At 39.3% G+C, this 57671-nt stretch carries 48 protein-coding genes and 1 pseudogene (1 of these 49 running past the window's edge); 20 read left to right on the top strand and 29 right to left on the bottom strand.

What is annotated here, in order from left to right; translation table 11 throughout:
• Positions 1-153 precede the first annotated feature (153 nt).
• Positions 154-1013 (top strand): annotated as a pseudogene (locus CXF74_RS08175) (delta-class carbonic anhydrase).
• 305 nt (positions 1014-1318) lie between these two features.
• Here CXF74_RS08175 and CXF74_RS08180 read toward each other — a convergent pair.
• The gene (locus CXF74_RS08180; protein WP_101081924.1) at positions 1319-3007 is read right to left on the bottom strand and encodes a lytic polysaccharide monooxygenase; all 1689 of its coding nucleotides are present in this window, start codon (positions 3005-3007) and stop codon (positions 1319-1321) included.
• A gap of 669 nt (positions 3008-3676) precedes the next feature.
• Here CXF74_RS08180 and CXF74_RS08185 point away from each other — a divergent pair.
• Positions 3677-6139, top strand: coding sequence for a glycosyl hydrolase family 18 protein (locus CXF74_RS08185; protein ID WP_101081925.1), 2463 nt, complete (start codon positions 3677-3679; stop codon positions 6137-6139).
• A gap of 79 nt (positions 6140-6218) precedes the next feature.
• On the opposite strand, the gene CXF74_RS08190 is transcribed toward CXF74_RS08185, so the two are convergent.
• Positions 6219-7448: an aminotransferase class V-fold PLP-dependent enzyme gene (locus tag CXF74_RS08190; protein ID WP_101081926.1), complete on the bottom strand. Its 1230-nt coding sequence runs from the start codon at positions 7446-7448 to the stop codon at positions 6219-6221.
• A 393-nt stretch (positions 7449-7841) separates the two neighbouring features.
• Between CXF74_RS08190 and CXF74_RS08195 the strand changes: the two genes are divergently transcribed.
• Positions 7842-9386 carry a phospholipase D family protein gene (locus tag CXF74_RS08195; protein ID WP_101081927.1) on the top strand — a complete coding sequence of 515 codons (1545 nt, stop codon included), beginning with the start codon at positions 7842-7844 and terminating at the stop codon, positions 9384-9386.
• Positions 9387-9534: 148 nt separating this feature from the next.
• On the opposite strand, the gene pdxJ is transcribed toward CXF74_RS08195, so the two are convergent.
• The 6 genes from pdxJ to lepA form a co-directional block, all read right to left on the bottom strand.
• Positions 9535-10272, bottom strand: coding sequence for a pyridoxine 5'-phosphate synthase (pdxJ, locus tag CXF74_RS08200; RefSeq protein WP_101081928.1), 738 nt, complete (start codon positions 10270-10272; stop codon positions 9535-9537).
• Between the two features lie 194 nt (positions 10273-10466).
• Positions 10467-11171 (bottom strand): DNA repair protein RecO, encoded by a 705-nt coding sequence (gene recO, locus CXF74_RS08205; protein ID WP_101081929.1) that lies wholly within the window; start codon positions 11169-11171, stop codon positions 10467-10469.
• 74 nt (positions 11172-11245) lie between these two features.
• Positions 11246-12157 carry a GTPase Era gene (gene era, locus CXF74_RS08210; protein ID WP_101081930.1) on the bottom strand — a complete coding sequence of 304 codons (912 nt, stop codon included), beginning with the start codon at positions 12155-12157 and terminating at the stop codon, positions 11246-11248.
• Positions 12154-12849 (bottom strand): ribonuclease III, encoded by a 696-nt coding sequence (gene rnc / locus CXF74_RS08215; RefSeq protein WP_442965946.1) that lies wholly within the window; start codon positions 12847-12849, stop codon positions 12154-12156. The genes era and rnc overlap by 4 nt, the downstream gene beginning before the upstream one ends.
• Positions 12846-13766, bottom strand: a complete 921-nt coding sequence (gene lepB, locus CXF74_RS08220; RefSeq protein ID WP_101081931.1) for a signal peptidase I — start codon at positions 13764-13766, stop codon at positions 12846-12848. Before lepB ends, rnc begins: the two co-directional genes overlap by 4 nt.
• Positions 13767-13990: 224 nt before the next feature.
• Entirely contained in the window at positions 13991-15787 is a 1797-nt protein-coding gene (gene lepA, locus CXF74_RS08225; RefSeq protein WP_101081932.1) for a translation elongation factor 4, read from the bottom strand.
• 484 nt (positions 15788-16271) lie between these two features.
• Here lepA and CXF74_RS22475 point away from each other — a divergent pair, with 484 nt between their 5' ends.
• The 3 genes from CXF74_RS22475 to CXF74_RS08240 are packed head-to-tail and all read left to right on the top strand — an operon-like array spanning position 16272 to position 17556.
• A complete protein-coding gene (locus CXF74_RS22475) occupies positions 16272-16592 on the top strand; it encodes a hypothetical protein (RefSeq protein WP_101081933.1) in 321 nt (106 codons plus the stop codon).
• Complete coding sequence (locus CXF74_RS08235; protein ID WP_232772473.1) at positions 16517-17008, top strand: mannosyltransferase family protein; 492 nt, start codon at positions 16517-16519, stop codon at positions 17006-17008. The genes CXF74_RS22475 and CXF74_RS08235 overlap by 76 nt, the downstream gene beginning before the upstream one ends.
• Entirely contained in the window at positions 16993-17556 is a 564-nt protein-coding gene (locus CXF74_RS08240) for a hypothetical protein (RefSeq protein WP_101081935.1), read from the top strand. The genes CXF74_RS08235 and CXF74_RS08240 overlap by 16 nt, the downstream gene beginning before the upstream one ends.
• A 726-nt stretch (positions 17557-18282) precedes the next feature.
• On the opposite strand, the gene CXF74_RS08245 is transcribed toward CXF74_RS08240, so the two are convergent.
• Genes CXF74_RS08245 through CXF74_RS08270 form a run of 6 tightly spaced genes read right to left on the bottom strand, consistent with a single transcriptional unit; the run spans position 18283 to position 23813 of the window.
• Positions 18283-18690, bottom strand: coding sequence for a GtrA family protein (locus CXF74_RS08245; RefSeq protein ID WP_157822358.1), 408 nt, complete (start codon positions 18688-18690; stop codon positions 18283-18285).
• A gap of 2 nt (positions 18691-18692) precedes the next feature.
• Entirely contained in the window at positions 18693-19700 is a 1008-nt protein-coding gene (locus CXF74_RS08250) for a glycosyltransferase family 2 protein (RefSeq protein ID WP_101081937.1), read from the bottom strand.
• Between the two features lie 23 nt (positions 19701-19723).
• Complete coding sequence (locus tag CXF74_RS08255) at positions 19724-20626, bottom strand: DUF2298 domain-containing protein (RefSeq protein WP_101081938.1); 903 nt, start codon at positions 20624-20626, stop codon at positions 19724-19726.
• The gene (locus CXF74_RS08260) at positions 20581-21753 is read right to left on the bottom strand and encodes a DUF2298 domain-containing protein (RefSeq protein ID WP_101081939.1); all 1173 of its coding nucleotides are present in this window, start codon (positions 21751-21753) and stop codon (positions 20581-20583) included. Before CXF74_RS08260 ends, CXF74_RS08255 begins: the two co-directional genes overlap by 46 nt.
• Before the next feature lie 9 nt (positions 21754-21762).
• Positions 21763-23514 carry a DUF2298 domain-containing protein gene (locus tag CXF74_RS08265; protein WP_157822359.1) on the bottom strand — a complete coding sequence of 584 codons (1752 nt, stop codon included), beginning with the start codon at positions 23512-23514 and terminating at the stop codon, positions 21763-21765.
• Complete coding sequence (locus tag CXF74_RS08270) at positions 23496-23813, bottom strand: hypothetical protein (RefSeq protein ID WP_101081941.1); 318 nt, start codon at positions 23811-23813, stop codon at positions 23496-23498. The genes CXF74_RS08265 and CXF74_RS08270 overlap by 19 nt, the downstream gene beginning before the upstream one ends.
• Positions 23814-24303: 490 nt before the next feature.
• Between CXF74_RS08270 and CXF74_RS08275 the strand changes: the two genes are divergently transcribed.
• A complete protein-coding gene (locus CXF74_RS08275) occupies positions 24304-24780 on the top strand; it encodes an RNA recognition motif domain-containing protein (protein WP_101081942.1) in 477 nt (158 codons plus the stop codon).
• Between the two features lie 949 nt (positions 24781-25729).
• Positions 25730-28213, top strand: a complete 2484-nt coding sequence (locus CXF74_RS08280) for a cation:proton antiporter domain-containing protein (RefSeq protein WP_101081943.1) — start codon at positions 25730-25732, stop codon at positions 28211-28213.
• Here CXF74_RS08280 and CXF74_RS08285 read toward each other — a convergent pair.
• The gene (locus CXF74_RS08285) at positions 28180-28527 is read right to left on the bottom strand and encodes a prolyl oligopeptidase family serine peptidase (RefSeq protein WP_269800763.1); all 348 of its coding nucleotides are present in this window, start codon (positions 28525-28527) and stop codon (positions 28180-28182) included. The genes CXF74_RS08280 and CXF74_RS08285 overlap by 34 nt on opposite strands.
• Before the next feature lie 114 nt (positions 28528-28641).
• Between CXF74_RS08285 and CXF74_RS08295 the strand changes: the two genes are divergently transcribed.
• Positions 28642-29454: a helix-turn-helix transcriptional regulator gene (locus tag CXF74_RS08295; protein ID WP_101081944.1), complete on the top strand. Its 813-nt coding sequence runs from the start codon at positions 28642-28644 to the stop codon at positions 29452-29454.
• 97 nt (positions 29455-29551) lie between these two features.
• Positions 29552-30109, top strand: a complete 558-nt coding sequence (locus CXF74_RS08300) for a YbhB/YbcL family Raf kinase inhibitor-like protein (RefSeq protein WP_101081945.1) — start codon at positions 29552-29554, stop codon at positions 30107-30109.
• 107 nt (positions 30110-30216) lie between these two features.
• Here CXF74_RS08300 and CXF74_RS08305 read toward each other — a convergent pair whose 3' ends face one another.
• The 3 genes from CXF74_RS08305 to CXF74_RS08315 form a co-directional block, all read right to left on the bottom strand.
• Positions 30217-32274 (bottom strand): S9 family peptidase, encoded by a 2058-nt coding sequence (locus tag CXF74_RS08305; RefSeq protein ID WP_101081946.1) that lies wholly within the window; start codon positions 32272-32274, stop codon positions 30217-30219.
• A 132-nt stretch (positions 32275-32406) separates the two neighbouring features.
• A complete protein-coding gene (locus CXF74_RS08310; RefSeq protein ID WP_157822360.1) occupies positions 32407-33522 on the bottom strand; it encodes a GGDEF domain-containing protein in 1116 nt (371 codons plus the stop codon).
• Positions 33488-33907, bottom strand: coding sequence for a molybdopterin-binding oxidoreductase (locus CXF74_RS08315; RefSeq protein ID WP_157822361.1), 420 nt, complete (start codon positions 33905-33907; stop codon positions 33488-33490). Before CXF74_RS08315 ends, CXF74_RS08310 begins: the two co-directional genes overlap by 35 nt.
• Before the next feature lie 214 nt (positions 33908-34121).
• On the opposite strand from CXF74_RS08315, the gene CXF74_RS08320 reads away from it, so the two are divergent.
• Positions 34122-34373 carry a YkgJ family cysteine cluster protein gene (locus CXF74_RS08320; protein ID WP_101081949.1) on the top strand — a complete coding sequence of 84 codons (252 nt, stop codon included), beginning with the start codon at positions 34122-34124 and terminating at the stop codon, positions 34371-34373.
• 77 nt (positions 34374-34450) lie between these two features.
• Here the strand turns inward: CXF74_RS08320 and CXF74_RS08325 are convergent, their stop codons facing one another.
• On the bottom strand, positions 34451-34891 hold the full coding sequence (locus tag CXF74_RS08325) for a YbaY family lipoprotein (protein WP_101081950.1): 441 nt from the start codon (positions 34889-34891) through the stop codon (positions 34451-34453).
• 113 nt (positions 34892-35004) lie between these two features.
• Here CXF74_RS08325 and greB point away from each other — a divergent pair, with 113 nt between their 5' ends.
• Positions 35005-35499: a transcription elongation factor GreB gene (greB, locus tag CXF74_RS08330; RefSeq protein WP_101081951.1), complete on the top strand. Its 495-nt coding sequence runs from the start codon at positions 35005-35007 to the stop codon at positions 35497-35499.
• 7 nt (positions 35500-35506) lie between these two features.
• Here greB and CXF74_RS08335 read toward each other — a convergent pair whose 3' ends face one another.
• Positions 35507-35725: a PA3496 family putative envelope integrity protein gene (locus tag CXF74_RS08335; protein ID WP_101081952.1), complete on the bottom strand. Its 219-nt coding sequence runs from the start codon at positions 35723-35725 to the stop codon at positions 35507-35509.
• Positions 35726-36102: 377 nt separating this feature from the next.
• Between CXF74_RS08335 and glpQ the strand changes: the two genes are divergently transcribed.
• On the top strand, positions 36103-37089 hold the full coding sequence (gene glpQ, locus CXF74_RS08340; protein WP_101081953.1) for a glycerophosphodiester phosphodiesterase: 987 nt from the start codon (positions 36103-36105) through the stop codon (positions 37087-37089).
• Between the two features lie 150 nt (positions 37090-37239).
• The gene (locus CXF74_RS08345) at positions 37240-37680 is read left to right on the top strand and encodes a hypothetical protein (RefSeq protein ID WP_101081954.1); all 441 of its coding nucleotides are present in this window, start codon (positions 37240-37242) and stop codon (positions 37678-37680) included.
• Positions 37681-37800: 120 nt separating this feature from the next.
• Here the strand turns inward: CXF74_RS08345 and malG are convergent, their stop codons facing one another.
• From malG to malE, 3 genes are all read right to left on the bottom strand, one after another.
• Positions 37801-38691 (bottom strand): maltose ABC transporter permease MalG, encoded by an 891-nt coding sequence (gene malG / locus CXF74_RS08350; protein ID WP_101081955.1) that lies wholly within the window; start codon positions 38689-38691, stop codon positions 37801-37803.
• Positions 38692-38701: 10 nt separating this feature from the next.
• Entirely contained in the window at positions 38702-40258 is a 1557-nt protein-coding gene (gene malF, locus CXF74_RS08355; RefSeq protein ID WP_101081956.1) for a maltose ABC transporter permease MalF, read from the bottom strand.
• Between the two features lie 142 nt (positions 40259-40400).
• Positions 40401-41585 carry a maltose/maltodextrin ABC transporter substrate-binding protein MalE gene (malE, locus tag CXF74_RS08360; protein ID WP_101081957.1) on the bottom strand — a complete coding sequence of 395 codons (1185 nt, stop codon included), beginning with the start codon at positions 41583-41585 and terminating at the stop codon, positions 40401-40403.
• A gap of 404 nt (positions 41586-41989) precedes the next feature.
• Here malE and malT point away from each other — a divergent pair, with 404 nt between their 5' ends.
• From malT to lamB, 3 genes are all read left to right on the top strand, one after another.
• On the top strand, positions 41990-44680 hold the full coding sequence (malT, locus tag CXF74_RS08365) for an HTH-type transcriptional regulator MalT (protein ID WP_101081958.1): 2691 nt from the start codon (positions 41990-41992) through the stop codon (positions 44678-44680).
• Between the two features lie 440 nt (positions 44681-45120).
• Positions 45121-46266 carry a maltose/maltodextrin ABC transporter ATP-binding protein MalK gene (malK, locus tag CXF74_RS08370; protein ID WP_101081959.1) on the top strand — a complete coding sequence of 382 codons (1146 nt, stop codon included), beginning with the start codon at positions 45121-45123 and terminating at the stop codon, positions 46264-46266.
• Between the two features lie 130 nt (positions 46267-46396).
• Complete coding sequence (gene lamB / locus CXF74_RS08375; RefSeq protein ID WP_101081960.1) at positions 46397-47662, top strand: maltoporin LamB; 1266 nt, start codon at positions 46397-46399, stop codon at positions 47660-47662.
• A gap of 181 nt (positions 47663-47843) precedes the next feature.
• Here the strand turns inward: lamB and murI are convergent, their stop codons facing one another.
• Positions 47844-48674, bottom strand: coding sequence for a glutamate racemase (gene murI, locus CXF74_RS08380; RefSeq protein ID WP_101081961.1), 831 nt, complete (start codon positions 48672-48674; stop codon positions 47844-47846).
• Positions 48675-48937: 263 nt separating this feature from the next.
• Between murI and CXF74_RS08385 the strand changes: the two genes are divergently transcribed.
• The 3 genes from CXF74_RS08385 to CXF74_RS08395 all read left to right on the top strand — a co-directional run bounded on the left by CXF74_RS08385 (position 48938) and on the right by CXF74_RS08395 (position 53936).
• Entirely contained in the window at positions 48938-49825 is an 888-nt protein-coding gene (locus CXF74_RS08385; RefSeq protein ID WP_101081962.1) for a MalM family protein, read from the top strand.
• A gap of 188 nt (positions 49826-50013) precedes the next feature.
• The gene (gene trmA, locus CXF74_RS08390; RefSeq protein ID WP_101081963.1) at positions 50014-51111 is read left to right on the top strand and encodes a tRNA (uridine(54)-C5)-methyltransferase TrmA; all 1098 of its coding nucleotides are present in this window, start codon (positions 50014-50016) and stop codon (positions 51109-51111) included.
• 638 nt (positions 51112-51749) lie between these two features.
• Complete coding sequence (locus tag CXF74_RS08395; protein ID WP_157822362.1) at positions 51750-53936, top strand: sensor domain-containing diguanylate cyclase; 2187 nt, start codon at positions 51750-51752, stop codon at positions 53934-53936.
• Here the strand turns inward: CXF74_RS08395 and CXF74_RS08400 are convergent.
• The 5 genes from CXF74_RS08400 to ftsE all read right to left on the bottom strand — a co-directional run.
• On the bottom strand, positions 53933-54769 hold the full coding sequence (locus CXF74_RS08400; protein WP_101081965.1) for a prephenate dehydratase: 837 nt from the start codon (positions 54767-54769) through the stop codon (positions 53933-53935). The genes CXF74_RS08395 and CXF74_RS08400 overlap by 4 nt on opposite strands.
• 64 nt (positions 54770-54833) lie before the next feature.
• Positions 54834-55685 carry an RNA polymerase sigma factor RpoH gene (gene rpoH / locus CXF74_RS08405; RefSeq protein ID WP_101081966.1) on the bottom strand — a complete coding sequence of 284 codons (852 nt, stop codon included), beginning with the start codon at positions 55683-55685 and terminating at the stop codon, positions 54834-54836.
• An 83-nt stretch (positions 55686-55768) separates the two neighbouring features.
• Complete coding sequence (locus CXF74_RS08410; RefSeq protein ID WP_101081967.1) at positions 55769-56092, bottom strand: hypothetical protein; 324 nt, start codon at positions 56090-56092, stop codon at positions 55769-55771.
• A 127-nt stretch (positions 56093-56219) separates the two neighbouring features.
• Positions 56220-57209, bottom strand: coding sequence for a permease-like cell division protein FtsX (ftsX, locus tag CXF74_RS08415; protein WP_101081968.1), 990 nt, complete (start codon positions 57207-57209; stop codon positions 56220-56222).
• Positions 57202-57671, bottom strand: the 3' portion of a protein-coding gene (gene ftsE / locus CXF74_RS08420) for a cell division ATP-binding protein FtsE (protein WP_101081969.1). Its footprint extends 211 nt past the window's final position; the window shows 470 of its 681 coding nt (coding positions 212-681); its start codon lies off the right edge, out of view; its stop codon occupies positions 57202-57204. Before ftsE ends, ftsX begins: the two co-directional genes overlap by 8 nt.

The following is a 57671-nucleotide window of genomic DNA, read 5'->3' on the forward strand; positions in this document are numbered from 1 at the left end:
TATTCGTGAATAATTATTATGAATCAATTAATTAGCTTAAATTATTTTCATTGGAAATAGTTCCTATTCATATTAAGGTGGCAAGCGACTTTATTACATACGAACGTACGATAACAAACAGCCCACACTCGCTATTGATAAGGAAATAACACCATGAAAAAACAAATACTGATTCTTTGCGCCACAGTGGCACTCTTACCCACTGTTGTAGCAGCCAAAAATACTCACTCTGAAAAACATGATCAAGTTGCGGATACGTTGATTGCAGAGCAACGCGCTCAGTTATCAGAAAATACTGAAGGTAAAGGTTTTGGCCCACAATCACCGCGAGATATAGATTCGATTCAGGGAAATAATCAACGTGCTTTTGGTGCTGCCCCCGCTTATACATCGATGAACCTATGTAATATTCATTTCCATAAAAATGCGGAGCATAAAGGCGGTGAGTTTGCTAAATATGCAGGTAACGGAGATGGCCATGGTTATAACAGTGGTTATGTTTATTCAGGTAAGTTAAGCAAAGCTGAACTAGCGCCCCTAAAAAAAGAAGTTGGCGCAAGCAAGCATGGCAGTTTATACCCAGGCGATACCATTGAAGTTCATTATGTATATTCAACAGCACAAGTTAAGCCGGGTCCTACATTAGGGGCTTGTTTAGATGATTCAATTAGCAATCCACAACTACGCGTAGAAACACAGGTTTACGTTTTAGTGAATGATAATGATGCTGCTGATTTTGCACAGTTAACTGAACACGGATTAAAATCCGGATACCAGCAAGCGCTTAATATTCCTAACAATACCGGCACAGCCGTGCAATATACAGGCTCAACAACCGGTCCAAGTTACAATGAAAAAGGGTCTCCTTTCCAAGTATCATGGAGCGTTCTAAGGTTGCCAAAGTCAGCATTGAAAGTGTCGGTAAATGGCTTGAAGGTAATGTTTTCAACGAAGATCATGCACATGGTGTACGTAACTTAGTAACCAACCCAGCGTTATTGTCTGCTAAATAAAAACAGCTCAACTTCAGTTTTTATTACGATGATAAAACTGGAGTTTCTCTTTTTTATTACCCCTATCTCAAACACAAAAAAGGGATGCTCGAGCATCCCTTTTATTCGTTAGTATATATAAAGGTTATTTGTAACTACTCAGGCCGTCGCTATTTAAGCCTATTTCATCGTTAAAAAATGCTCATTTAAACGACTAAACTGCGCTTTTTCGCCTTGAACTAAGCATAAATAGCTTAGTCCTGAGCAGTTACTGTCTATTTTCGTATGAAAAGCACACGTTTTAGCAGGGTGCTGAGTAGTTACGGTTATTTAACCTCTTTCCATCCCCCCCACTGACCTGTTGTGCCAGGTTCTTGACCTTTAGTCCACCAGCCGGCAGTGTAAGTAATACCATTTACAATGACAGTATCACCCGTATTGTAAACCGTTTCTGCATTCCAAGTAGAATCACCTACTACTGGCGTTGGTGTAACAACTACCGGAGTAGGTGTCGCAACCGGAGTAGGTGTCGCAACTGGCGTTGGTGTAACAACTACCGGAGTAGGCGTCGCAACTGGCGGAGTAGGAAGTACTGCTGGAGTAGGGGTTACTACAGAACCACCTTCACAAGGTACTTCATTCCAGAACCATGATGCTGCCGATGGCGTTTCCCATAAACCTGGATTATTTTGTGCTTCAAAACATGCGCCGTTATAAGCAACAAGTTCACCATTGCTTACTTTTGTTTTGCCCGGCACAAATATAATTGCACTGCCAGTACCTGGTGGTGGCGTCACAACTGGTGTAGGGATAATAATCAGTGTCGGTATTACTGGCGTTGGCGTAATAATAGGTGTCGGTGTAATAATAGGTGTCGGTGTAATTATAGGTGTCGGTGTAATTATTGGCGTTGGCGTAATAACAGGTGTCGGCGTAATGATTGGCGTTGGCGTCACGGCTGGCGTAGGAGTGATAACCGGCGTAGGTACAAATTTCACTAACGATAATTGGTACGCAAAATCAGTGGTCGGTGCAAAGACTTTATTTGCATAATGATTATTCCAATCATACATGTAGTGATCGCCATGCCAGTTACCAATCACCCATGTGTTATCAGTATCAAGCATGACCATATCGGCTAGATCACCCGGCCATGAATCTTGGTTTTGCATCGTGACTTGTAATGAAACATCCGTTGTTTCGACACCTGTCGCATCAAAAATACGGAAACGTACGGTGTCATCAATCTCACTATTAGTAATCAGACCCGTTTCCAAGAAGCTACCTAATTCGACTAAACTAACGATTGGATCCGTTGGCTCTGGCGTCGGTGTTGGCTCGATTGGCGTGCCGTTAGAGACAAGCGTGATATCGGCACAGTTATAAAAACCTTCACCGGCAACATCGTAACGCTGCCAGCGACTGACTAATACCGCATCACCTGTTCGGCCCGCGGGTACAGGAATCACAAAAGTATTGGTTTTTGCCATGACCGAGTAATCATCAAAGTGAATCAGTTCAAGATCATCCCAGTTAATCGGCATGCTTGGGTCGTAGCTCTCTTTGGTTAAATAGAACTGACGAAATGAAGGGTTATGTGGCGCTGTGGCAATATGCTCAATGGCGATGGTATTACCCGCACTCACTTGCACTGTTGCTTTTTTCCAATCTGCATGCGCAACATTCAAGCCTGATTTACTGCTATCACCAGCAGAACAAATTTGCCCATCGGGAATCGCTAATTTAACCGCGTCCATATTATTGTAATCAGCGACTAATTTAGCGATTTCATTTTTCTGGATAAATTGTGTTGTACCACTTTCATCATAAGCAGCTTTACAGGCAGCGTTTGGAATATCAACACCATTGGTTGACCAATAGCCTCCATCGTCATAACAGCTCACTTGGCGGGCAGCGGGTGAACTTAAATAGCCATGTGCTGATACCGGCAAGCTACTAATAGCGGCACTACCAAACATTGCAACGGTAATAAGTTTTAAAGTAAAACGTTTCATCTACAACTCCTTTTGTATTTAACTTCAATCTAACTGATTGAAAAGTGACCGACTGTCACCCATTGCATTGTACATAGCTGTCGATGCTATTCTGGAGCTAACTCGCAAAAACAGTATCAAATGTAAAACGATTGTTAAAACATTCCTTAATGAGTAGAAAGCTTCAGACACAAAATAGCCTTCTAAAAAGCAGGAAAATGCAATAATTGGCTTATTATTTTTTGGCTGCTGAATAAAAAAATAAAAAATTACAATCGTGAAACCGCTTGGCGACACTAAGATCTTGATGGCTCATTGACAACAAAACAACTTAAAAACTGATTTTTATTTTTTCCTCACGCCAGTACATTTAATATCAACATCAATCATAATTTTAACCCGTGAAATTGATCATGTGTTGCCATAACGATATTGATAAATGCCTATTGTTATCTCTGAATAAAAGCCATATAGTGGATATCGTCTTACCTAAGACATTAATTTAAAAGCATCATTTGATAGGGGCAAGAGCCCATTAAACTATCAGTGATGGAGCCAAGGATTGGCATGAAGTGGATAAGGAATGTTCACCCTATCAGTGAATAACTCTCCCTCCCTTATATATTTATGCCTTTCCTTTGCTTGATTTGAATTATTAAAATAATCATTTACAAACAAAGGAATGAATGTATGAAAAGAAGTATCTTAGCAGCATCCGTACTTGCCGCGATTGCAAGTTCAGCAATAGCAGCCCCTTCAGCACCTTCTATTGATATGTACGGTTCAAACAACCTGCAATTCTCTAAAGTTGAATTAGCAATGGACACAACCTCTGGTTACAAGTCTATGGTTAAGTACAATGAAGAAGCTAAAATCGCGATTAAATTCAACCAGTGGAGTGGTACAACGGGTGATACTTACAAAGTCTTCTTTGACGGTACAGAAGTCGCATCGGGTCCAATTAGCGGTAGCCAAACAACAGCTAGCTTTGGTTACGCGCAAGGTGGTGTTTACGATGTTGTTATTGAAGCATGTGACGCGACAGGTTGTACAGCAAGTTCTAAAACGCAAATAACGGTTGCAGACACTGATGGCTCTCACTTAGCACCACTAACAATGAATATTGACCCTACAAACAAATCTTACAACACAGATAAAAGTAAAGTTGTCGGTACTTACTTTGTAGAATGGGGTATTTACGATCGTAAATATACTGTTGATAACATTCCAGCAGACAACCTAACGCATATCCTTTACGGTTTCATTCCAATTTGTGGTCCAAATGAATCTTTAAAATCTGTGGGAGGCAATAGCTTCAACGCACTACAAACAGCTTGTAAAGGCGCACAAGATTTTGAAGTTGTTATCCATGATCCATGGGCAGCTTACCAAAAATCATTCGGCCAAGCAGGTCATGATTTCAACACACCAATCAAAGGTAACTTTGCGATGATGATGGCGCTTAAACAGCGTAATCCTGATCTAAAAATTCTTCCTTCTGTGGGTGGTTGGACTTTATCTGACCCCTTCTTTAGCTTTACAGAAAAAGCAAACCGTGACGTATTTGTTGCCTCAGTTGCTGAATTCCTAACAACTTGGAAATTCTTCGACGGTGTTGATATTGACTGGGAGTTTCCTGGTGGTGGCGGTGAAAATGCAAACTTAGGCGACCCTGTTAAAGATGGCCCTGCTTACGTTGCATTGATGCAAGAACTTCGTGCAATGTTAGACGAACTTGAAATCGCTAACGGTAAAGCATACGAATTAACCTCTGCAATCGGTGTTGGTTTTGATAAAATTGAAGATGTTGATTACGGTCAAGCAGTTCAGTACATGGACTACATCTTTGCAATGACTTACGATTTCTACGGCGGTTGGAACAACGTACCAGGTCACCAAACTGCACTTTACTGTGGTTCGTTCATGGCCCCTGGTCAATGTGACGGCAGTGGTGTTGATGCTGAAGGCGTTCAATTTAAAGGCCCTGCTTACACGGTTGATAACGGTATTCAGTTATTACTAGCACAAGGCGTTCCTGCTAACCAACTTGTTGTTGGTGCTGCAATGTACGGACGTGGTTGGGATGGCGTGATGGAATCAAGCTTAACGGATCCTTCTGACCCAATGACTGGTACTGGCAACGGCAAGTTAACAGGCACTAAAGCACAAGGTGTTTGGGAAGCTGGCGTAATCGATTATAAAGGCATCAAAAAATACATGCTTGGTGCTGATGAGCAAGGTATCAATGGCTTTGAAGCAGGATACGATGAAGGCGCTGAAGCACCTTACGTATGGAATAAAGCAACGGGTCAGCTAATTACATTTGATAGCGCACGTTCTATTAAAGCAAAAGGTTCGTACGTAAATACATTAGGTTTAGCGGGTCTTTTCTCTTGGGAAATCGATGCTGATAATGGCGATATCTTAAATGCGATGCATGAAGGTCTTGCAATTACTGATGGTACTTTACCAACGCCAACACCTACTCCTGTAGTGACACCTACTCCTGTAGTTACACCTACTCCTGTAGTGACACCTACTCCTGTAGTTACACCTACTCCTGTAGTTACACCTACTCCTGTAGTTACACCTACTCCTGTAGTTACGCCTACGCCTGCAGTAACGCCTACTCCTGTAGTTACACCTACGCCTGTAGTAACACCTACTCCTGTGATTGGCGATATTACACCGTTTATTCCAGGTAAAACTAAAGTAAACAACGGTGATGTTGTTTCTTATAAAGGTTCTTGTTTTGAAGCTCAAAACAATCCTGGTACTTGGGAAACACCTTCTGCAGCATCATGGTTCTGGACTGAAGTACCATGTGAAGGCGGCTCTGTAGTAACACAGTCTCCAGTTGTAACTTCGACACCTGCAGTAACACCTACTCCGGTAGTTACGCCTACTCCAGTAGTTACGCCTACTCCAGTAGTTACGCCTACTCCAGTAGTTACGCCTACTCCAGTAGTTACACCTACTCCTGCTGTTACACCAACACCTGTTGTTGGCGATTCAGATTGGAGCGCATCAACTATCTATAACAGTGGTGACACTGTGGTAGTAAATGGTGTGACTTACGTTGCTGGTTGGTGGACTAAAGGCCAAGAGCCTGGTACTACTGGCGAATGGGGTGTATGGAAAGAAGTTAAATAATCTTTCTATAAACTACCTATTTATTAAGTAGCGATATGTTCAAATAAAAGGGGATGCAATTGCATCCCCTTTTTTATATTTATTCTTTTAACAGGCTAATCACATCTTTTAATGCACTAATGAAAGCCTTCACTTCGGCCAATGTATTATAAAGCGAGAATGAAACCCGTACGGTCCCAGAACAATTAAGCGCCGAGAGTAATGGCATCGCACAATGACTACCACTACGAACCGCGATGCCTTGTGCATCTAATAACATCGCAATATCGCTGTGATGTTCATCTTCAACTAAAAAACTAATTGCGCCTGATTTGGGCACTCCAGGGCTAAAAACGGTGACTTCAGGAATCGCTAATAATGCACCTTCTGCAACCGCTAATAACATCTGCTCATGCAACATCATCATTTTACGATCGTAGTGATTTAAGAACTCAATGGCGGCAGCCAAACCGATTGCACCGGCAATATTAGGCGTCCCCGCTTCAAACTTAAAAGGTAATTCGTTATAAACAGTTTCAGAAAAACTCACACTTTTAATCATTTCACCGCCCCCCTGCCAAGGTGGAAGCGCGTCTAATAAATGCTGTTTTCCATATAAAATACCCACACCGGTTGGCGCAAATAATTTATGACCAGAGAACAGGTAATAATCACAATCCAATGCCTGTACATCAACAGGCATATGCGCAATTGCTTGAGCGCCATCAATAATCACTTTTATATCGTGCTGATGTGCCAGTGTAATAATCTCTTCAATAGGATTAATAATACCCAGTGCATTAGAGATATGAGCGACTGATACAAACTTTGTTTTATCATTTAATAACTGCTGATAAGCGGCTAAATCTAAGCTGTTATCTTCTTTTAAAGGAATTACTTTTAACACAATGCCTATCGACTCAACCAACATCTGCCAAGGCACAATATTGGCATGATGCTCAAGCGTGCTGATGATCACTTCATCACCCGCATTGAGCTGTGAGGCAAACACGTTAGTTAATAGGTTAAAACCTTCGGTTGTGCCTTTTGTCCAAATAATCTCTTTACTGCTACTGGCATTAATAAATTGGCATACCGTTTCACGCGCATTTTCAAAGACAGTGGTCGCTCGATTACTTAACTGATGACTTGCTCGATGTACGTTAGCGTTATCATTAAGATAAAAGTGAGTGATCGCTTCAACCACAGCAAGCGGCTTTTGCGTCGTCGCTGCGTTATCAAGGTAGATTAATGGATGATCATTTATCTGCTGGTCGAGAATAGGGAATTGTTCGCGAAATTCATTCACAGAAAAGAGTTTGTTTTGCATTTAATGAAATTCCGTAGGTCAAATAAAATAGCGCCACGCTAACATGCTATTTATGCTTAGATTCAAAGAATAAATAGCCGCGACTGAAAGTATTGATAGGTGAGTTAGTTTACAAAGCAGAATAAACAGTGTCTATCTATATTGAAAATGAATAGCGATATTAAAAATGAATAGATGTTCAATACTCTACATTTTTATTATTTATTCAGCGACTTTTTCCTTATCTTCATCGTCCCGCATTAGCATATCAGTGCCTTATTAATTCAGCGTAAAATAAAAGAAATAAGATGACCTATTACCCAAAGGATTTATCAATCACTTATGATGTTATGGTAAATTACTCCAAGACGCATTACTCAACGATGTTGCGCAATATTTAACCCAGGAATGACCATGTCCCGATTCAACTTATTACGATGCTTTAAATATCTACCTCTTGCTGCTTTAGCGCTGTTAAGCAGTGCTTGCGTTGATAATGATGAGCGAATTCCAGCCGTCACAAAGAATTATTGTGCTGATATCAGCAGTAAACCCGTAACCAGTCTAAGCCAACAACTCGCCTCTATTGCCGATAAGATGAAAGATAAAACCGGTGTTTACGTACTTGAACAAAGTACAGAGGCAATGTTAACTCGTGCTTGGCTAACAGAATATGCTGAGCAAACCATTGATGTGCAGTACTTTATCTTTTCAACGGATAACATTGGTTTAATTGCCAGTGATTTCTTAGTACAAGCAGCTGACCGAGGTATCAAAGTAAGGCTCTTAGTTGACGACATTATGATCGAGGCGAGAGGAGATGAATTATTATTATTAGATGCACACGAAAACCTTTCTATTCGAATTTATAATCCAATGGCAAATGTGGGTAAAAATTTCTTTCAAAAAATGGATAATTTAGTCACTGATTTTCATGGTTTTAATCAGCGTATGCATAATAAAACCTTCACGGTTGATGGCAAAGTGTCTATTACCGGTGGCCGTAATATCGCCGACGAGTATTTTGGTTACGACCACGCCTTTAATTTTAGAGACCGAGATGTACTGTTGATTGGTGGTGAAGTTAAAGCCGTGCAGCGTTCATTTGATGAGTTTTGGAATAACTCGCTCAGCGTGCCGATTAATCAACTCGTTGAAAAGGCCTATAAAAAACCGAGTTATGAAGCATTACATCAATACGCTTGTGATCCGGTTAATTTCTTACCCGAAATACGTGCACAAATTTATAACATGCCAGAAACTATCAAAGCCGTTCAACGCGGTAATAAACTGCATTGGTTAGACAATATTGAATATGTTTCCGATAAACCAGGGAAAAACGATCAAAGCCAATTTCTGGCAGGTGGGGGTCTTTCAACGCAGCGACTAATAGAATTGGCCAAAAGTGCAAAGCATTCAATTACTATTCAAACACCTTATTTAATTACCACAGAGCTCAGTCAAAACCTCTTTAAGGAATTAATTGATAAGGGTGTTGAAATTAAAATTTTGACCAACAGTTTAGCGTCTAATGATAACTTTGAAGCCTTTAGTGGTTACCAACGCGTGCGTAAATCGTTACTCAAAATAGGCGTCGAAATCTATGAATTTAAGCCTGATGCACAGATAAGAAAGAAGGTCATGTCAGAAGAGATGCATCGTCAATTAGACAAAGCGCCTATCTTTACTTTACATGCGAAATCGATGGTTATTGACGATAAAGTCACCGTTATTGCAACCTTCAATTTAGATCCACGTAGCGCCAACCTCAATACAGAAAGCATTACCGTTATCCCTTCGCTTGAGATAGCAAAACAGGTAAAAGAAGGCATGTTGGTTGAAATGTTACCAGAAAATGCATGGCGTACAACGCTAGATTGGAATCCTGATCATTTAGTAAAATCGAGTATCAGATTGAAAGTAAAAACGCGTCGTATAGTGCCAAAAAGCATACTCTAATAGCTAAGGCCATATAACGATAAATACGGGGAAATTTTCAAGGATAAAGTAGAGTGAAGATGTTGTGATCAAGATGTTGTGATAAAAACTGAGTGATGAAATACAGCGTGCATTTCATCACTCAGTCAAACAACGATAAAGCGTTTAATTATTGGCTATTGCGCCCTTCGATCATTAAACGTTTCATCTCTGATACCGCAGATGCAAAACCGTCAACGACAGCACGTGCAACAATGGCATGGCCGATATTAAGCTCTATGATTTCAGGAATCGCTGCAATCGGCTTAACATTGTGATAATTAAGACCATGACCCGCGTTCACTTTAATGCCCGCTTTACTTGCGTAAGCAGCCGCTAATTTAACACGCTTAAGTTCACGTGCTTCTTCCGCTTCATCATGTGCATCGGCGTATTGGCCAGTATGCAATTCAATGTAAGCAGCACCAGTTTTAATAGCTGCATCAATCTGTGCATTTTCAGGGTCAATAAACAGTGATACTTGAATACCAACGGCATTTAAACGGTCTACCGCTGACGCGATTTTTTTAAATGATCCAACCACATCTAAGCCGCCTTCAGTGGTCAATTCTTCGCGTTTTTCAGGCACCAAACAAACAAAAGTAGGTTTAGTGTGAATCGCAATATCGATCATTTCATCGGTCACGGCCATTTCTAAATTCATACGTGTTTGTAATGTTTGCGCAAGTACAGCAACATCTCTGTCGTTAATATGGCGACGATCTTCACGAATATGAATCGTAATACCATCTGCGCCCGCTGTTTCTGCAATAGCAGCCAAATGAGCAGGTTCAGGGTAACAAGTGCCACGTGCATTACGCAGTGTCGCAATGTGATCGATATTAACGCCTAATAATAATTTACTCATGAACTTCCTCTATTTCGTGCGACTTAAAAGAGCACGGCTATGTAATGGTTTGCCAACGAATCTAAATAGATCGATGGGCGAATACTTGACGACAGTTAATAGCATCATGAGCTATTAACTGAAAGCTGATAGCTGAAAGCTGAAAGCTGAAAGCTGATAGCTGATAGCTGAAAGCTAATAACAGATGACTATTTTTATTTTGTGTTACTAAAAAGAGCACGACTATGTAATGGTTTACCGCCTAACAAATGGGCTAATGCTTGACGACAAAAGCGTTTTGCAGCCAATAAAACATGTGCTTCAGAAAAGTCTCGGTAGGCTAATGCCTGTATCTGCTTTCCCGTATAAATATGGTGTTTATTATGAATCGCTTGCTTAGCAAAAAAGCCAGCTTGTTGCTTGTATTGGTAATCAAAACCGCACTCAAGTAATTCACCACTATAGATATCTTGTTCAAAATTAACACCATATCCTAATGTTTCCAATAGGGTTAATTCAAAATTACGTAATGCGGCTTGTGGGTCGGCATCACCGGCAATAGAAATCAAGGTATCTTGGTAAGCACTAAACAATCCATCACAAGCGGTTTCTGCCTGTAATAATCGGTACAAAAGTTCATTAATATACATCGCCATATAGAGACGATTACCCACTAATGGAACAACTTGTGTTTGTGCTTCGAGGGATTTGACGGTTTTTAAATTGCCACGCCCGAAATAGGTCGCTTGTAGTAATGTGAAGGGTTGAGCGGTACCTCTGCGCATACGCGTACCACTTCGCCCGCCTTTAAAAATAAGGCTAACTTTACCCACATCCTGACAAAAGAGATCCAGTAATTGACTGGTCTCTCGATAAGGTCTGCGATGTAAAATAAATGCGTTGTGGCACTCGATTGACATAGTAATAGAAGCGGTAAGCCGTCAGCTATAGCGCTCAGTAGGGCTACTGAACACCGATAACTGCGAGCTGAAAGCTATTTACCCGTACCCGAGTAATCGTCGCCGTAACCTAGGCTGTGTAGTGCACGTAAATCATCAGCCCAACCGCTCTTCACTTTAACCCAAACTTCCAAGAAGACTTTGGCATCAAATAGCTCTTCCATGTCTAAACGAGACTGGGTACTAATAGCTTTGATTTTTTCGCCTTTATTACCAATAACCATGCGTTTTTGGCCGTCACGTTCAACAAGAATAAGCGCATTAATATGTAACATGCCGTTAGCTTGTTGCTTGAATTGCTCGATTTCAACAGTCACTGAATAAGGTAATTCATCACCTAAAAAACGCATCAATTTTTCACGTACTATTTCAGAAGCCATAAAACGCGATGAACGATCGGTTATGTAATCTTCTGGAAAATAGAACTCAGACTCAGGTAAAATTTCCTGTGACCATTGACGAATTTTCTCAATGTTATCGCCCTTTTTAGCAGACATTGGTAAAATATGCTTAAAGTTGTAACGTTTACCCAGCTTTTCTAAATGCGGTAAAAGATGCTCTTTGTCTTCTACGTTATCAATTTTATTGATAGCCAGAATAACAGGACATTTTAAGTGCTCAAACTTGCTTAGCACCATGTCATCATCTTCGTTCCAATGTGTACCTTCAACCACAAATATAACCATTTCAACATCATTGATTGAGCTTGATGCAGCACGGTTCATTAAACGGTTAATGGCACGTTTTTCTTCGATGTGTAGTCCCGGTGTATCAACAAAAATAGTCTGATAATCACCTTCCGTATCAATACCTAAGATACGGTGACGTGTTGTTTGTGCTTTACGAGAAGTAATACTTACTTTTTGACCCAGTAGCGCATTAATTAAGGTAGATTTACCTACATTCGGGCGACCTACAATGGCCACTAATCCACATTTCTGTGTCATGATTTATCTCCTAAAAGCGCGTCTAACATTCTTCCGGCAGCAATCTGTTCCGCTTTACGGCGGCTTGTGCCTTTACCTTCTACAGCTTCAATACCCTCAATATTACAAGACATTGTAAATTGTTGGTTATGTGCTTCGCCTTTAATATCTAATACTTCATACAGCGGTAAAGGCTGTTTGCGAGATTGTAGATGCTCTTGTAGACGTGTTTTAGGATCTTTTTGACTAATACCTGGTTCAATCGTATTTAAACGACTATCAAACCAGCTTAAGATTAGCGCTTTAGCCGTATCGATATCTGAGTCTAAAAACGCAGCACCAATGATAGCTTCCACGCCATCAGCAATAATAGAGTCGCGACGGAAACCGCCACTTTTTAACTCACCAGGACCTAGAATCAAACAATCACTTAAGTTAAATTCACGACCGACTTCCGCGAGCATTTTTCCACAAACTAAGGTTGCGCGCATACGACTTAAATCTCCTTCCGTCACTTTTGGAAAGCGCAGGTAAAGATCTGTCGATATAGCAAAACTTAAGATTGAATCACCTAAAAACTCTAGACGTTCATTATGTGCACCTAATGCACTGCGATGTGTTAATGCTTGTTTTAATAGCGCGAAATCAGTAAAAGTATAACCGATGCGTTTCTCTAAACGTTTTAATTCTGTTTCTTTCATTTTATTGCTCATTTAATACTACCAATACGATCAAAACGCACAGAACTTGGTACCCATGTTGGTAACAAGCCATCTACGTCACGATAGAACTCAAAACTAATCCAAGTTGCTACCGCTTTACCTACTAAATTTTGTTCAGGAACAAAGCCCCAATAACGGCTGTCTTTACTATTATCACGATTATCACCCATAACGAAGTAGTTGCCTTTAGGGACAACCCACTCATATGCATAGGTTTTTACATCATCTTGCTGATAATAATAAGCAGTATGATCTCGACGATTTGGATTAACAATAATTTTATGCGCAACGTCGCCTAATACTTCGCTGTAAACCTGCATTGTAGCGGCTTCATCTTTAAAGTCTTGCTCTCCTAATGATTGCATATCAAGCGCTTTATAAGTACCACACTCTGCTTTTTCACAAGCCGGTATCAAATATAATTGTTTGTCTTTATAAACGACACGGTCACCCGGTAAACCGATAACACGTTTAATAAAATCAACACGCTGATCTTCAGGGTATTTAAATACCGCCACATCACCACGTTTAGGCAAACTAACCGGGATTAATGTGTTTTGCCAAATAGGTTCTTTTACGCCATATGAGAACTTTTCAACCAAAATAAAATCGCCGATTAATAGCGTAGGCATCATCGAACCCGATGGTATTTGGAAAGGTTCATACAAAAATGAACGTAATATAAAGACCACGGCAATCACCGGAAAAAGTGAACGTGCATTTTCAATCACGACATTTTCAGGGTGAATCTTAGCCAATGTATCTTCATCAAGGCCTATCTCTGCTTTGTCTTGTGCGGCTTGGCGTGCAGCGTTACGAGCAGGGCCCCACTTAAATTTATCAATCACCCAAACAATGCCGGTGACAAAAGTTAAAATAACTAATATTAATGCAAACGTATTTGCCATTTTTTTTTCCTAGTTTTTAAAACACAAAATGCGTGGCTTGTAGCAACGCATTATTTACAAATGGGCAGGACTAAAGTCCCACTTCCGATATTTCTATCGTTGTAAATACTTAGGGCTAAGCCATTTATATCTAGTTCAAGGCGAAAAAGCGCAGTTTAATGGTTTAAATGAGCATTTTTCAACGAAGAAATAGGTCTAAATGGCAACGGCCTGAGTAATTACTTCTACTTGTCTTTACCAATATGCAACACGGCTAAGAACGCTTCTTGAGGAATGTCGACATTACCAACAGACTTCATACGTTTTTTACCTTCTTTCTGTTTCTTCAGTAGTTTTTTCTTACGGCTAATATCACCACCGTAACATTTTGCCAGTACATTTTTAGTTAACTGTTTAACCGTTGAACGGGCAATGATTTTACTACCAATCGCAGCTTGTATTGCAATGTTGAACATTTGACGAGGAATGAGCTCTTTCATTTTTTCAACTAAGTCACGACCGTACGTTTCTGCATTGGCACGATGGGTAATTAATGCAAGTGCATCAACACGATCGCTATTGATTAATACATCAACACGTACCATGTCTGCTGGCTCAAATTTAATAAAGTTATATTCAAGTGACGCATAACCACGACTGGTTGATTTCAAACGGTCAAAGAAGTCCATCACTACTTCACCCATTGGGATATGGTAAGTTAATGCAACTTGGTTGCCGTGATAAACCATGTTTACCTGAACACCACGTTTTAGAATACACAGGGTAATAACGTTACCTAAGTATTCTTGTGGCACTAAAATATTACACTCTGCAATGGGTTCGCGGATTTCAAGAATGTCATTAACAGCGGGTAATTTTGCAGGGCTATCAACGTACTGCACTTCACCATCGCTTCTTTCAACTTCATAAATTACCGTTGGCGCAGTGGTGATAAGATCAATGTCATATTCACGTTCTAAACGCTCTTGAATAATTTCCATGTGCAACAGACCAAGGAAACCACAACGGAAACCAAAACCTAATGCCGATGAATTTTCTGGTTCAAAGAACAACGAGGCATCGTTAATGCTTAATTTTGCTAAGGCATCACGGAAACTTTCGTAGTCATCAGAGCTAACCGGGAACAAACCAGCGTAAACCTGTGGCGTCACACGTTTAAAGCCGCCTAATGCTTCAGTGGCAGGGTTGTTAATCGTGGTTAACGTATCACCTACTGGTGCACCCAAAATATCTTTAATACCCGCGATGACATAACCTACTTCACCGGCTTTTAAAATACCTGTTTCAACTTGCTTGGGTGTAAAGTAACCGACTTTACTCACAAGATGAACGCCTTCTGTAGACATTACTTTCATCTTGTCGCCAACTTTAATTTGGCCATGTTTGATACGTACTAATGAAACAACACCTTGGTAACTGTCGAACCATGAATCGATGATCAATGCTTGCAGTGGACCATCAAGGTTACCTACTGGTGGCGGCACAGCACGTACAATTTCTTCTAATACTAAATCAATGCCCAAACCGGTTTTCGCAGAACAGCGAACCGCTTCAGAGGCATCAATACCAATAATATTTTCAATTTCTTCAGCAACACGTTCAGGTTCAGCAGCCGGTAAATCAATCTTATTTAAGATGGGTACAACTTCTAAGTCCATATCTAATGCGGTGTAACAGTTAGCAAGCGTTTGTGCTTCTACGCCCTGCCCTGCATCTACAACCAACAATGCACCTTCACAAGCAGCTAATGAGCGCGATACTTCATACGAGAAATCAACGTGTCCTGGCGTATCGATAAAGTTAAGTTGGTATATTTCACCATCGTTAGCTTTATAATCAAGGGTGACACTTTGTGCCTTGATGGTAATACCACGTTCACGTTCGATATCCATTGAATCAAGAACTTGAGATTCCATTTCACGGTCACTTAGACCACCACAGGTGCTGATTAGGCGATCAGAAAGAGTCGATTTACCATGGTCGATATGGGCGATAATTGAGAAGTTACGAATATTTTTCATTAAACGGCTAATACCTTAAAATAGTGCAAATTTATGCAGTGACAATCTGTTTATACCTAAGCCACCTAAAAAATAAGCAGGCAAGAAGCTTGGGTATACAATTACCCGGCATTCTAGCGAATTTGAGCTCAGATCACCATCTTTAAAAAACGTCCTTAAACTTCCCAAATACGCTAAGCGCATTATATATTTCGAATAAAACAAAAATAAAAATAGCCTTTCATTTAGATAAATAAGACACAACAACGAAAGACGAGCACCAAGCCACTGCGTTACACAGAAAGTACCCAAAAGGCCTTCAGCCTTGTTTTTGTTCGTGTCTTCGTGATTAACTGCTTTTGAACTTATTTAAGTCGCACCAAATCTGCCTAATTATATTTATATATACACTTGCTTTGACTTCACAAAAATCTAAATAATTTACCTTTTGGCAAGAGGTGCGTATAGCCCACAGCCACAATTTAATTAAATGAGATACTTGTAAATGGACTTACACGTAATTGAATGGCTGAGTGTGACAACACTTGGCACAGGATTGATCTATGCAATTTTTATTGCTTGCTCTAATCTAAAATGGCTGCCTTACCAACCCAATAACTATTTTGGTGCCCCCCCTGATTGGCAAAGTATTAGCTTATCCAAAAATACCCGCCTATTACTCAATATCGCCATCATAGTGATAGCAAGTCCCTTGCTATCTTTTGTATCACCGAGCTTGCCTATTTTGTCATTAATGACAGTAAACGCAGTTTATATGATGCCTTTACCGATACTTGGTATCGCTGGGATTCAGTACATTATATGAAACTGGCCGTCGAAGGTTATGCCAGTGAAGGACAAGACCGTTTTTTACTGGTCTTTTATCCGCTCTACCCGCTATTAATTCATATCATGATGTATGTCATTCCTGACGCTTTCTGGACAGGCCTCGCGGTTTCAAATATTTGTCTTATTTTGGCCTGCTTTACGCTGTTTAAAATAATGATGTTTGAATTTCATGATGAATCCCTTGCATGGAAAGCTGTTAAATACTTGCTGATTTATCCCTTCTCATTTTTTACCGCCATTGTGTATACAGAAAGCCTGTTCATGCTCATGAGTTTGAGTTGCTTCTATTTCATGCGCAAAGGTGATTTTGGGTGGCAGGAATTTATGGACTGCTTACCGCGCTCACGCGGAATCATGCTGTGCTGCTATTGGCGCCAATGCTTTACGAAATAGTACATCAAGCACAAGGAGTTACACTGCCCTCCTTTAAAGAGAAGTTACGTTATTGGGGGGAGCGCATAAGCGCATTAATACTGATTCCCATGGCTATCGTTTTTTATCTGATACTTAATAAATGGGTGAGTGGGGATTGGTTTCGCTTCCTTGATTATCAACAGGAGAATTGGGGTAACAGCTTCAGCTATTTTGCCACTAATATCGCCAATATTGTAGAGCGTGTTTATAGCTGGGAAATAAGACTCGCTATCGGCACATGGTTACCAACAGCAGTAATATTTTTTGTAGCCCTTGCCATTATTCTCTATAGCATCAATCGCTTACCTATCTCCTATACCGCTTACAGCTTTGCATACTTATTAATTTCCTATTCGCCATCATGGCTATTAAGTGCACCACGTTACATGCTCGCCCTTTTCCCATTATTTATGGGACTTGCATTACTGAGTCAACGTTACAAAAGATTTGAGAAAGTATTAGATATCTCGCTGGTATTATTACTGGCACTTTATTCTATCTTTTTCTTTCAGTCGATTGTGTTTTAACAAGGCAGTTATAATTGTCGATTAGGCAGAGAGTTTGAATCAAAGTGAGTGATGGGTTGGGGCTAGATGAAGCCTTAAATAGGCGTTTTTCACCTCATCTTATTCATACTTTCCTGGGCATCTTTCGTTTCACAACCTAGTAAAATCGTGGGATTAATTGATATCGATATCTCGTCGCTAAATAAGCAAACAGGGGATAGAACCAAATTAAATGATTGGCATGCACTTCTTTAAACGTCACACCGATAACGATAAGCAATAACGTAAAATGTAAAATGTAAAATGTAAAATGTAATATTAACCTGTCTATATCGTGACCCCCACGGCAAGCGCATTATAATTGAAAATGCTTTTAGCACTCCAAAATACGTATTGCTATAGCGTTGATCCCTATTATTTCAATAAAAAACTATCACGAAGCCACTTCGTTACACAGAGAACACGAAGAAACCAAGAGCAAAAATTCAATTTGATCTTTAACCTTCTTTTTCTTCGTGCCTTCGTGGTTAATTTCTTTTGAATTTATTTAAATTGTTTAATCGCATTTATAATGCGCTTGCCCTGTCGTTCCCCCTGACAAGGGGTTAATTATATTATTCACTGTCATTAAAAAATTCCATTTTTCACGTGTTAAAAGTCCATTTAGCATTAAATAATGATGTTTTCGCTGTACCTTGTTTTTTAAATTAATCTTGTTTTTTACAATTCACCTTAAAGCAGTAGCCGTTATTTAAAGGCCCAAAATTTATTTAATAAGAAGATAAGCACAGGGGTAACAAAGGTAAGCAGTGCTAGGTAGTAATAATGATGAAGTTGTAAAAACTCCAAAATAAGAAATGACCAAAATAGGTTAACCGCAAACCCTAACAGCGCCGTTTTAAGAAACTTAAAAAAAGCACTGCGTTTATCGGCAAGTTGTATTGCTTGTTCTTTAAAGGTCCAGTGAAACTGGCCTAAATAAGACACTAAAAATGCAATACAAAAACCTAATATATTCACGATTAAATGGTGTAACTGCAGCAGTTCAAAACTAATGTTGAAAATAATGGCATGGGTTAACGTCGCGCCCACACCAACAATTGCAAATGAGACTAACTGCTGAAAAAGTGTATTATTGGCTAACTCCCTAATCACTCTCACGCTGCCTGACTCGACCGTCTTTCATTCTTTCTTCGTTCTGTGTCGTTTGTCTCAGAATTTATATCATCGTCACCGTAATAACCTTCGATAATATACAAAGGCCTATTTTTAACTTCTTCAAAAATGCGTCCAATATACTCACCCAGCACACCAATACCAATTAGGTTTAGGCTACTAAAAAATAGAATAAGGGTAATTAAAGAAGCATAACCTGGGACATCAACACCCAAAATCAGTGTTTTCACTATGATAAAAGCCAGGTAGGTTAATGATGCAAGGCCCACACCTATTCCTGCATAGGTCCAAATACGCAATGGCGCGGTTGAGAATGAAAAAATGCCATCCAGCGCAAAATTCCATAACTTCCAATAGTTCCATTTTGTGGTGCCCGCAACACGTGCAGGGCGGCTGTAATAAACGTAATCTTTACTGAAACCAGGAAAGGCAAACAGGCCTTTCATAAAGCGGGATTTTTCAGGCATCTTTTGTAATACGTCAACCACTTTACGGTCAATCAAACGATAATCACCGGCATTTTGTGGCATATCGACTTTACTCATGCGCCCGATCACTTTATAAAATGCAGTTGCGGTTTTACGCTTAACAAGGCCATCATCACTGCGATCTTTACGTACGGCAATCACAGAATCAGCCCCTTCTCGCCATTTTTTGACCATCTCAGGAATTAACTCAGGAGGATCTTGAAGATCCACATCCATCGGAATAACCGCTTGCCCTTTGGCATAATCAAGACCCGCGGTTAACGCAGTGTCTTTACCAAAGTTACGAGAAAGGTTAACCAGTTTAATGTGCGAGGTGGGATCAGCAACCCGCGCTTGAATAAGCTCTAAGGTGCGATCGGTACTGCCATCATTTACAAAGACTATTTCGTAAGAGTTAACCGATTTTTCTATAAAAGGTATAACCGCATTAAGGAAGAGATCAATACTCTCCTCCTCGTTTAATACACACACGACTATGCTTAATTCTGGGTTGATAATCATAATAACGTCTACTCCTTTAGTTGTTATTGGCTAATATCAGCTTGGTTTTTAAATAATATTTTACGCGTCCAAATTCCTTTTGCGGCTTGCTGCTGCGGGCTAAAACGCTGCCAAGTGTAATCATCTTTAATTTGTTGATGAATTAACTCAAAAGCCCCAACATCCTGATGGCGCTCTAAGATAACATAATTGACTTTATTTACTTGTAACCAGTCCGCAGAATTGGCTAATTTACCTTCATAAAAACGGCGAATATCATTGGTTGTATTCCAGACCTGTGGCACATCACCATGCCATGTACGAAGGTGCGACGGCCAACCCAGTAAGATCGCTTTATTATTAAATAACGCATAAATACTGGAATTCATGTAAGCATTATCAGGCACGTTTTCTAATAAAATACCAAAGGGCTGTGCTTGTAAATAATTAAACATATCACGATGACTGCCATCGCTCGTATACCAAGCATGCCCTTCAAGTTGACCCATTGCACTTTTGGTTGAATAAACCCAATGACGCGCAACATCGTAAGCATAAGCATTAACTAATAATAGAATCACCACCGTTGACCAACGGATCCACATTTTACTTGAACCCAAGCAAACGGCGCCTAATGAAACGATGCCACCGACGTAAATCCAGCCCCACCATTTCATCACAGTATTAGTGCGTAAGTATTTACCTTCCGTTGGATCGTCAATGTAAATCATCTCAGAAACCAGCAACATAAAGGCAAAAGTGAGTGCAATCGTGATGCTCCACTTACGATATTTAGGCTCAAATAAACCCATCACAATTAACAGTAATAACGGCCATAACAGCACCAAGAATCGTGAAATAGGGGTATGGTCAAGCCCTGTGACTAATTTTACAGGGGTGCTTAATGAGCCATTGGAAAAATCGGTAAAGAAAGGATAAATAAGCATGCCAGCCAATAACGATAGACAACCCAACCCATCAATAACAAACCTTGCAGTGGAAAGGTCCAGGTATTAGTAATCAACATCACAGGCACACTAAAACCAACGATTGCCTGAAGTAATTTAACTTTCAAACCCGACTCAATCGACGCTAATAATGCCAATGTAAATAGCAATAAAAAGAAACCGCCTAATGGGGGGTGATAATCACCGACAAAGAATTGGTAACCAAAATTCTCCATCGGTAATTCGCGAGCTTCCCAGCCTTTTTTAGGCAAGGTTTCAGGCAGAGTACCAGGAAAAATAGTGCGCGATAATGACGTCGCATTGTGTACGTCATCTAAGGTGACATCTTCTCGAGAACCCACAAAACGCGCGCTATAAATAAGCATTTTAAAGGCATCGTGGGCTTGTCTTTGTTGATAACGCGTTTGCTCTTGTGCGCTGTCATCTTTAGCGGGCTCAACACCATTAAAGGCTAAATGCGCCAAAGGCGAGATACCTGTTCCGCCAAAGACCATCGTGGCAACAAGCAATATTTTAAGCGCGCGGCTTTTGATGAATTTACTGGCGAGTGACCAAGCAAGTGTAATGGTCAGCGAGGTAATAAGTGCAAAAGCGACGTTGTAAGTGGTGCCCGGATCAAAGCTTAAAATACGCCCAACTAATGCTGCTGCATAATGTTGGAATGCATAATAGAAATCAAAGGCGTGTGGCGGGTTCCAGTTATCAATCGGTGGCAAGGTATTACCCGGTAAATAGTTACTGATAAAATACAGATCAGTAATACGTTCCGATGATGGGTAAATAGTAGGGAAACTAAAGCGCCAAGCAAAACAGTAAAAGAAAGCTAAGCCAAATATGACTTCAGCACGCCAAAACTGCGACTCATCTTTTTTGCCTTTGTTTTTATAAACGAGGTAAGCCGCAATACAACTGGTAAAAGGCCAAACCCAATTCAAGGTGCCTAAACCAACAAAGTGCTCAATAAAAAATAACACTAGGCACAATACAATAATGCCTGTTGAGCGCGATAAATGATTATCGGGTAAAAAACGATGTGTTGCTAATGTCAGTCCTGCGATGTTTAACCACAATAAACCTAGCGTCAGTACTAAATAGATAGTTTGCATAATTATTCCTTAATACCTAACGTTATGTTTTTGCATTTCAGGATCTTTCAAAACCCATAACCCATATTCATCATGGCCATATTTCTGAATGGTAACCCAATGATATTGCGAGTGAATACGAGAATGAATACGCTGACGAGTACTTTTGTCAGTGGCACGATGGGTATCATCTTTTGACCAGACAATATAAGTCACCCGATTTTGTAATAACCACTCAAGACTGTTATCTAGTTGCCCCTGATAAAATGCTCTTGCATCACTGCCACGCTGATTGATAAACGCTGGGTGTCCTCGCCATTGTGATTCATGGGAATGCCAGCCAACCAATGATGATTTATTACTAAATAATGCAAAGGTCGATGTTTTTCCGTAAGCAGCTTTATCCATACCTTCTAATACAACCCCATAAGGTGCTGAGATTAGATATTCTAAGGTCTGTTTTTTGACTTGATCTTGAGTGAGGGAATAATCCCCTTTGAGCTTGCCGCGTGAAGGTTTGTCGGTTTTATTAAAATAATAAGCCAGCTCAAGCGCATAACTTGAAAGTGCCAGAAGTACCATGATATTGATTGCTCTGATAACACGACTTTTACTGGCCATTAATAAAGTGGAAAGCGAGACAACTACTGCAACTTGTAACCATGACCACCATTTAAGCGTGGTATTAAAACGCTCATACAAATCGCCCATCGGATCATCTACAAAGAACAATTCAGAAGCGATTAAGAACACTGAGAACGTCGCCACAAACAGCCAAATAAGCGGTTGTTTTTTACCCAAGTAAAGCCCAATAGACAGTAACAATAGCTGTGGCCAAAGTAGCAATAAACCAGACAGCATAGGAGTGTGATTTTCGCTGCTGACCCACTTAATTGATAACGCTAATGCACTACGCGTAAATTCATTTAAAAATGGCACCATTAAAAATAACGGAATCAAACCACCTAAAATAACCGCTTTCCAATGAACACTCTTTTTACTGATTAAGCGATAGGCTATCCAAGCAAAGACTAACATCGCTTGTAACGGTAAAACCCAGGTATTAGTTATCCACATCAACGGTCCGGTTGACACCAAAATAGCTTGGTAAGCCGCTTTTGTCGGAGGGGCGTTTGCGTTAACGGGGTGCGCGCGAGGTTGCTCAATCAATAAAATAGCAGTAATGGCAATTAGCACTAATAAGAAGCCACCAAGAGGCGGATGAAAATCCCCCTGCATGGTTAAATAACCAATGGTCTCAATAGGCAGGTCAGGGTTTTGTTGTGCTTTTACCCCCTCTTCAACGCCCATTAATGCTTTACCAAAATCCGTATTGACGTTTTTATCGTACATGCCAATAAAACGCACGCTTGACCATAAACGACTCATAGACTCAAAACTTTGCCCACTGGCCTCTGTTGCATTGGCTTGATACATAAAAGGCACAAAGGCACTAATACCTGTACCGCCCATTACAATCGAGGTGACTAATAAAATACGAGGTAAATATTTTGTCGTTGCTAATGAAGCAATATTCCATACCAGACTCACCATAAAGGCGAGTAATACCGCAAAAGCAACGTTATAGGTCATACCAATAGGCAGTGCTAACCAACGGCCAAGTAACGCGCCACAATAATGTTGGAATGCGTAATAATAGTTAAAGGTATAAGGAGGGAGCCAGTTATCAACCGCAGGTAATGTTTGACCACTATAATAGTTACTCAAAAAGGCGAGGTCAGTAAGATCTTCCGATTGTCCGTTTATATCGGGAAACGCCAAAGCAAACCATAAATAAGGCCGATAAAGAAAACTAATTCTGCACCGCTATATTGCTTTAATAGTGTTGTTTTGTTTTTTGAAATAATAAATAGTGAGGCGATGGTGGTAATAGGCCATAACCAATTAAGGTTACCTAAACCAACAAAGTGTTCGATAAAAAATAGCGACAAGCAAATAAACAGTAATCCACTTACTTTTGCCAGTGCATAGTTATTGACCCAACGTGTTGCCACTAGAGCTAACGCTGAAAAATTAATGGCAATAATCAGTACCATTAAAAAGATGAAAATTAGGTGCATAATACACTCCTTGTATTAGCAACACTCATATTAGCAAACAAGAACTACGCTAAGTTCCTGTTTTTTTTAATATAAACGCCTTATTTGCAAGATTAAAAGTTGAGGCACTATAACAAAATTTATCTGATCGAGATAAAAATTTACAGAGCAAGGTTAGATTCTTTGAGTGATTTAACATATCACCCCTACGAAACGGTCATTTCGTCTACCAATAAAGAGATATGAATAAAAAAACATCTGCCATTGCTTATACTTTAAGCGTGTCCTATTTCACAAAAAGGGACTGTTGGTAGGTTACCTAAATCTCATTTTGTTAAAGAAATTAACGTAATCACTGAAATTAGCTTACAATACGTTTGCTTTTTTAGGGATGATTAATAGAGTAGGCAAATTGGCCAATAAGCTGATTTTGTTAACTACTGGGGCACTCTAAAAAGGTCGATTTAGTAATTCTTTATTTATTCCTATTTACCTTTGAGGTTATTTTATTATGAAGTCAAACACTTCAATCTTGCTTTCTATCGCGGTTGCGATTTTAGGTTACATCATTATTGCTGTTGCAGGCTTAGCACTTCCAGTTGAAGTTTCATTTGCAATTGGCGCTATCGCTACAGGTCTCGCGATCCAATTCATCAAAACAGGCAAATCTACAAGCTCAACGAGCAGTAGTGCACCTGAAGGTGATTTTGCGACAACAACGCTTTACGTTGGTAACTTACCTTACCGTGCAAATGAGATGGCAATACGCACTCTTTTTGCAGAACAAGGAAAAGTACTTTCAGTGCGTTTAATGAAAGACAAACATACGGGAAAACGCCGTGGTTTTGGTTTTGTTGAAATGCCAGAGAAAGACGCAGAAAAAGCGATTATCGTATTAAATGAGAAAGAGTTTCAAGACCGCTCATTAAAAGTACGCGAAGCAAATGAACGCGCTCCACGTTCTGAGCAACAAGATGCTGAAATTTAACCTTTAACTTTTGAAAGGTTATAAGGTTAAATGATAAACGCCCTACTGGGCGTTTTTTTATGCCTAAAATATAATATATCTCGGATACGCCAATCTACATATGAATTCTACAACGTATATACTCGTTACCAATCAAGGTGCTTTGTTCAGTCGCTAGCTCGCTTCTTATCGAACTATGGCAAGGCAAGACGCAACATGATGACCTTTCGAGCAATTAACTGCGTTAATTCTCTATCGGTAGAATGAAATAAAATACTTTCATTCTTTAATGGCTAGCCCTTATCAAATGTTGCAACGCAGAATTTGTTTCCGAGCTAGCGACCCGTAGGGCAAGCGATGAGGCAAACACCTTCGTTGTTAGGAAGTATTGATTGAACCAGTTAGACCTTCAACTTCCTGCCTAAAATCTGTTCACCTCATCACTTGCTGAACTTTGCAACTTGAATGGTGACGGGTATAATTATATCAATTCCACTAACTAACTGATCAATCTTACTGGTTAAAAGAAGCTATTTCCGCGTTGCAAGTTTTGTAAAGGGAACAACCATTAATCATTAATCATTAAATTAATGGAATTGGTATTATAATAATTTTTTAGTGAATAGAGGTTATTGATGAAATAATTTCAATGTAAGCTAGTAGGTAGATTAAGCGTAACAAACATATATTATATCAACGCATGCAAGTCAGTTGAAATGTGATAATGAGCCACTCGCTATTTATTTAAACATCTGATAAACAACGCCAAATTGTAGCAACAAGCAAATTACTCTAGAGTAAAATCACGTAGGCATTGCTCTATGTGATTAAATCAATTGACTGCCCATCGTTTTATACCCTTATAAATACTAGCGAACAATTAGTTTACAACCTTACCCTTCAATCTCATTTTATCTAAAATTGCACTAAACTAAACGGTAATCACTTGTGCTTTTACAAAGGTATTCTTATGCATATTGATAGCAGTATTCTGGTGTTAATGTTTGTCATACTATCGTTGTTATTAGGTGCAATAGTAAAGTCGTTGCCTAAAATACTCACCTCTCCTTATAGCGTTGTGTTGCTTTTAATCGGTCTTGCTTTTGGTTTATATAATCGTAGCTTTCACATCACAGAAAACATCCCTGCTTTACAATATGCGTTAACGCAACTCGCAGCTATCGATCCTCACCTTATTTTATTGCTGTTTTTACCTACGCTTATTTTTGAATCTGCGTTTGCAATGGAAACCCACCTGTTTAAACGTATGTTCAGCCAAATTGCAATTCTTGCTATCCCAGGGTTGATTTTAACCACTTGCTTAACCGCTCTATTGGCTTATTATTTTTTCCCCTGGCAATGGTCATGGACAGTTTGTTTTCTATTTGGTGCACTGATTAGCGCCACCGACCCAGTGGCAGTGGTTTCATTGTTAAAAGAGGTAAGCTCTCGTAAACGTTTAGAAACATTAATTGAGGGGGAATCTTTGCTTAATGATGGTACAGCTATTGTATTATTCACCCTATTTTATGGCATGTTGAGCCTTGGCGGTAATGGCTCATTTAGCTTTATCAGTATCTCCATAAGTTTTTTTGAAGTGGTTTTACTCGGTTTATTTATTGGCGGAGCAATAGGGGCAATAATATTATTTTGGATAGGCCGTTTGTTTAATCAACCAATGATTGAAATAACACTGACCATCTCAGGTGCTTACCTTGCTTATTTCATTGCTGAAAATCTATTTCATGTTTCCGGAGTGGTTTCTGTTGTTACCCTAGCGCTATTATTAGCAAGTATCGGGCGTACCCGAATATCCCCAGAAGTCGCCGGTTTTCTTCATCATTTCTGGCAAATGATGGCACATATCGCTAATACTTTAATCTTTATATTAGTGGGTATTATTATCGCATCACGTATTCGCCTCGATGTCTTAGAATGGTGGTTCACCTTAGGTGGATTATATTTTGCTATTCAATTTATTCGTGCAATCTCTGTTTTCACCTTTATGCCTTTATTAAAAAGAATCGGCATTGGCATTAACAAAGCAAAAGCGTTGGTATTAATTTGGGGCGGATTACGTGGTGCCGTTTCGTTAGCTTTAGCATTAATCATTGCCCAAGATAATATGATTAATAAAGAGGTCGGAGATCAGATCCTATTTCTAACTGCAGGTATTGTGGTGTTAACTATTGTGATTAACTCCAGTAGCATGACCTTACTACTAAAAATATTAGGTTTAGATAAGTTACCACCCGCTAAGCAAGCAAGTCTTGAAAAAGCACAATTAACTATTAAAAAACGTCTATTAACCACGCTACCAACGCTCAAAGAAAATGAGTTTTTACAACGTGCAAATTGGCCAAAATTAGATAAAGAGCTTGTTTCTTTTAGAGATAATACAGGTAATAAAAAAACAGCGAATGAACAATCACAATCCAAAGCACTAACACAAGGAGACCAATCCATTGCCTTTAAGCGTCGCTTATTAGAGATAGAGCGACAATTTTATTGGTCGAAATTCAAACAAGGCTCACTAACGGGCCTTGCCACAAAACAATTGGTGAGCGCAGTTGAAACAGCCCTTGATGGCACACCACAAATGTCACCTCGCCAGAGCTTGTTTGACTTTTGGAAGACGCCAGCTTATTTGCGACTATTTAACCATATTCCATGCCTAAACCGCGTTATTGTATACCTTTCTTTTGAACGCTTAGCACTCAGTTATGATACGGCTCGTGGATTTGTGCAAGCACAACAGGAGATACAAAAACACTTACAGGTACTCTCTCCTTCAGCAACTGAAACAGATCTAGTTGGACAGGAAATCGAAAATAACAAAAACCAAACTCGTTTACACATCAAACAACTACGTGACAATTTCCCAGACCTTTCCTACAGCTTAGAAACCCATAGTGCACACAGATTAATGCTTAACTTGGAACGCGTTTATTTGGCAGAACTAATTGATGAGGGGGTATTAGATGTAAGCGAAGCGGATAAATTAATGCAGGAGATAGAGTACAAGCTAGCTCATCTGCATCAACAGCCACATCGTGTAAGCATTAATGAGATAAATAATCAGATAAAATCAATACCCTGGGCAAAAGGGATAAAAACAAGTAGCTTAACCGCCCTTGCCAAACTGGCTAAACGGCAAATTTATAACGATGGAGAGCTTATATTTAGACAAAATAACGTGGCAACAAGCGTTGCTCTTTTGCTACATGGGCATGTTGAATTAACCTCTATCTCACAAGGGCTAGTTATCAACAGTGGTGAACTCTTAGGGTTATATGCATTTTTAAGTGGTCGTCACCCATGTAGCGCTAAAGCACTCACTCCAGTGGAACTTATTTGGTTTGACATTCAAAAATTACAAAAAATAATTGCTAAAGATAAGCACCTAGGGGAACTGTTCGCTCAAAAAATTGAGCAAGAGGCAGAGTACAAATAACCTCTACCTCTCTGAACAGAAAGTGTTTGTTTTGCTAAATAAATTAAAAATGCAAACTCTCTTGCGGTATCTTCAAAGAGCTTGAAGCGCCCTGATTTTCCGCCGTGTCCTGATTCCATATCGGTGTATAAAAGTAGTTGATTATCATCGGTTTTCAGCTCACGTAACTTAGCAACCCACTTAGCAACCTCCCTGTATTGTACTTGTGAATCATGCAATGCTGTGGTCACTAAAATATTAGAGCGAATGAAAAACTTATTTTGGAAGTGATCAATGCTGTATTCATGATCTCGCTGACGTGCTAAAAAAGGCACATAATCTTCTGGGCAAAAGTTATATGCAGTTTGTTACACTAATGCACAAAATCATTGTGCCTCGTTCTATCATTCGAGCTGAGACAGCTAAATAAGGTATAAAAAATCCTAAATATGAAAGCACTCATTAATACAATTAACACTTTAGAAACGGGCAATAACCCACTCCCCTTTTCTATCTACTCTTCAACTAAAGAGCAGAATTTATTAAATGTTCCCGTCATCAAACCTTTATTAATTGCCATACTCAGTGGTGATAAACAGCTGGGTGAAGATACAGATATCACTTGTACAGCAGGCGAATTTGTATTTTTATCCAACACAGCTTCGGTCAACATGCGCAACATTCCTAAACAAAATTCCTACCATGCTTTATTAATCGAATTCGATTACCAAGACTTTGAAAATTTACAAATTAATAGCGCTAATGAAGCGACACTTTGTATTGGTGATATCACCGAAACGCTGGCCAAGTGCTTAGAGCAATTTGTCGAATGGTCTGCTTGGGCACCCGTCGAATTATGGCCTTTACGCAGAAAAGAGATCCTGCAATTACTCTGTCATATGGGTCATAAAGAAATTTTATCAATGGCCACAGATACTAACCTTGCACATCAAGTTCACGCTTTTTTCAGTGACCAATTGGCGCATTCTGGCACACTCTCCTCAGAGTATATTTGTCATCAACTGGCGATGAGCGAATCAACATTACGGCGCAAGCTAAAATCACAAAACACCACAGCGCAAGAGATAAAAGATCAAGCCAGATTGGGTCTTGGCTTACACCTTTTACAATCAACGCATGATGCCATTGGCCTGATTGCTGACCAATGTGGATATCAGTCTCAATCGCGTTTCACAGAGCGCTTTAAAGCTTTATTTGGATTAACTCCCTCTGAGCTTAGAAAAACAAAATTGACGGATTAGGGCGAAAAGATGAACGCTTAGGCGCTAAACACAAAGAATAGAAAGGGTAAAATAGTCACTCAATTAACCAAGCAAGCCACCATTAATAGGGATTATTATGCGCCAATCATTGAAAATACTTTCTGCTTTATCACTTAGCCTTTCTGTTTCAGCCTTTGCTGGGTCTTTAACCCTTTCTAGCCAAGATATTAGCCAAGGTGAACTCATGGATAAAAACCAAGAGTTTGTAGGTTTTGGCTGCTCAGGTGGTAATTTATCACCGCAGCTAACATGGGAAAATGCACCTAAAAACACTAAAAGCTTTGCTATCACAGCTTATGATCACGATGCGCCAACAGGCAGTGGTTGGTGGCACTGGCAAGTTGTAAATATTCCCTCTAACGTCAGTACGTTAGGAAGTAATGCAGGCAGTACAACAGAAAATTTATTACCCGCTGGTAGTGTGCAAATTCAGAATGATTATGGAAGCAGAGGTTTTGGCGGTGCTTGCCCACCAGCAGGACACGGAGTACATCATTATCAATTTACTATTCATGCACTTTCCGTTGAAAAACTTGAGCTACCCGATAATGCTTCGGGTGCATTAGCCGGTTATATGATCAATGCAAACAGCATTGAATCAAGCACCATTGAATCTCTCTACAAACGGGATTAAATATTAGCGTCGATTAAATTTTTCCTCGCCTATAAAAAAGTAGGGGCAATATAAATACTATTTATATTGCCCCTACTTTAATCAACAACTTAACCTCTATGTTAAGACTACTTTGCTAAATCAATCAAAAATGCAAACTCTCTTGCGGTATCTTCAAAGTGCTTGAAGCGCCCTGATTTTCCGCCGTGCCCTGATTCCATATCCGTGTATAAAAGCAGTTGATTATCATCGGTTTTCAGCTCACGTAACTTAGCAACCCACTTAGCAGGCTCCCAGTATTGTACTTGTGAGTCATGCAAACCAGTAGTCACTAAAATATTCGGATAAGCCTGTTCTATCACTTGATCGTAAGGGCTATAAGCAAGCATGTAATCATAATAAACTTTGTCATTTGGATTACCCCACTCGTCATATTCGCCAGTGGTCAGTGGAATAGACTCATCAAGCATAGTTGAGACAACATCAACAAACGGTACTGCTGCAATTATCCCTTTATAAAGCTCAGGCGCTTGGTTCATCACCGCGCCCACTAATAATCCACCCGCGCTGCCACCCATCGCAAACACACGTTGTTTATCGCCATAACCTTGTTCAACTAAACTTTTAGAGACATCAACAAAGTCGTTAAATGTATTTTGTTTCTGTAGTAGCTTACCTGTTTCATACCATTCGCGACCAAGCTCTTCACCACCACGAACATGGGCAACAGCATACACAAAACCACGATCTAACAGGCTTAAATTAGCGCTACTAAAACCGATATCCATACTGTGACCGTATGAGCCATACGCATAAACTAATAGCGGGTTGTTATGGTTAAAATGTTCTTTATGGTAAACCAATGACACTGGTACTTTGATACCATCACGCGCAGTCACCCAAACACGCTCACTTTGATAGCTCTGGTGATTAAACTCGCCCATCACTTCGCTCTGTTTTAATAACTCAGTTTCACCGCTATTAAGATCTAACTCATAAACCGTTGAAGGTGTTGTAAACGAGGTATATTGGTAACGGAATTTATTGGTATTTGCATCGGGGTTGTAATGACTGAATACCGTATAAACAGGATCGTTAAAGCTTAATGTTTTTGACTCACCCGAGAGATGATTAATTTGACGAAGCTGTGGTAATCCTGCGCAACGCTCTTCAACAATTAACCATTCATTGAGCAGTTCATAACCTTCTAACAAGGTATCTTCACGTGCTTCAATAAGTGTTTCCCAAGCATCACAGTTTTCATGTGCAGGTTGGCTAGCGGTTTTCAGAGAAAAGTTTTTACCGCTAATATTAGTGCGAATGAAAAACTTATCTTGGAAGTGATCAATGCTGTATTCATGATCTCGCTGACGTGCTAAAAAAGGCACAAAATTTTCTGTTGGGGTATTGGCATCCAATAACAAACACTCAGATGTTTGTGTACTATCGATGCAAATAACTAAATAACCTTCTGAGCGTGTTTTGTAGATATTGACATAAAACGTATCGTCTTTTTCTTCATAAACAAGCACATCATTTTTAAGATCATCACCTAACTGGTGACGATAAACGCGGTAAGGTAAAAGTGTTTCAGGATGCTTTTTAACATAAAAAACAGTTTTATTATCATTTGCCCAAACAACAGCAGAAACGTCTTCAATCACATCATCTAAGTGCTCACCCGTTTGTAAGTCTTTAAAACGTAATGTGTACTGACGGCGACTCACGGTATCTTCAGAATAAGCCATCAACATCGAATTGGGTGATAATGTAAGATCGCCTAGATCGTAAAATTCATGCCCATCTGCACGTTCATTACAATCTAAAAAAATATCTTCAGCGGCATCTTCATAACCTGCGGCAGTGCCTTTATAACGACAAAAAACCGTATAATCATCACCCTCATCAAAACGAGAAACGTACCAAAAACCTTTTTTAAAATACGGAACAGATTCAAGTTCAGGTTCTTGTCGCGCAACCATCTCGTCATAAAGCTCAGTTTGCATTGCTTCCAGCGGTAACATTTGCGCTTGGGTATAATCATTTTCTTGATTAAGGTAGTTAATCACCTCTGAATCTTCACGATTATCATCACGTAACCAAAAATAATCATCGTGACGTTGATGATTATGAATCTCATGCACATAAGGTTTTTTAGTAGCAATTGGGGCGATATTATTGGTCATGTTAAAGGCTCGTTGGAAATAGAACCTGCATCATAACATGACTAGTGATAGCCGTTATCATCCAAATATCAGTCTGTATCTTGAAGGCAATGGGTAAATAAAAAGAAGTGAGGAAACTGATTGTCTAACAGGTTAAAGTATCTTCTTGGTAACGACAGCAGGATCATAAGTTTGATACTTACCACCCCCTTTTTCCTTGGCTTGATACATCGCATCATCGGCCTCTTTTAATATATCTACCCAAGCGAAGTGTTTTGTTCGAGAGAAGCTAATACCAATACTCATGCCAACATCACAACTTTTTCCGTCTATATCAATGACATTATCGGTGATGCTTAATAGGCTTAATGCCATTGCTTCAACAACACTTTTAGACTGACAAATAATAGTAAACTCATCCCCCCCTAATCGCGCAATAAAGTCCGACTCACTACAAACCAGGGTCATTTTTTCAGTCAGCCTGATAAGCAGTTTGTCACCAATGTCATGGCCATAACTGTCGTTAATCGCTTTAAATCGGTCAATATCAATCAACAAAGCACAAAAACTTGTCTTCTTCTTTTGTAACGCGGTAATTTTTTCTTTTAAAGCACTTCGATTTGCAAGGCGGGTAAGCGGATCATGATAAGCAAGGTAAGTCATCTGTCGCCTCTCACGAATGATGATCAACAAAAATATCGTGCCACTGAAAGTAAGCCCAAACAACCCCATTATCATGATTTTATTAACACGTACCAACTCAAAATCGTGTTGATGGGTCTCTTGTGAATAACCCTGAAATTCAAAATTCAACAACTCTACAATATAGTTATGCGCTTCTCGCGTATTATGTAGCGCCACCGTTAATAGTTCGCCACTGAGCTTAACTTTTGTAGGATCAGTCATTTTGAAGCGCGTGAAATAATTGTTTAATTTACTCGCCCGCCACCCATCACTCATAAAATATGCATTTTTAGACCCCTTAAGTAGGACATCATAGGCAGACCAAGTAAGGTCGTAATAAGTTAATAATTCATCCGCGACCTCATCACCTCGTTGATATTGCATCATAATACTTAAGTAGGATTGTTGCAGAATAACCAGCTGTACTAATGCTCTACCTGATGCCCGCTCATTCCACAATAAAAGATCATGGCTTTTATTTAACAAACTGAGACTTGCACCTGCACTTATCGTGAACAACAAAACAATCAAAAAGAGGAAGTAGGCTTTTTTATAACGCATCATCATTACTTTTTTCTTCAACATTAATTTTAACCAACTGCCAAACCATAAAATCATGGTAGACAGCGGCATCCAACTCGGCGTAATCATCCATCGGTAAAATCACCCAAATTGGTCCTTTGGTCCTTATCGTTAATTTTTTTCTATCAACTGATAGCGCTAAAATAGGTTTGTATTTTTTAATGCGATTGAAATTAAAGTCGATTTGATAACGGTCTAATGCATACATGGTTAGCCATTGACCACTTACATTAGCAAGCGCAAGTACATCCTCAAGGTAGGGCCCTGAATAAGTGTGGGTTTTATTTGTCCAAGGTATATTCGTTCGTATTTCATGTTGTGGCAACTGCAATAATTGTGACAATGTATATTGCTCATTCACCCCCTGAGAAACAGAATTAATATTCAATAGTTTTTTTTCCGATGCGAAGCTTAAAAAAGGTAGGCATAAAAGTAGTAATAAACAGGTCTTTTTTAGTGTGTTTTTTATTAACATAACTCATTCTCCAAATAACCCTACTAACTATGGTACTGATTGGAAAATAGTAAAGATCCCACCTCTAATAATGACAAAGTATTTATTACCTTGAAATGCTACTATGCCGTTTTTATAGGAGAAAAATATGGACTGTCGTTTAGGTTGTGGTGCTTGCTGTATCGCGCCCAGTATTTCATCATCAATCCCAGGCATGGAAAACGGCAAGAAGGCAGGAGAGCGTTGCATTCAGCTCAATGACGATAACCTTTGCAAGCTATTTGAAAAACCAGAACGTCCGCAGGTGTGTTTAGATTTTAAGGCCTGTGAATGGGTTTGTTCTGATAACAATGAAACGGCGTTTATCACACTGACAGAGCTTGAATTCTCGACACAATAGCCATCATATTTAGTGACATTTATTAAGCCACACGCCAGAAAATCACCGTTAATAAAGTAGAAATACAGCGTGTATTTTTATCCTTTACCTCCAACTGGGTCGACTTTTATTTTTATCGGCGATGCTATGCCTACAGCGAATGGGTCAATATGCGTCGTAGAGATAAAATACAATTTTCCCTCTACTTTAATAGAGGCGCGCAAACTGTAACGATGACTGTTTTTTATTTGCTTGCTCGGAAAAGCAATCTGTAATGCATAAGGAGGCCCGCTTTTTATCTCCCTTGTTGCACTGCTAATTAACTCTGAAGCGACATCCATTTTAGAGACATCCTCTAAACGCACTTCCAGTTTTGCACCTTCAGGTAATCTAATTTTTTGATTATAAAAAACTTCCGTTTCTAATAGACTCAATGCATCATCCTTTGCACCTGCCACAGTCGTTTGATCGTTACAGGCACTTACAAAAACACTGCTCATAATGACCAAAAAGAAAGGGGTAAGTTTTTTATTTATCATGCACACCTCAATATAATTATTCTAATAAATTAGAGATCCATTTTTTTAAATAGTTCAATTTCAACTAAAAAAACGTTACTCTCTTTGCATAAACTTATGAGGTATCACACACATTGCGCACTAACTTAATTACTCCTAATGGTTTTAAAAAGCTCAAAACAGAGCTGAATTATTTATGGCAAGAATACCGTCCAGAAATAACCGAGAAAGTCGCATGGGCAGCGAGCTTAGGTGATCGGTCGGATAATGCAGATTACAAAGAAAATAAACGTTTATTGCGCCAGATAGATTCTCGCATTCGATTTTTAAATAAACGCTTAGAAAAACTCACGGTAGTAGAGCCGAATAAACAACAGGCAGGTAAAGTTTTTTTTGGTGCATGGGTTGATATAGAAAATGAAGATGGCGAGACAAAGCGCTTTAAAATTGTAGGCCCTGATGAAATATATCAACGCGGTGAAATTGAACAACGTAAAGATTACATTTCCATCGACAGCCCAATGGCACGTGCACTGCTAAAAAAAGAGCCCGATGATGAAGCGATTGTTAATACACCAAGCGGTAATATCACTTGGTATATTAACAAAATTGAATATGAATTTTCTTAACTGAATATTAGCTATCTAGTAAATCGTAGTCCTCACCCAATAACTCTCTTAAACTATTTCGCTCTTTTATATCTTCGATATGACGGCGAACTTTGCCTTTCTCTGCAGCGCTAATCTCCTTTTTAGCTTGTACCTCAATATGATCATCCATATGATTAGCAAGCCAATCACTGATTTCTTTCACTGATGCATCATTTGATAAATGCACATTATTACGACTTCCCATACCATGCTCCTGTTAGGTTAACTGCCTATAACTGCCTGCATCTAAATATCTGCATAACTTATTTGTAGCCTGTTATTTATGAAATTAGTAATGCCTAGATCACCTTTAATTTAACTTGCTAATAAAGATAATAAATCATTGCTAGTTTATTGACTTAGCAAGAAAACAAGAGCCTATAACAGCATCTATAACGCATAATTGTGCCGTTATATTCCTGTTAAAAGAGCAATAAATGCGCCCTGTGAGCTACATCCCAATCACGTCTAATATCCACATTTACCCATCACTGATAAAGCCATCAGACATTTCAATATGACTATTCAGATCTACACTCAGTATAAGAACAAGTCAGCGCGAAACTAAAAAGGGGTTACATTATGTCTAAAAAAATAGTTATCTCACACCGTGGGGCTTGTGGTTATCTTCCCGAGCACAGCATGGAAGCTAAAGCGATGGCCCATGCCATGAATGCTGATTTTATCGAACAAGATGTGGTGATGACCAAGGATGATTATTTAGTGGTTTTGCACGACCATTTTTTAGATGGCGTGACTAACGTAGCGAGTGTTTTTCCGCAGCGAGCGCGCACCGATGGACGTTTTTATGTGATTGATTTTACACTTGAAGAAATACAATCACTGCATATGACAGAGGCATTTAAGACGCCAGATAAAGCCATATTCCCTGAGCGTTTCCCTCTTTGGCAGTGTGGCTTTCAAGTACACACACTTGACCAGGAAATTGAGCTGATTCAAGGGCTTAATAAAAGCCGAGGAAAAAACATTGGCATCTATCCGGAAATTAAAGCCCCGGCCTTTCATCGTTTTGAAGGCAAAGATATCTCCATGGCACTATTAAGCGTCTTGAAAAAATATGGCTACCACAGCAAAAGCCATGCTATTTTTCTGCAATGTTTTGACGCACAAGAGCTACAACGCATTAAAAATGAGTTATTTTCACAGTTTGATATGCAACTGAAATTAGTACAGCTCATCGCGGAAACTGCTTGGGGTGAAACCTGTCACTATGAAAAGGGTGAAGTAATAAATTACGATTATGACTGGATGTTTAAAAGCGGTGCAATGCAAAAAGTCAGCAGTTATGCGGATGCTATTGGCCCTTGGTTTCCTCGTATTGTTGATCCCAAATCCACAACAGACAATCTCATTTTCACTGAACTTGTCAATGAGGCACACCAGCATAACTTAGCCGTTCACCCCTTCACCTTTCGTCGTGATAAAGGCGAGATCCCATCTTATGCCAATGACTTTGAAACCTTTTTGGATATTTTTTACATCAAAGCTGATGTTGATGGCGTGTTTACCGATTTCCCTGATTTAGCAGTGGCATTTTTAAATAAATAAAAGCGTTGCTGATAGCACGTTTGTTGGTGATATTTATTTAACCTTTAGGGGAATCTGCCGATATATAGCTCATGCGAGACTCAGAGCGAATAAAGGCAGAAAAAAGGAAAAAGGAAAAAGGAAAAAGGAAAAAGGAAAAAGGAAAAATCAATGTCTGATATCTATTACAACGTTTCAAACATGCAAATAAAGCTGCCATCGTCGGCAATCAATACAGATCAAAAAGAAAGCATAACAATTGAAGAAGAATCATCAAAAAAAACAGATAAAAGCACAGATAAAAGCACAGAAAAAGATGATATTTCATTATCTATAAAAGCACAAAAAAGCTATCAAGCATCGCTGAAAGAAGCAGAAGAAAGCTTGCCCATTCCCGTTAAATTATTAAAAGCGCAGCTCGCGAGATTGCAACAACGCTTAGTTGATATCAAACAAGAGATTGATGACATAAAAGCAGATAACAGATTAAATGATGAAGATAAAAATACTCAATTGGCCATCAAACAGAATGATATCTCTAATGTAATGAGCGCAATCCAGAGTGTTAATGTAGCTTTATTAGAAGCGATGAAACCACCTCCAGAGGGTTAAGATAGAATGGCTGATACGTGGATAAACCGACAAATAATAGCTGTGGCGCTCAATAGCCACACCTATTTTGTTATACCTTGCGAACACTATTCAATAATATTCAATAATATTCAATAATATTCAGCCTTTATTACCGCCCGCTGTTAGCCCACCCACCAACCACTTCTGTGCCAATAAAAACACAATAGTAATAGGCAGGGCAGATAATACTGCAGCAGCTGCAAAGTCGCCCCATAAATAGTTTTGTGGGTAAAGATATTGCTGCATACCCACTGCTAATGTGTATTTATCAACGTCCACCAGCAAGATTGAAGCCACCGGCACTTCGGTAATAGCGGCCACAAATGAGAGAATAAAAACCACAGCCAAAATGGGCACAGACAGTGGTAACAAAATCATTCTAAAGGTTTGCCAAGGCGTAGCACCGTCAAGCGATGCGGCTTCCTCTAGAGACTTGTCAATCGTTTCAAAATACCCTTTTATGGTCCAAACATGTAATGCGATGCCACCTAGGTAAGCAAAAATTAATCCGCCATGTGTATTTAATCCTAAAAAGGGAATGTATTGCCCCACTTTATCAAACAAAGCATAGAGCGCGACTAGGGCTAATACAGCAGGGAACATTTGGAAAATAAGCATGCCCTCTAACAATACTTTTTTGCCTGCAAACTGCATACGAGCAAACGCATAGGCACAGGTGGTTGATAACGCTAAAACACAAATAGACGTGATAGCAGCAACTTTTATCGAGTTCCATAACCACAGTAAAACAGGGAATGGTGGATTAGTGACACTGCCATCTGCATGTGTGACCGCAAGGCCTAACGCGAGTTTCCAATGCTCTAAGGTAGGGTCACTTGGAATCAAGGAGCCCGATGCAAAGTTACCCTCACGGAATGAAATCGCAATCACCATTAACAGTGGGAAAAGAATCGCTGCACAAAATACCCATAAAAAGAGATGCGCAAACCAGACACGTTTTTTTTGATTTTGAGATTTAACAATCGCCATTCATTACCCCTTAAGCTTGTTGTTTTTTGGAAACACGTAGGTTTAATAACGCTAACGCACCCACGACGATAAAGATTAATGTTGCAATTGCACTCGCTAAACCAAAGTCTTGACCACCGCCACCTTCAAAGGCGATACGGTAGGTATAACTCACTAACAAGTCGGTATGCCCTGCCGGTGTTGATGAACCGATAATATCGGGCGCACCGTTGGTTAATAATTGAATCAAAACAAAGTTATTAAAGTTAAAGGCAAAACTGGCAATCAATAGTGGTGTTAAAGGTTTAATCATTAACGGTAAAGTGATCTTGAAAAAGTTATCAATTGGCCCTGCTCCATCAATCGCAGATGCTTCATAAAGGTCGCTTGGAATCGATTTTAATAAACCCATGCATAAAATCATGATGTACGGATAACCTAACCAAGTATTGACGATTAAGATCATGGTTTTAGCCATGTAAGGGTCGGTAAACCAATTGATTTTAAGGTTAAACATACCTTCGAGTAGTTGATTTATTTCACCAAAACTTTGGTTAAACAAACCTTTAAATATCAAGATAGAGATAAACGCAGGCACTGCATAAGGCAAGATAAGTAACATGCGATAAACCGCCTTACCCTTTAATTCATCCCACTGCACGATAGAAGCAAGCACTAACCCGACGGCAAGTGTAAAGAGAACCGTTAAGCCGGCAAAGATAAGCGTCCAGATAAAAATCTGTATAAACGGCCCTTGAATGCCTTTATCTAAAAAGATGCGTGTAAAGTTATTCCAACCATTGCTCACCACAAAACCAGGCGAGAGTTCACGGCCTATAAACGCGCCATTTTCATCTACGGGTTGGTAATAACCAATGTCCATATTAGGTTTTAAGATTTCACCATCTAATAAGCTAACTAGGGTCACTTGGTCATCTTGTAATTCATAAAGCGCCGTACTTGCGGAGAACTCACGTAATCCACTCATCGATAACGGATGCCCTTCAGAAGAGATGATGTTTAGTTCTCCTAAGGCATTACGGTTTTTAATCACAAAACGTAATGATGCTTTCTCACCCTGCTTTTGCACATTTTTATTGGCTAGCGTAATTGTCTCATGAGTCGCTAAATCAATAACAGGTGTTGAATACTGTTCACCTTGTTTCTCAAAGTGAAGTTGAATTTTTTCGTTATCAAGTTGATATAATTCAAATTGGTAAGCGGAGTTAGGTTGCTCGTAGGTTTTAGCAAGAAACTGTGTTTGTACACGATCAAAAGTCAGCTGATTCGTGCCACTGTAATTAGTAAACGCGATACCAATGGTGTACATCAGCGGGAAAATAATAAACACCACCATAGCGGCGATGCCTGGATAAACATAACGATGAGAATAGGTATCTTCTCGTGCAAAAATAACCACACCCGATGCAACAACAACTAATGTTAACAGCGCAAAAATAGTCTCATTTTGAGCGTACATTAATACAACGGCATAACCTGCTAATAAAGAAACCAGCGCTAATACTGACCATTTAATCCAATTGGCGCGTGCACTTAATGATTGTCCAGATTCAATTGCTAGATCCATAAATACCTCTTTAAAACTTATTACTGTAAATGCTTAGGGCTAAGCCATTTAAGTTTAGATCGAGGCGAAAAAGCGCAGTTTAATGGTTTAAATTAGCATTTTTCAACGAAGAGATAAGCTTAAATGGCGACGACCTAAGTAGTTACTTCACGATACGTTCAGCAGCACCATCTAATGCATCTGAAACACTTTGACGCCCTTGCACTGCATTATTAATCGCGGTGCGCTCTGCATACCAGAACTTAGACATTTCAGCGATATTAGGCATCACTTCACCTGTTTCAGCGTTTTTCATAGTGGCTGTAATACGAGGATCTTTTTCAAGTTCTGTTTGGTAAGATTTTAATGCCACAGCACCCAGAGGTTTGTCGTTATTAACCAATGCTAAACCCTCATTCGTTAACAAGTAGTTTTCAATAAACTCTTTTGCTAACTCTTTATTAGGGCTTGCGCTGTTAATACCCGCGGTTAATACCCCAACAAAAGGTTTCGCTGATTTGCCTTTATAAGTCGGTAAAATGGCAACACCGTAGTTGATACCGCTCTTATCAATGTTTCCCCAAGACCAAGGTCCGTTGATAGTCATTGCTGTTTGACCGGTATTAAAGGCAGACTCTGCAATTGAGTAATCAACATCTGGGCTTATCTCTTTACGCTCAATCATATCCACGATAAATTGTAATGCGCCTTTTGAACCGGCATTGTTTACGCCTGTATTTTTAGGATCATAAACACCGTCTTTAAATGCAAACGCATAACCGCCATCAGCAGCAATTAATGGCCATGTGAAGAAAGGTTCTTTTAAGTTCCACATGATCGCTGATTTGTTTTCTTTTTTAAGGCGCTTATCAATCGCGCTTACTTCTTCCCACGTTGTTGGTGGTGTTGCAACAAGGTCTTTATTGTAAATAAGCGAAAGCGCTTCAACAGCAACAGGGTAACCCACAAACTTATTGTTATACGTTACTGCATCCCATGTGAAATCAACCATTTTGCCTTTTAGCGCTGCACTTGGTTTTACTTCTGCGAGTAAACCCGCTTGTGCCCATTGACCAAAACGGTCATGTGCCCAAAATACGATATCAGGACCATCACCCGTTGATGCAACTTGCTGGAATTTTTCTTCTAATTTATCAGGGTGTGCCACAATCACTTTTACACCGGTATCTGCTTCAAATTGTTTGCCCACCAGCGCTAAACCGTCATAACCTTTATCGCCGTTTATCCAAATGGTAATTTGACCTTCATCCATCTTTGCGTGAGCAACATTTGCACTGCCAAGTGCAATAAGAACTGAAACTGCAAGTGTACTGAGTGTTTTTTTCATAGTGATGACCTTAGTATTTATGATGATGACATTTAAGTTATGACATTTTATTTTGTGCCTTTAATTTACGAGACAAACAATAATTCTGAACACTATCTTGGTCATCCCCCTTGCTACTACGCCCCCCCTTCAAAACAGCCCTAAGCAACTGTAAAGAAACAAAGTAACATCAAAAACAGAGTCTCGCTGTTGCACTTTGTTACAAAATGTAAGGAGTCTATGGAGGTGATAAAGCGTACTGTGAGTAATAAAGTGAAGTAGCAGGCAAAATGGAACATGTTCACTATCAAAACATAAATAAAACATATAGATTTAATCAGGACAGGATGCCCCGATTAACTCGGCAATAACACGGATACGTTGTGAACAATATTAAATAATGCCGTTTTATTTGAGGGTTACAGATGCTAATAAAGTCAAAACTAAATTCGCCACGACTACTTAATAATGCCATCACACGCTTGCACCTACTGCAGGATTTTGAGGGCATCAAACTTGCCTTAATTAATGCCCCTGCTGGTTATGGAAAAACGAGCCTGATGTGCGAATGGGCAAAACAGCAAGAGCAAGAGCAAACAGCGTGGTTTAGCATTGATAAATTCGATAATGAGGCACAGCAATTTGCCAACTATTTTTTATTTAGCCTGGCTAATTTAGAAAGCGTTAACTGCCCTGCTAGCCTTGAAATGGTGAAGCAAAATAATGAATTAGATTTAATAACATTATTTTCTCTGTTCTTTAATGAAAGCGCAGAGTCACAAACCCCCATTAGCATTGTCCTTGATGACTTCCACCACATTACCGATAACAGTATTTTACAAGCGCTGAGCTTTTTTATTAAACATATGCCTAATAACTGGCAGATACTGATCGCAACACGTTATCCCACTCAACTGCCCGTTTCTAACTTACGTATCAAGCAACAATTGTTTGAATTAACCCTGCAAGATCTTGCCTTTAATGATCAAGAAAGCCTGCTGTTTTTTGAAAATAGCCTATCTTTTGCGTTGCCCTCAAGCGTCATTTTAGACCTCAATAAACACGTAATGGGCTGGCCAACCGCACTGCAACTCACAGCGATATTAAGTAAAAATAAAGAAAGCTTCACAGACTATGCATTACAAATCTCTAAAAATGAGCATATTTATTTATGGGATTACTTTGATGAAGAAGTCTTTGTGCATCTACCACAGGTATTACAAACGCTATTATTACGCATTGCCCCACTCAGTAAAATAAACGCACAAATGATTAATCAGCTTTGTGAAACCGATCAAGGTGATGTTTTATTAACGCAACTTCACAAACAAAGTAACCTGCTTATTAAATTACCTAAGCAAGCTAATTGGTATACCTGTAATAGCTTCTTTAAAAATTTCTTATTACACAAAAGCAAACAACAGAACATTCAACCGCTGACAGATAAAGACATCGCGGCACTGTGGCTTAAGCAGCAACAAGTCGCAGAAGCATTACCTTATGTGATTCGTAGTGCGGACCAAGATTTAATTATTTCATTGTTACAACAAGCCGGTTGGGCTTTATTTCACGATGGTCAATTTAATCATCTGCAAGGTTGTTTCAATTTAATTAAACAGGTTATTTGGTTACACCCTGAACTGGTTATTTTAAAAGCGTGGATGTTACAAAGTCACCACCAGCATTACAAAGTTGCTCCGTTAATTAGTCAGGCTGAAAAGATGTTTGCTAAGCATAAACTGGTTTTATCACAGGAGATGTTAAGTGAATTTATGGTCATTAAAGCGCAAATATCCATTAACCAAGGGCGTATCAATGACGCCTTAGCGCAAGCGAAAGAGACATTATTAAGTCTGCCAAACCCAAGTGCTCGCACCAATATTGTGGCTCAAACGATCATTGGGGAAGCCTATCACTGCTTAGGTGAACTCGACCTTGCGTACCAATATTTCCAAGAAGTCTCGTTGCTTGCTAATGAACAAGATATGTTTCAAAGTATTATTTGGTCTTTGTATCAACAGGCTGAAATATTACAAGCGCAGAGTCGCCATCAAAAAGCAGAAGATCACTTACAAAAAGCGATTGGTTTAATCAAAAAACATCATTTAGAGTCGCTGCCTTTATACGCTTTCCCATTGCACTTTAAAGTACAGCGCGCGTATCAGGCCGGTCAATTTGAACTGGCAGAGCAGCTCTGTGAACAAGCACTTGAAGTGCTCAAACCACAAGACGAGCAGTGGCTTTTATATACCTATACGTTACAAACTAAAGTCGCCCTTGAACAGGGTAAAAAAGATCAAGCTACAAAATTAATTGAAGAAATTGAACGCCTGTTACGTAACCAAAATTATCATACAGATTGGATTGCATCGGCAAATTATGCACGCCTTAAATATTGGCGAATTAATAACGATATGGCGGCCATTGAAAAATGGTTACAGCAAGCGCCACGGCCAGCAACTGCGCTCAATCATTTTGATCAATGCCATAATCGCAACCTGATTCGCGCGTATATTAAGCTAGGGAAATTCGATGAAGCGTTGCATATAGCGCAGGCTAATATGTCCGATGCGAAGCAATGTAGTTTACAAATGGAAACCAACCGTAATCTTATTTTATTAACCAGTATCGAAACAAAATTACAAAAATTTTCTAATGCAAAACTACATTTACACCAAGCGGTGGAATCCTCTCTTTATACAGGCTTAGATACCTGTTTTGTACGTGAATCAGAAAATCTAAAACCTATTTATCAAGAGTTGGCGAATGACCCTTCAATGATTGATTCCGTAAAAACAAAACTGATGAAATTACTTACTTTATCTGGCATCAACCTAAACGAAGGGCCTAACAATCCTTTTGATAGTAGCGCGGTATTAAAAATAATTAATCATACGCGCACACCTCGCTTGGTTAAAAACATCCCACTAACACCACGTGAATGGCAGGTATTAGGTTTAATTCATTCAGGTTGCCGTAATCATGAAATAGCACAAACAATGGGTGTTGCGCCAACCACTATTAAGTCGCATATCCGTAATGTTTATCAAAAATTGGGTCTTGAAGATCGTAAAGAAGCATTGCAACTTAGTGAGCAGTTAATTGCATTAATTTAATTCCTAACTACTCAGCCCCAACTAAAACGTGTTCTTTTTATACTAAAAAAGACAGTAACGGCTCAGGACTAAGCTAGTTATGCTTAGTTCAAGGCGAAAAAGTGCAGTTTAGTCGTTTAAATGAGCATTTTTTAACACGGTTATCGACAGATAACTGAAGCTTTATCTTGAACATACCTTAAATAGCGACGCCCTGAGTAGTTACTTTAATAATTCACTTTAAAAACAACAAAATGGCCTTTGTTACACTCTGTAACAAAGGCCATTTTACTTTTAAAACTGACAAAGCTAGGCTTTATGGGCAAGCCAAAGCTTTTCAGCGATTCCCCTCCGGTAAAACTATCTCTCTACTCCCCCCCTTTTAGGAGGATGATGACTTTTCTTTCTTAAGCCAAGATAACCCTCATTGAAATCTAGTTTACAGATGAGAGGCGAAACAGATGGCGAGTGTCGTATTAAAGAAAGTAACTAAAGCATTTGGTAATGTGGTGATACAAAAAGATATCGATTTAGAGATCATTGATGGTGAGTTTATCGCTTTTGTTGGTCCTTCTGGCTGTGGTAAAACGACTCTTTTACGCATGATAGCCGGGCTTGAAGATGTCACTTCGGGTGACCTTTATATTGATAATAAACGTGTCAACGATGTACCGCCTTCTGAACGCTCAATTAGTATGGTATTCCAATCATACGCGCTGTATCCGCACCTTAATTTAAAAGACAACATGACTTTTGGATTACGTCTGAAAAAGACAGACCCAAAAGAGATTCAAGAGCGCTTAGATTACGCCTCGTCTATTTTACAATTAGGTAGCCAATTAGAGAAAAAACCTAAAGAGCTTTCTGGCGGACAACAACAACGTGTGGCTATCGGACGCACCTTAGTTAATCGCCCTAAAGTATTACTCTTTGATGAACCCCTTTCAAACCTCGATGCGTCATTACGTGTACAGATGCGTATAGAAATAACAAAACTGCACAAACGCCTTAACTCCACCATGGTTTATGTCACACATGATCAAGTTGAAGCGATGACAATGGCAGATCGTATCGTGGTATTAGAAGGTGGACGCATCGCACAAGTAGGTACGCCACTCGAGCTGTATCACTACCCTATCAATCGTTTTGTAGCTGGTTTCATTGGCTCTCCTAAAATGAACTTTATTAATGCCAAGGTCGTAGAACTTACCACTCACGGCGTTAAAGTTTTGCTACCTAACGATTCCCCTTTAACACTGCAAGTTGAGCAAGATGGTTTAAGCGTCGGTGATGCTGTTTCTGTGGGTATTCGCCCCGAGCACATTGATACCTCTGTTTCTCAACAATGTAATAACGGCGAGCCAGAACAAGGTGGCCTTATTTTAAGCAGTGAAATTCAAGTGCTTGAGCAACTTGGTCATGAAACACAAATTTATGTAGAAGCGACCTGTATCGAAAGTGATTTAATCATTCGTTATTTTGATGTGGCTGATGTCGCGCTAGGTCAACAATTCAAATTCCGATTACCAGAATATCGTTGCCATCTATTCAAAAAAGATGGCTCTGCTTGTCAACGTACTTATCAAGAAATTGGCGTGAAAAAATAACGCTAATAAAAAATTCATTGCTCATACCATGTCAAACATGACATGAGCAATAGATAAAACAGCCTTCAAAGAAAGGCGAAGTAAAACTTAAAACTAAAACTATAACCAAACAACTTACTAGGAAGAAACTATGAAGAAATTACCACTCGCAATTGCAATTTCTGCAGCGATTTTATCATCAAATGTAATGGCTGAATTAGCGCCTGTTGAATTTCACGGTTACTTCCGTGGAGGTGTAGGTATGTCTGCCGATAGTGGCCAACAAGTTTCTTACCAAAAACATGATCTAGGTCGTTTAGGTAATGAAGATGATGCATACGGTGAAATTCAATTAAGTAAAGAAATCGCTGAAAGCAACGGTATTACGTTTAAAGTAAACACTATGTTAGCAATGGCATCTAACGGTTCTAATGACTGGGAAGGCACTGGAACATCTTGTGAGTTTACGCCTGCAGAGGGCACTAATCCTGATGCTGTTAGCTGTGAAGATGATGCACAATTTGCACTCAGACAGTACAATGTTGAAGCGAAAGGTGTATTTGGTGGTGATGAAGTTATCTTTGCTGGTAAGCGTTACAACCAACGCCATGACGTTCATATTACCGATTTCTACTACTGGGATATTTCTGGCTCTGGTGCAGGTATTGAAAACTTAGCAGCAGGCCCAGGTAAAGTGACGGCTATGTGGGTACGTGCTGATAGTTCTGATAGTTCTGGTATTGTAGATACTGGTAACAACGGTGGCAAACTAAATGTAAACGTTTTTGACCTTCGTTATAGCGGTGTGGACCTTTGGGATGGCGCGTCATTAGAAGTGGGTGTTGATTACGCAATGTCTAATGAAACAAATGCACATACTGGCGCATTAGAAGAAGGTCTCATGGTAACTGCAGAGCTAACACAAAGCTTATTAGGTGGCTTCAATAAAACAGCACTTCAATACGGTACTGATGCATGGGGTGCTGGCAAAGTTTCCGGTGCAGGTATTGATGGTTCATCTGCATTCCGTATTATTAACCACGGTGTAGTGGGTTTTGGTGATAAAGTCGACTTTTCACATATGATTCGTTACTCAGTAGGTAGTGATGTAGCAGCTGGTGCAAGCGATGACCTAACTAACTTATCGATTGTTATTCGTCCTCAATACAACTGGAACGATAACCATAAAACGATTTTAGAGCTTGGTACTTACAGCGGTACTAAGGCTGACGGTACAGATGTTGGTGGTCAAAAATACACAATTGCACAAGCAATTTCAGCAGGTTCAAGTTTCTGGGCGCGTCCTGAAATCCGAGTTTATGCAAGTTACCTAACAAACAGCGAAGAGAAAAGCTTTGCTGGTTTAACTTCTGATGATGAAATGAACTTTGGTATTCAAGCTGAAGCTTGGTTCTAAACCAGTTTAACTCAATGTTAATTAAGATTTAAATCGTGATTAACATGGTTAATCTTAAACATGAAATCTTCATTATAAAATAGGCGCTTTAAGCGCCTATTTTTTTAACCTAAATTTCAGTTTTAATAATGATAATAAGAAATTTCTTATCTTATCACTAGAACAACTTATCTACTGTCGACTAAATATCACAAAAACTCACCTGCTTAAATCCATAATCAGCAAAGCTCTGTTGCAGTGAAGCTAAGTGTTTTTTATCAACGAAGTGTTTTGTATAAAATGCTTGATGTGGTCGCAGAGATAAACATTCATCAGCCTTGTTATTGCTGTTATGAATGTCATTTTCTAATAGTTGTTTGACTCGTTCAGCAATCGCTTGTCCAGAATCAACAAGACAAATTGGCCGTGTAAAACAAGCTGCTATTTCGTGTTTAATTAACGGAAAATGCGTGCAACCTAATACAATAGTATCGGGCATATCCGCTTCATTGCTTAACCAAGGTTTGAGTACCGCTTTAAAATCCGCCGCTAAAACAGCTTTACCAATTAACTTATCTTCCGCTAATTTAACTAACGCTGTTGAGCCAATGCGTAATACCGTTTTGCCATGTGCAAATTCATTAATAAGTTGCGTCGTATAAACACGTTGGATAGTAGCGGGTGTTGCTAATAAACCGATGACATTATTCTGGGTATTATTGGTTGCAGGTTTAATCGCAGGCACAACACCAACAATAGGCACCGAGAAATGTTGGCGCAGATCTTCTAGTGCAATGGTGCTTGCAGAGTTGCATGCGATAACCACTAAATCTGCTGGGTATTCAGCCATAAAATCAGCCAGTAATTGTGTCAGGCGAGAAACTAATTTTCTTCGAGGCAATTCGCCATAGGGAAAATAAGCATTATCAAACAAATAGTGACATTTGATGCTTGGATTTAATTTAATTATCTCGTCATAAACAGATAACCCTCCCACGCCAGAATCAAATATAAGTACTCGTTTTGCAGACATAACGCTTATTTCCTTAGTAAAAAAAGTATTTTAGCCTGTAATCCAAGAAGATAGAAATAAAATGACAGTTTACTTTTCACTGCTAAATACAGGCCTTTTTTTATTAAAAATGAGCACAGTAAACAATGCAGAATAAGGTGACATTTTTCTCTCTACGCCCCCCCTTCTACTCCCTATACAAGCACTATTTACTCGTTATAATGTTTTAAACCAATGAGCTGTAAGCAAGTAAATAGCTATTACTTTATTCCTAGGAACTTTTTATGATTAATCGTTTGAAATTAGCCCCAACATATATCGCAATATTGTGTTCAGTGGCATTAATAGGCTGCTCAAGCACGTCACTTCATTCGCCTAAAGAGAATAACCTCAGTGCATTTACTAGCTCGACAAAAGCCAGCCAACAATTAACAGCAACCTTGCCTTGTTGTGACAGCCTAGCGACACTCACATTTCAGCCATTATCAGAAGATAATACTCAATATATTGCCTTTGATGAAGGCTCACAAGCTTATGATTTCGAGACCGGAAAAAGCTTTTATCAAGCGTATAAGTTAGATGACAACATCAGTGAATTAAAGGTGACTCTCAGTGGTTTATTTTACAATACTGTTTTTTCACCACAGGTCGTCTTACTTGATAGCCAATTTAACAAAACACGTACCATTGCTGTCGATAAGTTTATTTATAAAGAAGCAAAACTATTAAATGGCGATGAATTAAGCGCAAGTTTTTCTATTACACGCCCTAATTTAAATAACCCAAAGAATGAAACCTACTTTGTTATTTACAGCACCAAGCAAGCGATGCAAGCAGAAACAACAATCACTCACCCCGCTAAATTAGATGCACGTGGTCGCAATGTGGTGGAACCCGATATTGCAGATCCTATTATCAAACACTCCGCAATGGGCGTTGTAAAACTGGATTTAACATTAAGCGCTAAAAATGATGCTTATATTGCCGAGGAGATACCAGTAAGCGATAAAAACATGGCAGAAAATAGCTTAACAGAAGAGCAATATAATGAAAAAATCATTAATGCAGTGGCAGATGGGTCAATCGAACTCGCTTTACAGCTTGTCGACCAAGCTGAAGCTTTAGGCTCAAAAAGTGCTAGAGCAACTTTTGTAGCAGCGATTAAAAAATAACATCTTCTACGCTAGCTAATCTTCGACATAATAAATGCGATGATTAGCTAGCGTATTATTTCACACCTATTTCGACTAATTAATCCCCTACGACTTCCCCTCACCAGACAATAAATAAATAGTGTTGGTAACTAGCGCTAAATCCTTTAAAATTCAGCCCCAATAAAATTATTACCCTAAAGGTTAAAATAAGTATGCAATTCGTTGATCCAGATAATTATGAAAAGCAGCTAGATGCTAAAAAAGTACAATTTAACGAGCAATTTTCAACCTTTAACCTGCCTGCGTTAGAAGTATTTGCTTCTCCAAAACAGAACTACCGTATGCGTAGTGAGTTTCGAGTTTGGCACGATGGCGATGATCTTTATTACATTATGTTTGACCAAGCAACCAAAAAAAAATTTCGTGTTGACCAGTTTCCGCCTGCTAGCAAATTAATCAACGATCTAATGCAGCCGTTAATTCAATTGATTAAAGCCAATAGAATGCTACGCCATAAGCTATTTCAGATTGAGTTTATCTCGACGCTAACCGGCGAAGTTGTTGTTAGCCTGCTTTACCATAAACAACTGGGTGATGAGTGGATTGAAGAAGCCAACAAGCTAAAAGCGACACTTTCAATGCAGTTTAATATCAATTTTATTGGTCGCGCTAAAAAACAAAAACTACTACTTGATAAAGACTACGTAGTGGAATCATTAGAGGTAGATGGGCAAACGCTTATCTATCAACAAATTGAAAACAGCTTTACCCAGCCTAATGCAGCCATTTCAATCAGCATGTTAGAATGGGCGATTGATTGTACCCGTGATAGTAAAGGCGATTTACTTGAGCTGTATTGTGGTAATGGTAACTTCTCAATTGCATTAGCGAAAAATTTCGACAAAGTATTAGCTACTGAAATAGCGAAACCATCAGTGCAATCAGCACAATACAATATCGCTAAAAACAATATTGATAACCTCACGATTATTCGTATGTCAGCGCAAGACTTTACACAAGCTATCAATAAAGTGCGCACATTTAGTCGTTTAGAAGGTATCGATCTTGACGATTACCAATGTGATACTATTTTTGTTGATCCACCACGCTCAGGCCTTGATGATGAAACCGTTAAAATGGTGCAGGCCTACGCTAATATAATGTATATCAGTTGCAACCCTGAAACACTGCAAGCGAATATGCAGGTGTTCAATGAAACGCATCGAGTAGAGCGTTTCGCGTTGTTTGATCAATTCCCTTACACACATCACACAGAAGCCGGTGTGTATTTAGTAAGACGCTAAAAAACAAAAAAACTTGGTTATACCCGTCACCATTCAAGTTGCACAGTTCAGCAAGTGATGAGGTGAACAGATTTTAGGCAGGAAGTTGAAGGTCTAACTGGTTCAATCAATACTTCCTAACAACCAAGGTGTTTGCCTCATCGCTTGCCCTACGGGTCGCTAGCTCGGAAACCAATTCTGCGTTGCAACATTTGATAAGGGCTAGCCATTAAAGAATGAAAGTCTTCTTTTTCATTCTACCGATAGAGAATTAACGCAGTTAATTGCTCGAAAGGTCATCATGTTGCATCTTGCCTTGCCATAGTTCGATAAGAAGCGAGCTAGCGACTGAACAAAGCACCTTGATTGGTAACGGGTATAATCACCAAGGTTTTTCCTTTCATCTGCCCCTCTATTTAGCATCCAAACAACCCCATGACCTAAATTTTCCTGCTATCGGAGAAGTCCCATATAGGAGATGAGGTAAAACATAATAAAATACAATTTAAAAACACAAACCGAATTGACCAAAAAACACCCAACAAACAAATTTACATCACAAAAAAAACAATTAACCTTGGCTTTAAGTAAGGCATAAATTACAGAAAACTCTATTAATGTTACCCTGCTCGTTTACAATTACACTAAGTGAACCAGTGATGAAACAGTTTGTTTTAGACCAAGTATCCATTACCCAAAATGCATTTTTAGCATGCCAGGATGCAAAGTCTTTAATTACAAACATGTCTCATTTCCTATCACTTACTTGGCATCCTGACGATATTCTCTTTTGTATTGAAGCGGATCAGTTTAAGTGTTTAGCACAGCATAAGTCCGGAAAACCCATCCTTCATTTAGAACTCTCTCCAATAGAATTAAAAGCGCAAATCAGTAACGAAACACTATGGCAACTAGCGGACCAAAAAGAGAAGATTTCAGCCTACCTGCCTATTACCTATATACGCGTGGAAAATAGTTATCATACGCTAGACCATTGGTACTGTTTGAAATTACAAATGCAGGGTAAAGCAGGTATTTTTATTTTTTTACAAAACCCTCAAAAAGAACAAATGGCACTATGGAAAAGCGAGCCATTATTGTCGGCCTTAGTGATGCAGTTCTTCCACCTTTTACAAAAATTCAGGCTAAATCAGCAACATAAAGCACAACAAGTCAAACACGACAAACTAGAAGCGTTATATTTAAAAGATCTCAATCTACAACAAGAGTTTTCATCCAAAGTTTTAAAGCTACATAAAATGGCCCAAGATCTGCTGCTAGCCCCCACACTAGATGCTCTGTATAAAATATCCGTTGAAACACTGCGTGAAGTACTGGGTTTTGACCGTACTTGCTTGATTTTAGCCGATGCGATTCAGCATTCAATGAATCCCACTTACGGCACTGATGAAAACGGTAATACCACCGATGAGTCCAAGCAAGTTTTTGACATGGAGGGTTTAGCGCCTCAGATGCAACACGCGTTATTACACACCAATAAATTACTAGAAGTCATTGAAAACACACCACTCTATACAGCAGGAAAGGTCGTTGGTATTGGTTGGAATGCGATGGCGATTTTACGTGATGGGGATAATTTAATTGGCTGGGTGGCCATCGATAATCTGCTAAAAAATCGTGTATTGCTTGATTACGAAAAAGAATTATTAATGCTTTATAGCACTATGTTAAGTAGTGCAATTGTGCAAAAACGCGAAGAGAGCAATTTAAATATTCTACACTCCAGTGTTGTGCAGCTATCACATCAGAAAAAAGAAATAGATGTTTGCCGAGTTGCCATTGAAATTATCAGAGAGCAATTAATGTTAGACAGAGCGGCTGTTTTTCTTAGTTATGATAACGGCCAAACGATGCAAGGTACCTTTGGCACCGACATTAATGGCCTTGTCATTAATGAAACGAGCTTCAGTGGCGTTCTACCTAAAAACTCTTTATTAGAGCTAGCCATCGCTTTGCCGCATCGACTCGCTTTTGAGGCCTCCGTGCCACTTTATCACGATAATAAAATGGTCGGCCATGGCTGGAATGCAGCTATGTTATTACGCAATCAAGAAAAAACCATTGGTTTTCTGGTACTCGACAACCTGATCAACAAACGTCCCTTAACTAGCCATAATAAGCATATGTTAACCTTGTTTGCGTCTAATTTAGCTGAAATCATCTCTCGAAAACGCGCTGAAGAATCAGTCTATAAACTCAATAATGAGTTAGAGCGTTTAGTAGCGGAGCGCACAGAGCAACTCGAGAATGCCAATAAAGCCCTAGAAGCCAGCAATCAAAAATTAGCGCAGTTATCTTTAATGGATAGTTTAACCGAGATTGCTAATCGACGTCATTTTGATGAAAACTATCAAAGAGAGTGGGCAACCGCTTGTCGACATGGTCTTAATTTATCGGTCATCATGTTAGATGTTGATTACTTTAAAGCTTACAACGACTTCTATGGACACCAACAAGGTGATATCTGCTTAAGAGAAATAGCTCAGGTGATAAAAAAACATTTTCGCCGTGCTGGTGAGTTAGTCGCACGATATGGCGGGGAAGAGTTCGTGATTTTATTGGGTCATTCATCTGCACAAGATGTTAGTCAGCGTATTCAAGCTGTGATTGACGAGCTCTTTGCACAACACATCACACATCTTAAATCGCCACTGCAACGTGTGACTTTATCTGCCGGTATTGCAACAGCACAGATCAACAAAGACATTCTCAAAAACGAGCTATTAAAAAGAGCGGATAAAGCACTTTATCAGGCAAAATCAGCAGGTAGAAACCGACTGATTGTTAATCAGCATGGTTTCATTGCTAGTGCGCTTAATCGTTAATCTTCAACATTCGCTTTAATATAAGAACCAATAATGGTCACTGGATATTGTGCTTTTATCTGATTCAAAGCAGCATCAATATTGGCATCAAGTTGATGACCATCTATATCAATAAAGAAGTGATACTTACCAAATTGAGACTTAGTGGGACGAGACATAATTGAAGTCAAGTTCACCTTTTCAGCAGCAAACGCATTAACTATATTTCCCAATACCCCAGGACAATCATTTTCATTTTTAACGACTAACGTGGTTTTATATAACGCACCTTGTAAACGAGCTTGTGCTTTTTTGGTTAACACTAAAAATCGTGTTTGATTATTCTCATAATTAGTGACATTTTTATTAATCAAAAAATGACTATTAACCATCTGAAGCGCATGTTGTGGAATAATCGCTCCCGCGCCTTTACCTTGTTTTTCAGCCAATAATAACGACTCAATATTACTCTGCGTATTATGAACTTTAACACCTGTTAATTGCTCTATAAACTCAGAACATTGCCCATGCGCAACAAACTGCACGTAAAGATCCGTTAACTCAGAAACCTTTTTACAATCAGCAACAAAAGAAAACTGTATGGCCAATAACAACTCAGAGACAACAATTAAGTCCGTACTTAATAGATGATCTAAAACGACTTGTACGTAACCCTCAGAGAGGTTCTCAATCGGTAAAACACCGTATTCACATTCAGTGCCAATGGCTTTAAAGGTATCAGAAAGAGAGCTGAAATAGTTGATGTTGAAGGGTTTAGATTGTGAGTTGATATATTGATGCGTGGCTAAATCAGAGAATGTTTCTTTAGGACCAAGGGTCGCAATATTAAGCATAAACTACCGAATAATTATTTATAAAGGAAGATCAAAAAAGGTGAGCTAAGCTCACCTTTTATTTTTATGCAAAATCCATATTACTTTGCAGTTTCTTAATCGCGTTGGCTTCTAGCTGTCGAACACGCTCAGCAGAGATACTATATCGTGCAGCTAATTCATGTAACGTCGCTTTAGGCTCGCTTAACCAACGAGAACTAACAATGTCTTGGCTACGAGAGTCTAGTGTTGAAAGTGCAGAATGAAGTTTGTTTTTCATCGTTAGCTGCGCGCTATCGGCTTCAAATTGAATTGCAACATCGGCAGTTTTATCTTCAAGATACTGGACCGGTGCAAAGTTACTATCGTCATCGTCATCGCCACTAAGGTCAAAAGATTGGTCTTGACCATTAAGACGAGATTCCATCTCTAATACATCTTTGGTGCTTACGTTGAGGTTTGTTGCTACGTTTTCTACCTCTTCTTGGCTAAACCAACCAAGACGTTTTTTAGCTTTACGAAGATTAAAGAACAATTTGCGCTGTGCTTTAGTGGTCGCTATTTTTACCATGCGCCAATTACGAATAACATATTCGTGAATTTCAGCTTTAATCCAATGCACAGCAAAAGATACAAGGCGTACACCCACTGAAGGATCAAAACGTTTTACCGCTTTCATTAATCCTACATTGCCTTCTTGGATTAAGTCAGCCTGAGGCAAACCGTAACCCGCATAACTTTTAGCAACATAAGCAACAAAACGTAAATGTGACATCACTAATTTTTTAGCTGCATCTAGGTCACCGTCATTAAATAGGCTGGTCGCTAACTCTTTTTCCTCATCTGCAGTGAGCATTGGAAAATGATTTACCGATTGCACATAGCCTTCAATACTTCCTTGAGGAACTAAACTCATTGAATTAATTGTATTACTCATGCTTCACCCTTATAAATATCTGATCACAGTGGTTCTTAGTCCGTTATTATACCGTAGAAGTTCAATAAAAAGACAATAAAAAATTAACTCGCTAACAAAAATTGGTTATAACTACTATTTTTGAGACGGCGCTTTAACAAACGCGAGAACCAGTACTCACCTAAGGTGTGATCTTTAATCACGCTTCTAAAATGAATTGAATTAAGTACCACCTCTTCACCATTGATCAACTCGAACAGTGCATAACCAATAACAGTACCGTCTAAGCGAATAATGAGTAGCTCAGTACTTTTATCTAATAATAACTTCTTCGATTCATCTAACTGATTTTGGATACTTTCGTGAATAAGTGTTTGGCAAATAGGGGAGAAAATAGAGGTTAACTTTACATCAATTACTTTGTGCATATGTTCTCTCAAAAAAATCAATTAAACGACAAACTCCGTGACATAGTTCACATATTACAGGCAAAAAAAAAGAGATCAACAAAAGATCTCTTTTTATACAATAATTTACACTTCTCTGTTTTCAGCTTTATTTAGGCTCTATTTTCACCAAATATTGCTTAACAGAAACGTAAGAAGCAACAAAACCTAATCCCGTTGCGACGCCAAATAACGTCATCACTTCATTAAAGCTCATGAGTGATATTTCAAATTGTAATTGATATAAGCCCATCAGACTCATTACACCTGATTGTAACCAAGTGACCATTGCAAAGGTCAATAACCAGGCAATCACGCCACCTAGTAAGCCATACCATGCACCCACGTAAAGATACGGGCGCTGAATAAAGCTATTGGTCGCGCCGACAAGTTTTAATACTTCAATCTCATCACGTTGGCTGAGTATATTCAGGCGAATAGTATTACTGACAATCAACAAGACCGAAATAAGCAGTAGCACCGCTATCGCAATCACAATATCCACCAGCAGGCTTAAAATGGCCTGCAGCTTCTCAATCCAATCAACGTCAACACGCACAAGGTCAATGCCCTGCTCACGCTCGAGCTTCGCCACTAATAACTTACTACCCGCAGAGTTCATTGCCTCTTTGGTCGGCACAACCACTAATACGGCTGGTAACGGATTCTCATCTAAATAATTAAGCGCTTTAGAGAATGAAGACATCTCTTTAAACTCTTCTAACGCTTGGTGGCGTGAGATATAAGTAACAGAATCAATATCGTTATAAAGTGCTAATTTGTTAATTAATACTTGTACACGCGGTTCTGAAATATCTTTTTTCAGAAACAGACTAATTTCTGAGGCGCCGTCCCATTGTCCCGTCACACGCTCTGCATTTTTGTATAAAACATGAAAAGCACTCGGTAGCGATAACGCTAAACCTAATACAAAAATAGTCATTAATGTCGCAAAGGGTGTTTTCCATAATTCAGAAAAACTACTAAATGCTTGTTGAAAATGTTGGCGTATAACAGCAGAAACACGTCCCAAAAATGAAACTTTGGTAATACGAGGTGAACCCGACAATACTTTTTTATCTTCCATTTGATTAGCCATTGCGTTCTCTCATTAGTCCATCATTGATCATCTCACCGTCTTTCAAGGTCAAAGTGCGGTAGCGCATTTTAGCGATTAGGCCTAAATCATGCGTTGCAATTAATACTGACATACCAAACTCATTCAGTGATTCAAACAGGCTTAGAATCTCTAATGACAGTTTAGGGTCAAGGTTACCCGTTGGCTCATCGGCAAGTAATAATGGAGGCTGATTGATGATTGCACGCGCAATACCAACACGTTGTTGCTCACCACCAGAGAGGTGAATCGGTGCGCAATCTTCTTTGCCCATTAAGCCTACTTTTTCAAGTGCGGCTAAGCTACGTCGTTTAATTTCATAACGACTATAACCTTCAATTAAGAGGGGTAAGCCCACATTTTCTAATACACTACGGTTCATCAATAAACGGTGATCTTGAAAGATCATACCGATATGACGACGTAAATAAGGAATGTCATTAC

The sequence above is a fragment of the Psychromonas sp. Urea-02u-13 genome (genome assembly GCF_002835995.1).
In the GTDB taxonomy this organism is placed as follows: domain Bacteria; phylum Pseudomonadota; class Gammaproteobacteria; order Enterobacterales; family Psychromonadaceae; genus Psychromonas.

What these genes read in the sequence shown, in the direction of transcription:
- malG (WP_101081955.1), bottom strand. Translation starts at nt 38,691, where the DNA reads ATGGCGATTGTTAAATCTCAAAATCAAAAAAAACGTGTCTGGTTTGCG.
- lamB (WP_101081960.1), top strand. Translation starts at nt 46,397, where the DNA reads ATGAAGAAATTACCACTCGCAATTGCAATTTCTGCAGCGATTTTATCA.
- CXF74_RS08270 (WP_101081941.1), bottom strand. Translation starts at nt 23,813, where the DNA reads ATGCACCTAATTTTCATCTTTTTAATGGTACTGATTATTGCCATTAAT.
- CXF74_RS08320 (WP_101081949.1), top strand. Translation starts at nt 34,122, where the DNA reads ATGGACTGTCGTTTAGGTTGTGGTGCTTGCTGTATCGCGCCCAGTATT.
- CXF74_RS08275 (WP_101081942.1), top strand. Translation starts at nt 24,304, where the DNA reads ATGAAGTCAAACACTTCAATCTTGCTTTCTATCGCGGTTGCGATTTTA.
- lepB (WP_101081931.1), bottom strand. Translation starts at nt 13,766, where the DNA reads ATGGCAAATACGTTTGCATTAATATTAGTTATTTTAACTTTTGTCACC.
- recO (WP_101081929.1), bottom strand. Translation starts at nt 11,171, where the DNA reads ATGTCAATCGAGTGCCACAACGCATTTATTTTACATCGCAGACCTTAT.
- malF (WP_101081956.1), bottom strand. Translation starts at nt 40,258, where the DNA reads ATGGATCTAGCAATTGAATCTGGACAATCATTAAGTGCACGCGCCAAT.
- pdxJ (WP_101081928.1), bottom strand. Translation starts at nt 10,272, where the DNA reads ATGAGTAAATTATTATTAGGCGTTAATATCGATCACATTGCGACACTG.
- CXF74_RS22475 (WP_101081933.1), top strand. Translation starts at nt 16,272, where the DNA reads ATGGACTTACACGTAATTGAATGGCTGAGTGTGACAACACTTGGCACA.
- rnc (WP_442965946.1), bottom strand. Translation starts at nt 12,849, where the DNA reads ATGAGCAATAAAATGAAAGAAACAGAATTAAAACGTTTAGAGAAACGC.
- glpQ (WP_101081953.1), top strand. Translation starts at nt 36,103, where the DNA reads ATGTCTAAAAAAATAGTTATCTCACACCGTGGGGCTTGTGGTTATCTT.
- CXF74_RS08240 (WP_101081935.1), top strand. Translation starts at nt 16,993, where the DNA reads ATGCTTTACGAAATAGTACATCAAGCACAAGGAGTTACACTGCCCTCC.
- CXF74_RS08310 (WP_157822360.1), bottom strand. Translation starts at nt 33,522, where the DNA reads ATGTTGAAGAAAAAAGTAATGATGATGCGTTATAAAAAAGCCTACTTC.
- era (WP_101081930.1), bottom strand. Translation starts at nt 12,157, where the DNA reads ATGACACAGAAATGTGGATTAGTGGCCATTGTAGGTCGCCCGAATGTA.
- murI (WP_101081961.1), bottom strand. Translation starts at nt 48,674, where the DNA reads ATGTCTGCAAAACGAGTACTTATATTTGATTCTGGCGTGGGAGGGTTA.
- malK (WP_101081959.1), top strand. Translation starts at nt 45,121, where the DNA reads ATGGCGAGTGTCGTATTAAAGAAAGTAACTAAAGCATTTGGTAATGTG.
- CXF74_RS08400 (WP_101081965.1), bottom strand. Translation starts at nt 54,769, where the DNA reads ATGCTTAATATTGCGACCCTTGGTCCTAAAGAAACATTCTCTGATTTA.
- CXF74_RS08410 (WP_101081967.1), bottom strand. Translation starts at nt 56,092, where the DNA reads ATGCACAAAGTAATTGATGTAAAGTTAACCTCTATTTTCTCCCCTATT.
- CXF74_RS08385 (WP_101081962.1), top strand. Translation starts at nt 48,938, where the DNA reads ATGATTAATCGTTTGAAATTAGCCCCAACATATATCGCAATATTGTGT.
- malT (WP_101081958.1), top strand. Translation starts at nt 41,990, where the DNA reads ATGCTAATAAAGTCAAAACTAAATTCGCCACGACTACTTAATAATGCC.
- CXF74_RS08295 (WP_101081944.1), top strand. Translation starts at nt 28,642, where the DNA reads ATGAAAGCACTCATTAATACAATTAACACTTTAGAAACGGGCAATAAC.
- CXF74_RS08305 (WP_101081946.1), bottom strand. Translation starts at nt 32,274, where the DNA reads ATGACCAATAATATCGCCCCAATTGCTACTAAAAAACCTTATGTGCAT.
- CXF74_RS08325 (WP_101081950.1), bottom strand. Translation starts at nt 34,891, where the DNA reads ATGATAAATAAAAAACTTACCCCTTTCTTTTTGGTCATTATGAGCAGT.
- CXF74_RS08180 (WP_101081924.1), bottom strand. Translation starts at nt 3,007, where the DNA reads ATGAAACGTTTTACTTTAAAACTTATTACCGTTGCAATGTTTGGTAGT.
- CXF74_RS08260 (WP_101081939.1), bottom strand. Translation starts at nt 21,753, where the DNA reads ATGCAAACTATCTATTTAGTACTGACGCTAGGTTTATTGTGGTTAAAC.
- CXF74_RS08395 (WP_157822362.1), top strand. Translation starts at nt 51,750, where the DNA reads ATGAAACAGTTTGTTTTAGACCAAGTATCCATTACCCAAAATGCATTT.
- CXF74_RS08250 (WP_101081937.1), bottom strand. Translation starts at nt 19,700, where the DNA reads ATGATTATCAACCCAGAATTAAGCATAGTCGTGTGTGTATTAAACGAG.
- CXF74_RS08190 (WP_101081926.1), bottom strand. Translation starts at nt 7,448, where the DNA reads ATGCAAAACAAACTCTTTTCTGTGAATGAATTTCGCGAACAATTCCCT.
- CXF74_RS08185 (WP_101081925.1), top strand. Translation starts at nt 3,677, where the DNA reads ATGAAAAGAAGTATCTTAGCAGCATCCGTACTTGCCGCGATTGCAAGT.
- CXF74_RS08335 (WP_101081952.1), bottom strand. Translation starts at nt 35,725, where the DNA reads ATGGGAAGTCGTAATAATGTGCATTTATCAAATGATGCATCAGTGAAA.
- CXF74_RS08300 (WP_101081945.1), top strand. Translation starts at nt 29,552, where the DNA reads ATGCGCCAATCATTGAAAATACTTTCTGCTTTATCACTTAGCCTTTCT.
- rpoH (WP_101081966.1), bottom strand. Translation starts at nt 55,685, where the DNA reads ATGAGTAATACAATTAATTCAATGAGTTTAGTTCCTCAAGGAAGTATT.
- malE (WP_101081957.1), bottom strand. Translation starts at nt 41,585, where the DNA reads ATGAAAAAAACACTCAGTACACTTGCAGTTTCAGTTCTTATTGCACTT.
- CXF74_RS08280 (WP_101081943.1), top strand. Translation starts at nt 25,730, where the DNA reads ATGCATATTGATAGCAGTATTCTGGTGTTAATGTTTGTCATACTATCG.
- CXF74_RS08255 (WP_101081938.1), bottom strand. Translation starts at nt 20,626, where the DNA reads ATGCTTATTTATCCTTTCTTTACCGATTTTTCCAATGGCTCATTAAGC.
- CXF74_RS08345 (WP_101081954.1), top strand. Translation starts at nt 37,240, where the DNA reads ATGTCTGATATCTATTACAACGTTTCAAACATGCAAATAAAGCTGCCA.
- CXF74_RS08195 (WP_101081927.1), top strand. Translation starts at nt 7,842, where the DNA reads ATGTCCCGATTCAACTTATTACGATGCTTTAAATATCTACCTCTTGCT.
- lepA (WP_101081932.1), bottom strand. Translation starts at nt 15,787, where the DNA reads ATGAAAAATATTCGTAACTTCTCAATTATCGCCCATATCGACCATGGT.
- ftsX (WP_101081968.1), bottom strand. Translation starts at nt 57,209, where the DNA reads ATGGCTAATCAAATGGAAGATAAAAAAGTATTGTCGGGTTCACCTCGT.